The organism is Bacteroides sp. Phil13 (assembly GCF_001940965.1).
Classification (GTDB): domain Bacteria; phylum Bacteroidota; class Bacteroidia; order Bacteroidales; family Bacteroidaceae; genus Bacteroides; species Bacteroides intestinalis.
The window spans coordinates 1-57,671 of the sequence record NZ_MSHA01000016.1 but is presented as its reverse complement, the minus strand read 5'-3'; the positions used below and the strand labels follow the sequence as shown (position 1 = coordinate 57,671).

The following is a 57,671-nucleotide window of genomic DNA, read 5'->3' as shown; positions in this document are numbered from 1 at the left end:
AATTACAACGGTTTATCTTGATACCTGAACCTCCTACTATGAGCATACCATTTTTGGTGAAATTTTGCAAGGTAACATTCTCAAATGTAAGGTTCTCAATTCGTCCACCGTTTTCGGAACGTATCATAATCCCCTCGCGGCTGGGAGCAAGCATATATAAACGTAACCGACGATCGTGATTGGGGTCACTATTTTCTTTTACGTTTATGGCACCTTCTATCAATACATCACGCAAAGTAAAATTACTGATGTTGTCTTCGGCATTTATGATTGTTGCTGTCCTCATCTCAGGACTAAGATATAACACGGACTGCTTGCCATAGCCACATAAAGTTATTCCACTGTAGATTTTGAGTGGAGCTTTCAATATGTGCACACCTTTTTCGAGGACAATACATTTTCCAGAACCTCTGTGTCTATCGATAACATCTTGTACGGACTCTCCAGGATTTACCCGGATTGAACCGGAAGGTATATCACGAGTAGGAGCATTGAGTGCTCCGATTTCAGTAGGCTTCAGGAAATCGAGCACAGGCAGTGTTTTCATCATCTGCCTACTTTTGACCGGATGGTATTTTAATCCGGTTAAAGTACCTATAGAAAAGGCTGGATGCACATGTTTCTGTATAAATTGTTTAGTATAAGGGAGCTCGGTTCCCTTTACATTGATATAATAATCATAAATAGATTGATAAATATCTTTTATAGTATCCATCCTGCTTGTAGAAAGAGTGCCATAAATATCAATATCATTACCCAGCATCACTTTAGCGGTAAATTCATAAGCATAGGCTAGTCTATCCTGTGCTACACCGTAAAGATCTATGCCTTGAGTACGGGCTGTTTGAGCTGCTTTTTCAAACTCACCTATGCCAAGTTGCGCATGATCCCAGTCGCGAATAGCTTCCTGCGATTGTCCCCCGGGATAGATGTACTTTGTGATTCCTGAATTTCCAGGTCCCCAAAGGTAACGGTCAATAGCTTTATTGAATATTTCACAGTTATCGGTGTAAACTGCTATGCATAACATAGTGCTTATCATTGATGCATCCCAGTTGCCATTAGCTTCGGTAAAGAAATCTTTAATAGTTGGGTATAAGATTGTTAATACCATCTTTTCAAATTGTGCCATATCCCGCTCGCTCCAACCAGCATCTGAGTATTTCAATATTTCAGCAGCATTCAAAAAATAATATCCCCACAAACCTACATTCAATTTGGCATTGTTAGCATCAAAACTATGCAACTTATACGCCCAGGCATTAAGTATCTCAATTGCCTTATCAGCGTATACTTGGTCTTTTGTTATATACCATACCAAAGAATGCTTATAAGCAGCCATAGCACTTTGATAAAACTCTTTACCTCCAAAACTGTTTACCCCATAAGCATCTTCAGAAACAAAAGCAATAGGACAAGGAACAAAGTTGAGAGAAGTCTGTTTTTTCAGATCGTTAAAAGCTGTTTTCCAAGGCTCATTACCTTGCAATACATTTGTCCGCATAAATTCAAGATCTTCATAACTTTGAGCCATTCCTGGATGTACAAAAGGTTTTGATGCATATATACTTATAGTCCGATTCTGCGGACGACTCATTTGTTTACTTCCAAAATCATAATTTGGTACACCTCCCATTCTGATTATAAGTTTCCCTCCTTGCATGATATCCTGATGCGTGATGTAAGTAAGGTCATATTCCTTTCCATTTAGCTCCGCACTCTGTATATAGATATTTTCGGGTGAATTATTAACAGCTTCTATCATGAACTTTTTACCATTTTCGTGATTAATAGTAACTTTATCAAATAACGGGCTGCCAAGTACATATTGACCGGATGCTGTAAATACTGGATAAAAGCCCAGCGAAGACATTATATACCAAGCCGACATTTGCCCGCAGTCTTCGTTACCAATAATTCCGTCGGGCCGGTCATGATAGAAATTTTTCAATATATAGCGAGTGAGACGCGCGGTTTTCCATTGCTGCCCGACATAAGCATATAGGTAGGCAATATGGTGACTGGGCTCATTACCATGTGCATATTGGCCGATACATCCTGTGAGGTCAAGCAAAATGTCTTCATCATTCCCCGAATCAAGAGAGAAGAAAGTATTCAGTTTGTCTGCAAAAGCTTTCTCTCCGCCAAGAAGTTCGATAAGTCCTTCTACATCTTGTGGAACAAGCCAGAGATATTGCCAAGGATTTCCTTCGGCGTAATCTGTAGCCCAAGGCTTTTTAGATTTTATAGGATGAAAGACGGGGTTCCAACTACCATCGGACATTCTCCCACGAAAGAATCCTACTTCCTGATCATAATAAAGTTTATAATTGCGGGCTCGTTTGCTGAAATATTCATAATCTTCGACCTTATTCATCGCTTTTGCCATCAGAGCAATACTCGCAGTACCTATGGCATATTCAAGCGCGGTGGCAACAGGACGGTTCTTCATCACATCCGAGGGTATTGCTTTGAAATCCCGGTCAAAATCCATTCCACGTACATCGCTCATAGCAACGGCTTTTAAAGCTTGAAATGCTCTTTCAGGATCGAATCCCTTATTACCTTTCATGTAGGCTTCAGCAATAATCTGAAGGCTGTTAATTCCTACCATTGTACCTGTATCATATCCGCGCAAATGCCAGATGGGCAGCTGCCCGGTTTGATCGTAAATAGCAAGCATACTATTCACAAAATCAGCAGTCCGTTTCGGGTCTATTATAGTATAAAGAGGATGCGCAGCACGATAAGTATCCCAAAGAGAAAAGATTGTGTAGTTATCGAATCCGGGATTTTTGTGTACTTTCCAGTCGGAACCCATATAATCACCGTTCTGATCGTTGAATAGGGAAGGATGGGTCATCAGATGGAACATAGCGGTATAGAATATCCGTTTATCCGACTCATTCGGGGTCTCAACAATAATCTTAGATAATTCTTTATTCCATTTCTGTTCTGCTTGTTTAACAGTTTCCTCAAAATTCCAATGAGGGATTTCCGCTTTTATATTCATAATGGCACTCTCTGAACTGACAGGAGATATCCCAACTTTCAGGGATACTGTTCCAGGAGATTTAGCAAAAGAAATTAAAGATTTGATAGATTTGCCTCTCCCTTTCTTTCCAGGAATGAACTTTACATCTTCATAAATTGAGAAATCATGAATCGGGACGGACAATTTAATAGCAAAAAACACTCGCTGTTTCTTTCCCCATCCTTCAGACGAACGATATCCTTTTATCGTATATTTATCTACCAACTCCATATACGTATCAACCGCTCTATCATTTATGCCTTCATTCAAATCAATGATAATACGGGCATCCTTTCCTTGTGGAAAAGTATACTTATGATATCCCACGCGCTCAGATGCGCTAAGTTCAACATCAATATTATAATCATCCAAATTCACACTATAGTAGCCAGGGGTTACTTTTTCAGTTTTACGAGAGAATTTGGATGCATAGCCACTATACCGTTCTTTTTCTTTCCCCTTATTCAACTTTACGTCTCCCATATATGGCATAACTAAGATATCTCCAAGATCCCCTATTCCCGTTCCACTCAAATGTAGTTGAGAAAATCCAACTATTACACTATCTCTATAATTGTAACCTGAACACCAGTCCCATCCCTTATAAAAATTAGAAGGACCGACCTGAACCGCACCATATGGTACATTAGCTCCGACAAATACATGACCATGACCTCCCGAACCAATAAAGGGGTCAACATAATCTATTATTTTTTGCGCTTGTAAACTATGCAGCATACACAAGCATACAAATAATACATACATTTTTTTACTCAGTTCCATACTTTTATTTGATTATCTTTTTCCAAGTACTTTCTGTTCTTTTTGTTTAGACTATTATCGTAGCATAGAGTCCCAATCTCCTGAATAGTAAGCCTTATTTAAATTTTTCAATGCTTTCTCATCTTGACTCCTGGAGAATTGATATTCCAAATCTTTATATAAATAATACTGTAACCAATAACCTTTCTGATATTTCTCTTGCGTAGATAAAACTTGTTTTAATTTCGCATACCAAGTCGTATTTATATCGTTCTTTTCTGCCACTTTCAAGGCTTTTAATGCATTACTCCACATATTATCTGAAACTTTTTGCATTAAGTCTACAAAATCTTTATAAGCAAATGAGGAAATATCAATCAATTCACAGCAATCATTAACTCCTATTTTTCTCAAATCAATAATCGTTTCAAAGTGTTTATCCCCATCCATATCATATTCTATCAGATCAAAAAAACCATTATTATCTGTATCGGTATACTTAACTGTAGCAAATCGATTGGGTTTTTTGTCCAAGCCAAACCATAAGCGGTCCCAACCTTGATAATATTCAGCATTTTGATCTATCCTCCAACATCCCCACTCTGCTCCATACAAATGGATACGTCCATCGAACCTACTGACATATAATTTCCCTCCACCTGAATTGTCCATATCCCATTCTCCACGATCTCCTGAAGCATCTGATTGTTTGTGGTTGTCGATTCCCCCTCCTTTCCATCCCGTCTTAAAAAGATCAAGAGGTTCATAGAATTCAACACGTTCCCAACGTTTACAATCACCATCTTCATCCCATACGAAATTGACACGATTCCACTCTCCTCGTTTGAAAATCAAGTCCCATGCATTTTCGTGATCAGGATAAATCAGTTCATCCAGTTGCCTCCATCGAGCATCCATGAAGAAAATGTCGGTCTCAGCCAAACCTCTTAAATTATTTATTTTATGTACCTGATCCATATAGTTGAAACCTTTTCCTTGAAAACCAATTGTCATATCAAAATCGAATTCATTTCCCGGACCATTATCATTATCCATGTCGACGGCAATTGAGACCCAATCTACAACTCCGTTTACTTGTTGATTGACAAAACTATTAGCAGGAAACTTGCTATCTACATGTTTTGTTGAGTCCAAAATACGAATAGCCATTTCGGACAAATTATCTCCATCTTTATCATAAAATAAAAATGGATTTTCCCAATTCAATCTCAAATCCTCCATATTATAAGTAGAAGCATGAATTTTGAGAAAAGCAGTATGCCCGCTATAATCAGTATAAAAATCACAGACTCCAACCTTATCCCAACTTTTGAGCTGCATTGTATTCCAGTCGATATAATTAAATATATTATCATGATCCAAATCAAGCACTATCATGTAATGTCCATTGGGCCATACTTCCCCAGTACGCACCTTCGGATATTCGATGACAAACTGCATATCAGCCTTTCCGTCACCATCTGTATCTACCCAGTCAATAATCAAATCTCCCTGGCCACCGTAAATACCGTCTCTATTGCGATCTATAAGTAAACAGTCATTTTTTGTGTCTCCTTCAAAATCATTCCACGTCATATCTCCATCATCATCTATCCACATAACGGGTATACTGTCACGGGTTATAGAATAGATGACGTCCGGTTTGCCATCACCATTTATATCTTTTAATTTTGGTTGGTATCCTATCGGTGGTGGCGGAAGGCGGAATGATACAATTTGAAGTCTGTTATTCCAATAATCACCACTCTTCTGAGCATAGCTATAAATAGAGATGAACGCTATAAAAAGAATAAATATATATTTCATTTTACTATATTCTTTATGTATTTAATTTCTAATTCCCAGACCTGATTATTATGCCATCAATCATGTGACAAATATATAATCAGCACTTTAGTATAACTTTTAGATAATCCTTAAAACAAGAAAAATATAATACCTGCCAGGCAATTATTACATAAATCAGGTCATATTCTAAAGATATCTGCATTCAAATAATATGCTAACCACAAATCTTCAAGACTGATAATCTGATCAAATGAAAACAAGTATTCCGTACTAAACCATTCCCTATATTCTTTTACAAAAGATTGGTATATATTTTTAGCCAATCCATTTTTCACAAGACATGAACATTTTATCCACAATGCCTCTTCATTAAGAGCATCATGTACAGATATCGCATTACTTATCTCTATCTTCATAGATAAAAGTATCTTAAGCTCCTTTTTGATATATTATATCCAACAACAAATCGATGAGTTCATTAGCGAAATCAGGCTTAAAATTTAAGACCTATTTCATGTCATTCTGAACAGAAAGAGTTCGCTTAAGAAAACAAATAAACACTCCTACAATTATATATTTTGAATTACATAGAATAGCATCTTAATCATGTATAATTATATTCTATGAAAGAATGACAATACCTACTCCTATTTTGAGTACTTATACAAATACCCTTTTAATCATTATAGTTATTATTTCAATTAGATTCCCATTTATTTCAATGAGAATCTAATTGAAATTTACAAAGATTAATATCCTGGATTCTGCGTTAAATTATCATTTACCAATAAATCGGAAGCCGGAATAGGCCATAAATAATTCTTATCTTTATCAAAACGATATTGATAGAACCGAGTTTGATACCCTTCCTCTACCATATATTCAACATCAGGCAAACCATCTTCATCAATCTGCGGGATTCCTCCAATAGGATAATTGCCTTCATCCCAGTTCTTCAGAAGTACCTTAAAGGCATCAGAGACTATGCTCATATCTTTTCCATCCCAATCAGTACGACCTGACCATGCGCGACTCAACTGGTATTCACTGGTATTAAAGACCTTTTCTGCTATTCTCCACCGCAACAGGTCACGATAACGAATCCCCTCAAATGGAAATTCCATTCGCCTTTCCATGCGGATAATCGTACGAAGTTTCTCCTGTGAAGCCATTTCAACATACGGATAAACCAAACCGGTCCCATTGTATGCACGTTCACGAATTTTATTAATAGTATTATCCAGTATTTCTTGCGTGCACTGTCCAAGTTCATTCTTAGCTTCAACATATGACATCAGAATCTCAGCATATCTCAAATAAGGAAATGTATTATATGCATGAGAAGCCACACTACGATAATCAGTCCAATCATTAGTAACATATTTCTTCATAATAAATCCTTGATAAGCAGCATGTTCGTTACTTCCTTTGGAATCATTATTCCTATCCATATTATGGGTGGTCGTATTCAAACATTTAGTATCATAAGGTCCGGGAACATACTCATATCCATAAATAAAATATTCCGGATATTTATTTTCCAATAGACTATCTGTATAATTAGCTTGTCCCTTTGCTATTAATTCCAAGTATGTCTTCTCATGCTGCCGTGTCCAGATATAATCCGAATAACGAGGATCATGCTTTAGCATAAAAGATTGAACAGTATATGTCAAACGAGGATCGCGATTAGCCCAAAAATTCTTAGGATCATAAAGCGGAGATTCATCAATAGGCAGCCCATCAGTACAAAGATAAGAGCATACCAATTGTATTGATGGACCACGATTACAATTTCCACCAATCTGGCGTAAACAATAATTATTTACCGAGCCATACAAATCAGCACAATAATATCGCAAATCTTTGTTTCCTTGAAAATAGAAAATTAGTTCATTAGAATATGGTTTTTGAAACAACTCCTGATAATTCGGTTCCAAAGAGTATGTTCCAGCATTCATTAATTTCTCTGCAGCATCAATAGCCTTTTGATAATCCTTATGAAAAAGAGCAAAACGGACTTTAAATCCTAAAGCAGCTCCAGTCGTTGGCCTAAGTTGACCAGTATAAGAATCCGACAACAATTCAGCAGCAGAATCAAGACATTCATAAGCATAATCAAGGACTTCACGCTTAGGTGAACGAGATGCGGTATAAGCCTCTGCCAAAGACATTCCTTTTTTATCAAGAATGACATCACCATAATATGTCGCAAGCATGGCATAAGAAAATCCCAAATGAAAATATGCTTCACCTCTATATTGGCGGATATTGGCAGGAGTTATATCTGTTGAAGTTTCAGCTGTTTGCAAGTTATTAAGAATTCTCAAAGAACGAGCAATAGCCTTATAAAGAATCAACCATCTTGACTTTGCCGTACCTGATTCCGATGTCATATTACCATTCTTAGTTTCTTCTTGAGAATTTCTACTAAAAACATCATCATCCCATGGATAGGAATCAATAGGATAAAAATCAGCCCTCATAAGATCATTAAGCGACATTAAATATTCCGTATCATCATGATACCAGTTATTACTTGACCCTTCAGAAAGAGGACTCAAATCAAGATCTGCACATGATATTATTATGAAAGTCACTGCCGCTGTAGCAATAAATTTTAAATTTCTCATAATATATATTTTTAGAAGGTTACTTTAACACCAAAAATTAAAGAAGTTGTAAGAAAGTCTTTATCAATTCCTTGTTCAGGATCCCAGCCATCAATACCGCCGCTTCCAAGATTAAAGGCAGGCAAATCATTTACGCTGACATATAGTCTCAATCCATTCACATAAAAATTCTTCGTAATATTCTGTGGAATAGTATACCCTAATGTTATATTCTTGACTCTCATATAAGCCGCATTATATAACCAAAAGTCATTAGAGCCATAAATCTGACCTTGATGCGCCCACGAAGCCATAGGAAATCTCATCTTTGCATTTTCCTCATCAGTATTGTAAGGGCTCCAATGATTATTAACAAGGACCTCAGGAACCTGCCCCCATCCCCACTCAAGTGGACGAACCATTATATCACTAACATATTTCAACCAGTGTCCAACACCCTGCAAAGAAAGATTAAAGTCAAACCCCTTATAATTTGCCCAGAAAGAAGCACCAAACTGCAACTCAGGAAGTGAGTTTCCACAATATACACGGTCTTTATCTGCTGTTATTTTACCATCACCGTCAATATCCTCAAACTGAATACAACCGGCAACTTCATTACCTTGTACTGCAACCTTCTTACCATTAGCATCATAAAGGGCTTCATCATTCAAGAATATCCCTTTATTCTTATAAAGATACCATTCTTGATAGTGCGATCCTTCCTCTGTAATATAGTTACCTGAAAATTTACGAAGATTACCCAAATACCCCATCTTTGACCGATAATCAGAAAGATTGAAACTTGCTCCATAATTAAAATCATTAATATGGTCATTCCATGCAAGTGTTACCTCCCATCCCTTTGTACTCATTTTACCGGCATTTTGTTCTGGTGCATTATATCCTGTATAATTAGGAAAATTCATAACTAACAACATATCCTTTGTTTTTTTATAGTACCAGTCTCCATTAAAACGTAAACGGTTATTAAAGAAATTGGCATCCACCCCTATACCATAAGTTGTTGTCGTCTCCCAAGTAATATTCTCAAACGCATAAGTTGATTGAAAAGCTATTTGAGTAGGATCCGCAATACCTGTAGTTTTATTTGCAAGATAACCATTACTAAATTCCATAGACGCCTGATATGGAAATTCCGAACCTATACGCTCATTTCCCAATTGGCCTATCGATGCACGAAGTTTTAAGAAGTTAAGCACTTTATTATCCTTTAGCCAAGGCTCTTCTGTAACAACCCATCCTGCCGACGCTGATGGAAAAGTCCCCCATCGATGCCCCTTTGCAAAACGCGAAGAACCATCAGAGCGTACATTAACCTGGAGTAAATAGCGATTTGCATAAGAATACATCAAACGGCCGAAGTATGAACGATAAGCATTATGCCCAGCACTACCATTATTGTATTGCTGATCTTCGGGACCAAGATTCAAATAAGGATATGATGATAATACGTAATTATTACGCCATGCACCTTCATTTTCCCAGTTAAAAGCGTAATCTTCATACCCGACCATCAAATTGAGCGCATGTTGACCAAATACCTTGTTATAATTAGCATATAGTTGGAAAGTCAAGCTATTATTATCATTACGATCTTCACGCAAATTTGTCGTAGATGAATTAGGATAAATATTGCCTTCCATATCATACAGGTCAAACTTTGTGTCCCAATCCTTACTCTTATAAAGATAATAAGTAGGCGCGGCAACAGCAGAAATTGTCAAACCTTCAAACGGAGTAAGGTCAATACCTATTTTACCAGAGAACCCAAACCCACGTGTTTTCTGTTTTCCGGCTAATGTCAATAGTGCATAAGGATTTTCACCATCACGGCCTTGAGATATCAACCCATTTGACCAAAAGTCCGTTGTAAGTGGGTGAGAATGATGCGTATAATAAATTGGACTGTTTGGATACTCACGATCTGTAAGTCTCACATTTAAGTCTACTTTTGCATGAATCCAATTGTTGATTTTAAAATCATTGTTTAGTCTTGCATAAATACGTTCATACTCTTTTCCCGGAATAATAGAGTTACCTTTATAATAGTTCAAGCTGAAATTAGTTAGCAATTTATCCGTTCCACCCGACAGAGTAAAAGAATGGCGCTGATGGTTACTCTGGTCTTTTAGTAAAACATCCTGCCAATCAGTTATTGGATATCGATCAGGATCTATTGCATGATTAGCTTCATATGAATCAATGAAGTCTTGCGAATACACACCATATAGATCATCTCCACCATCATTATAAGTTAATTCATTTTTAAATATCATCCAATCTTTTGCACGGGCATATTTAGGCATTGCCGTAGGCATATCTATGCCATATTCATAGTTATAACTCATTTTGAGCTGATTATTCTTGGCTCTTTTTGTAGAAACAAGAATAACACCAGCTGCAGCACGTGAACCATAGATGGATGCAGAAGCCGCATCTTTCAACACTTGTATATCTTGCACTTCCGACGGATCTACATCATCAAGTGTACCAGGAACTCCATCAATAATAATCAATGGGCTACTATCAGACATGGTAGTCACACCATGAATAAGGATTTCTGAGGAGGAGGACGGGTCACCTGTTGTTCGCATTACCTGTACACCAGCCATTTGTCCTTGTAACTGTGCTGAAAGGTTAGGATTAGTCTGTTTATTCAGACGCTCCCCATTTAGTGAAGAAACCGATCCAGTCAAGTCTGACTTACGAGCAGTTCCATAGCCTATGACAACCACTTCATCGAGCAATTCGGAATCCTCCCGCAAAAGCACTTGTACAGTTTTCAAACTTCTCAATATTATTTCTTGTGGAATATATCCAATATAGCTGAATTGAAGTACATCATTCACATTTGCAGGCAATGAGAAGTTACCATTTGCATCAGTAACCGTACCTTCTGTTGAACCTTTTATAATTATAGTAACACCAATAAGCGGCTCTCCCTTTTCGTCAGTGACTGTCCCAGATATACGCTGCTGTTGTTGTAAAGTCGTTGTTTCTTTTCGGGTTAGAACAATATGATTTCCCTCCATCTTATAAGTTATGGATGAACCTGACAATAATGCAAGAAGCACTTCAGAGACAGATTTATTATTTACACGAATACTTTTGCGCGATGTTACATCCACATCATCCTTATAGATAAACAGATAATCTGTCTGAGACTCTATCTCATTCAGTATAGATTCAAGCTGTACATTGGTTCGATTGATTGTCACCCGTGCATTCTGTGAGTGACTATTCTTCGCCATCAGGCTAAAAACACAGAAGAACAAAAAGAATATTGATATTCTCATAATTCTGAATAATAATGTTATTTGCGGATTTTTAGGGCAATAAATATCCGACAAAGGAATGTTTTTCATATCTTTGTAAATGAGTTATTAATATGATTTGTAAATCGAATTGTGTTAATCAGGGCCGATGGATGGGGCAAACATCTATCGGCTTTTTGTTTTTCATCAGTATTGTTCCATAGGCTAATCTCCCATTTTAAACAGGTTAATATTACGTTTACTTTATATAAATGACGTCATTATCTTTATCTCTCCGGTAAGTGAAAGACACATCTTTCTGTAAAACACGCAATGCATAGTCCAATCCGTCGGATATACGGAATTTTCCGGTCAGTGCCACACTTTCTATACTCTTCTTATCCACCTGGATTTTCAAATCATAATATCTTTCCAGATCTTCCATAATCTGGGTGAATGGCTTGCTCTTAAAGCAGTACAGACCTTCTTTCCAACGATACACATTGTAATCATCAATCTTGCTCACTACCAACCTGCCATCTTTCAGAGTTGTTTTATAATTGGGAAGGAGTACCACAGCCGTCTTTTCATTAAGAGGCGACTTCACCCTGATTTTTCCTTGCATCAACGATGCTTCAAATACCGCTTTCTTCGAATAAGCCTCCACATTGAATTTTGTTCCCAGTACCTCTACATCCATAGCATGTGTACGCACTACAAACGGACATCTCTCATTACGTGCCACTTCAAAATAAGCCTCTCCATCCAGTATAACTTCCCGCTTATCTTTCATAAATGAAACAGGATATTGCATTCGGGTTCCGGCATTCAGCCAGACGTTTGAACCATCGGGTAAATCGAGGTTCACTCGCTGGCCGGCCGGTACGGTAATGGTTTGCATAGCTACATTCACATCGTCCCTATCTTTTCCTACTGAAAACAAAGCAGCCGTTACACCTACCGTAATCACTATAACAGAAGCTATCTTCAGGAATTCCCTGATGAAGTAATTCTTTTTCTTAGTAGTTTGCCGTTCCATTCGTTTCAGGCGTCCCGAAAGAATAATCGCATTGAACAACTTGCGCTCCCGGCGTAACAGCTTACTGTTTTCCTCAGAAGTTTCAGCCCATTCTTTTATCGATTTCATCTCTTCCACAGAAGCATGACCTTCGAAAAGACGGTATAATAAATCCTTATCCATACATACTCTTATTAGTGTATCTATAGTAATAGCGGGTCACGGGAAATATTCCCTAGTAGAAAAAGAAACTTTTTTTAGTTGAGATAGAAAAAAAGCAGGGAAACAGGCAAGTAATCCTTCAAGGAAAGGCGTAATGCTTTGGTAGACTTAGCAATATGGAACTCTACCCCTTTAGTGGTCATGCCCAGCAAAGCGGCTATTTCTTTATGAGATTTATTCTCATAACGACTCATGATAAAGATACGCTTTGTCTGCTCAGGCAAACTTTCCAGAGTCTTATCTACGATCTCTTGTATTTCTGCCGTAAACACTTCATTGGGTTCAAAGTCTTCCAGCGTAATAATCCGGTCAGACAATTCCCAGGCATATAACCGTGAAAGTTCATCGGACGCTTCCTGATGTACCTGCTGATGACGCAGGTGATCTATACATTTATGTTTGATGGTAGTCAGCACATAGGCCGGAATATTGGTATCGGCAGGCAAACGATCTTTATTTTCCCAATAGTACATCATGGATTCAATGACAAAGTCTTCAGCAACAACCTCATCGCGCACATAGGTACAAGCGAAGTGGACGAAACGCTGCTGATACTCTATAAAGAACTGATTAAAAGTATTTAAATCTATTGTCATCGACTGCCAACCGTATTAAATTAAAAAGGTATAGTATTGCAAATGTACACTTTCTATTAATAACAGAAAAACAATCTTCAAAATATAAATTCTATCTACCCGATAAGTTCCCTCCGGACAAGCCGTTGGACATATAGATGCAAGTTATCCGATATATAGATCCAAGCTGCTGGATATATAGACTCAATCCGTAGGATATATAGATCCAGCAGCTTGGAAATATAGCCCCAACATGCTGGAAATAGATATGCAATCTACACTTATGTATAAGTCTTTATCCTATGATCCACTTACTGCCCGGTATGAATGAGATAATCTTCGTAGCAATGAAACAGCTAATGAATGTACTTACTGCAATACAGGGTATAGCAGCAACAGTAGGCAATGCCAGATTATGCTTGAACACGGTTACCCATAACCCAAGCCAGAATATATGCATAAGGTACATGCCATAGCTGAGTTTTGATGTTTCTGTAATAACCTGTGGCGGATTCTGCCGGTTTATACATGTGAAAAGAAGGAATGTACCTGCCGTAAGAAGTACACAGTTGATGGTGCAGAAAGCCCATCCGATCTCTATTTCCGGGGTAACGAGAATTTCTCCGGGAATGGCCTGGACATAGAATGAGTAAATCGTCCATACAGCACCGACCAGCATTAAAATAGTTCCTATAGTGAGACGCTTGGAACGGTTCCATGTAAGATGTACACGTATATAATGCGCCATTACAAGGTATCCCAAGTAACCGGAGAAGTACCACAACATATGGTATTCGTTCCAGAAACATTGTCCCCATACTTCACCGAACCAGCGGTTGAGATAAGGCATACAGGTCGAAAGCAGGAACAAACCAATGAAGAAACGTTCTTCTTTAGCCGTAGCTTTATTCAGCCACGGCGATATGATGGGGATGAACAGATAAAGGCTGATCAAAGGATACATGAACCACAAGTGTCCGGCCAATGACGGAAAGTTCAGGAGTATCCGCGACATATCATTAAATGATGTTTCTCCGTTTATCTGTCCCCACAACATCGGAAGCGTACTGTACAGTATCATGAATATGAAGAATGGCGGCAAGATGCGAATGGCACGTTGACGGTAGAATTGCCACATGGTCTGTTCTTTCTTCATCGGTGCAAGAAGAAAGGCAGAGACAATCATAAACAGTGGCACCGCCATGCGTGAGAAACCATCGTACACAGCTACCCACAACCGGTCTGCCTCACTACCCAGGTAGGATTGCGGTCCCACCATATCCGTAGCTCCGGCAGCACCATAAAAGTTCTCACTAGCATGGACAACCATGACAAGAAAGCACGCAAATACACGCACATAATCCAAAAAAACAATACGCTTCATCTTTTTTATTTAGTATTAAAGATAAATATTCAATTGCAAAGATAGAAAATAACACACAAAGGCATAGGATAGAATTCTACCAAAAAATATCGTTCTACAGACGACTCACATTAATAAATGATATACTCCTCCCACCATTGCACGAACCACCCCTTTCATCTCCAACTCGAAAAGCAAACCGGTCATACGGTTCACGGGAATATCCGCTTCCACTACCAGTGCATTGACGTGCAGATCTCCCTGACGGGTAAGAATACCTACAATACATTCCTCGTCTTTACTCAATTCAGGAAAAAGATCACGTTGAATGCCTTCCGGCTTAACGGGTTCTCCGGCAGGATTCCACCCCATAGCTTCTATAAAATCTTCGGCAGACTGGATGAGAGCGGCTTTATTATCACGTATCAGCAGATTGCACCCTCTCGAAGAAGCATCAGAAATGCGTCCCGGGACAGCAAAACAATCACGGTGATAGCCTACGGCAAGGTCTGCCGTAATAAGAGAACCGCCTTTATCAGCTGATTCTACCACAATGGTAGCATCGCTCATACCTGCTACAATGCGATTACGACTTACGAAATTGTGGCGGTCGGGATTGGTCTCTGTTAGAAACTCGGTAAGCAGGCCACCATTCTCTAACATATCAATAGCTGTTTTACGATGGACATAAGGATATATACGGTCCAGTCCATGGGCCAGAACCGCTACTGTGGAAAGATGGTTAGCCAGTGCTGCACGATGGGAATGAATATCAATGCCATAAGCCAGGCCACTCACAACCAGGACATCGGGACAGGAAGCAGACAAATCACGAAGAAAGTCTGCACAAAACTGTTTGCCATATTCCGTAGCATTACGGGTGCCTACCATATCAATAACGCGAAGACGGTTGAAATCAGTATTCCCCTTGAAGAATAGAACTACCGGAGCATCTTCACACTCACGCAGGCGTGATGGATAAGATTCGTCTTTTAACGTAAGGCAGGACAGGCGATTCTTCTCCACAAATTCCATCTCATGTTCGGCACGGAGAAAAGCAGCAGGATTATCGAGTGCCACCACCACAGCAGAACTTACACCGGGAAGGATTTCGGGCAATTCTTTACGCTGACGGAAAACTTCGGCAGCACTACCCATACCGTCTATTAAACGCTTTGCCCCGATATGTCCTATACCGGGGCAAAGTGTAAGTGCTATACTGCAAATACGTTCATCGTTTTTCATATAAATGAGTGATTAGTAGTGAATGCTTAGTGATTAGCAGTAAGATAGGGCTCGAAGATTTTATCAAACAGTTTACTGTCGCTCAAACGTCCGTTCACCACACAGACCGTTTCAACCACCGCTTTAATCGCCACTTTATCGTCACTTTTCCGGAAGATATCCTGATAGAATACATACTTGATACCTTCCTTTTTCATGTAAAGTTTGGAAATGAACTCATCACCACTCTTTAGTGGAGTTTTAAATGCCATATTAATGCGTGCCACTACCGGGTCTACTCCTTGTTCATGCAACTTGGCGAAACTTACGCCTGTTGACAACAGGAATTCATGGCGTGTATGTTCCAGATAATGCTGATAATTCGCATTATTCACAATACCTTGCAGGTCACATTCGTAATCCCGCACCTTCATTTCCAACTCATAGATATATTTTTCCATACTATACTCTTTAACCCCAAGATGAGACACTTATGAGACACATGTAATACACTTACGAGACACTTGTGATACATTTATGAGACACTTGCGATACATTTATGAAACACTTGTGATACACTTTATCCCTAAAAACGGCATAAACACCAATAGTGTATCATAAGTGTATCATCCGCGAGTTTTTTCAATATCCAGTCCTTTGAATTTCTTTAATTCTTCCGTAGAAACCAACTTGTAAAGTTTGTCGCTAGGGCGTATTTTATCCGCTTTCATCGAGAAATGTTGCCCCTTCTTCACCGTTTGCACAGGTTTCAGATCAACACGGGCCTCATCGAGCGTAGTAAATACCGCACCTGTAGTGGGTCCCGTAATCAGTAACTTATCACCTACATTCAACTCCGCGGCTTCTACCAAAAATTCTGCCACACCGATATTAGAAAAGTACCTGACACCCTTGCCTACATATATTTTCCGTTCCGTAGCTGCAGAACCATAGTTTTTTGTCCATTCACCAAGGCGTTGCCCCAAATAGTAACCATCCCAGAAGCCACGGTTGAATACTGTCTTCAATCGTTCATCCCATGCAGCAATCTTTTCATCGGTAAACGTGCCGTCCAGATAAGAACGGATAGCCTCTTTATAGCACTCCACCACCGTACGGACATACTCCGGTCCACGGGCACGCCCTTCTATTTTAAATACCCGCACGCCTGCATCCAGCATTTTATTCATAAAATGAATGGTTTTCAGGTCTTTGGGGGACATGATATACTGATTGTCCACCTCCAGCTCCACATCCGTCTCTTTATCACGTACTGTATAAGAACGGCGGCACACTTGCATACAGGCACCCCGGTTAGCCGAGTGATTCATCTCGTGAAGTGAAAGATAACATTTTCCGGACACTGCCATACAAAGTGCACCGTGGCAGAACATCTCGATACGGATAGGTTTCCCGTTTGGTCCGCAGATGTTCTCTTCGCAGATATGACGGTAAATCTCGGCTACCTGTTCCAGATTCAATTCGCGTGCCAACACCACTACGTCAGCAAACTGTGCATAAAAGCGCAGTGCTTCCACATTCGAAATATTCAATTGCGTGGAAAGGTGTACTTCCTGACCTATCTGCCGTGCATAACTCATCACAGCCACATCCGCAGCAATCACTGCAGAGATACCGGCAGCTTTTGCCGCATCTACAATGGTACGCATCAGTGCCAGGTCTTGGTCATAAATAATGGTATTGACGGTGAGATAACTTTTCATTCCGTGCTCATCACACGTCTGCGCTATTTCCTTCAAATCATCGACGGTGAAAGTATTCGCCGAACGGGCGCGCATATTCAGGTTCTCAATGCCGAAATAGATGGAGTCGGCACCCGCCTGGATAGCCGCTGCGAGTGATTCGCGCGAGCCGACGGGCGCCATGATTTCAAAATCTTTTAAATCCATAAATCATATATTTATAAGCTACGAGTTACCGGCTACAAGCTACAAGTGGCTGCGCTATGTTCCGAAAGGACTTGTAGCCAGTAGCCCGTAGCTTGTAACTTACTCATTTGTTTCCCTGTGCATCCAGGTCTTTCTGGAGTTCATTGGCAATTTCCATGCCCAGTTGTTGTCCGATCTGCATACCCTCGGTCATCATAGCAGGCGTAGATGCGCCCAACTTCTTTCCGACAGGTGTTTCATAAAAAGCAACGATTTTCTTCAAATCATCCAGCGTGAGATACTTCTGATAAACAGGAGCATAAAGTTCCGCCAGCTTACTTCCGAATTTCGTTTCCCACTTCTTCTGGAAACCATCCCAAAAAGCGGTTGAAGCCGAAGGCGACTGTTGTTTCAACATAGCTATCATCTGCGGTACCATAGCCTTTGCAGATGCCATAGAACCGGATAATTCAAGCATTTTTTCCAATGTAGCCTTGTACTCGTCATTTGGAGCCTGTGCAGAAACCGAAGGTGCAGCAGCAAACAGCATGGCTACACACATCACTACTAAAACCAAACCTTTTCTCATAATTCTATATTAGTTAAATAAATGAATGATACAAAGGTAGGCTTTTTTCCGTATTTTTGCAGCGAAATAATCATTTAGTTCAATTCATCCATGAAGATAGGCCACATAGATCTGGGCGAACGCCCTATATTTTTAGCTCCGATGGAGGACGTCACCGACCCTGCATTCCGACTGATGTGCAAGAAGTTTGGCGCCAATATGGTGTACACTGAATTTGTATCGGCAGATGCCCTGATACGTTCCGTCAGCAAAACCGAGCAGAAACTGAATATCAGTGACGAAGAACGCCCCGTAGCCATACAGATATACGGTAAAGACACAGAGACCATGGTAGAGGCCGCACGTATTGTGGAAGAAGCACGACCGGATATTCTTGATATTAACTTTGGCTGTCCCGTAAAACGCGTAGCAGGCAAGGGCGCAGGTGCAGGTATGTTGCAGAATATTCCCAAGATGCTTGAAATTACCCGTGCCGTAGTAAATGCCGTAAAGATACCCGTCACCGTAAAAACCCGTTTGGGCTGGGATGCCAACAATAAAATCATCGTAGATCTTGCCGAGCAGTTACAGGATTGCGGTATTGCCGCCCTCACCATTCATGGGCGTACCCGTGCACAAATGTATACCGGTGAAGCGGACTGGACACTTATCGGTGAGGTGAAGAAGAACCCGCGGATGCACATTCCCATTATCGGTAACGGAGATGTCACTACCCCCCAAAGGGCAAAAGAATGTTTTGAGCTTTACGGAGTAGACGCAATCATGATAGGTCGTGCCAGCTTCGGCCGTCCATGGATATTCAAGGAAGTAAGGCATTATCTGGAAACAGGAGAGGAATTGCCTCCGCTAAGTGCAGAATGGAAATTAGGTGTATTGCGTCAGGAAGTAATAGACAGCGTCAATCTGTTGGATGAACGAAGAGGGATTCTGCATGTACGCCGCCATCTGGCAGCAAGTCCATTGTTTAAGGGAATACCCAATTTCCGGGATACACGCATCGCTATGCTACGGGCAGAAACGAAAGAAGAGTTGTTTCGTATATTCGATACAATCAGTCCGTTACTGTCTTAAATATATTCAAAGGGGGATTCTATCACACAGTTACTTGAACATTGGCTGTGCGAACCATCTCTTAAACATCCACGTCACCACCACATACAGACCGAAAGCTGAGATGAACCCTACAATCGAGTCGATGAGATAATGTGCCTGGATATACACCGTGGCACAGCAAAGCAGTATATAGAATGGGAACAAACATGCAAACAGCCAGCGACTGCCACGCCATGCCATAATCATCAGGAGCGTGGAGATACCCACATGTGAACTGGGAAAAGCCGCCGTAGGACGCTCACCAATTTGCTGTGACCCCTCTACCAGGTTGTAGAAGAACCCATGATCGTATCCCGGTCCGGGCAGCAACTCCTGATTATGATTGAAGTAATCTCCGATGGAAGGGAACACCCCTTGCGCCACATTATCATCTCCGATAGCCGGAAAATAGAATTGCGGGCCTGCCACCGGAACAAAGATATAAATCAGATAATAGATAAAGAACGAAGTGACCAGCACGAATGATAACTTTTCAAAATACTGAAAACGGTAGATAAAGTACCAAAGCACCACAATCAGAATCATCGGATAGTAGAAGAAATACCCCATATTAAACGGTTCACTCACCCACATCTGCGGAAAACGAAGACAGAACCATACTGCCGGTTGTCCGTTGAACAGCCACTGTTCAGCCGAAGCAAAAACATGGTCGAGGTTCGGGAATATCCGGTTAAACTCAAATGTATCGGGGTACCAATAAGAGAGCAGGGACATCTGGATGGCAATACGCACAAAAGCAGAGAACTTACAAGGTGCCAGCCGGTAAAGATACATCAACAGGAATGTCATGCCGGCAATCATGGCACGATCAATCAACATCTGTACAGGATGATCCATTTCCTGGAAAAGAAACAAGATCAAAATAGAAGTCAACAGATTATATATAAGTGTTATCTTCTCGACTGCAAACAACCCTTTCCGGGTTTCTACCTTTTTAAATAAATCTAAAGCCATCCCTCGTTCTTATACCAGGCAATGGTTTCCTTTACACCTTGTTCCAGATTATACTGGGGCGCAAATCCCAACTCTTTTACAGCCGGGGTAATGTCACATTGCCAATTGCGTTGTTTCATTATGTTATACTTATCAGAATTGAGCGTACTTGGTATCTTGTTCCACTTTGCCCAGGATTCAGCGAGCAAAGATACAACTTTCAACACAATTAACGGACATATCACCCGAATTACAAACGGATTACCCAATTCTTTCCGGATCAAATCGGAAAAAGCACGACTACGATACACCTGACCGTCTGCCAGGAAATAGGCACGACGACATACCTGCTTTTCGATACCAAGAAACACAGCCTGCACAATATCTTTCACATAAATAAATGTCAGATCCTGACGGCGGAAACCGACCGCAAAATCCGTATGTTGCTTGATAGACTTAGCCATCAGGTAATAATCTTTTTCACGCGGGCCATATACTCCCGTAGGACGATAAATAACATAGGGGAATCCAGGAATACTTTGTAAATAAAGCTCGGCTTTGAGTTTGCTCAATCCGTAAGCGGTGTTGGGCAGGGGCGAATCTTCCTCTGTAATCGGTTGGTAAGTTTTCTCTTGAACAGGACCGAACACGCTCAGCGTACTGATATAAATAAACTGTTTCGGTATCATGTTCAGCTCGCGAAGAGTATCAACGAAATATTTCGTCTGCAAATAATTCACCCGGTCGAATTCCCGTTTATCGGTACACTTGGTTACCCCGGCACAATGGATGATATAATCAAACTTATTATAAGTTCCTTTGTGTCCGGAAAGTTGGGCACGCAGTTCATTGGGATGTGCAAAGTCCAGTTCAAGGATATGTATCTTGCGGTTTCGCAAATACTCCCGGCTACTGCTCGAACGGATACCCGCCCACACGCCGAACTTCCGCTTCAACGCTTCTTCCACGATGAAACTTCCGATAAATCCGCTGGCTCCTGTAATTAATATACTTTCCATTTATTTCTTGGGTTCTACATGAATATTAATCAGCGTTCCTTCGCCAAGCATTTCTTTTAGTTTATTCTCAATAGCCGTAGCCGTAGTATGAGCTTCTTCCAGCGTAATCCCTCCATCCATGCGCACATGCGCTTCAATAGCACAATAACTGCCGATACGCCGCGTGCGGAGATGGTGCGGTTCACTGACTCCAGAAAAAGAGAGCAATGCTTGCTCAATATCTTTCTCCACTTCATCCGGCAAAGACTTTTCAAGCAACTCGTCAATACAAGGAACCAGTAATTGGATGGCTACCTTCATTATAAAAAAACTGACAATGACAGCAGCTATCGGATCGAGTACCCGCCAATGTTCTCCCAGCAAGATTGCACCTCCGATACCCACAGCCGTCCCTATAGACGAAAAAGCGTCGCTTCGATGATGCCAGGCATTGGCTACTACCGCCTGTGAATTCAGGCTTTTCCCTTTAACAACAGTATATTGATATAATATTTCCTTGCACAAAATCGAAACAAGAGCAGCAACCAATGCTATCATTCCGGGCGCTTCCAGCTGTTCTCCTTTGACAAATGCGTAAATAGAAGAGACACCGTTCCACAAAATACCGAAGCCGACAAATAACAGTAGTATTCCGATAATAGCCGTAGCCAACGTTTCATACTTCCCATGTCCATAATCGTGTCCCTTGTCCTGCGGCTTATTGGATATGCGCACAAACATGATGACAATCACATCCGTCACAAAATCAGATAAAGAATGAACTGCATCAGCCAACATAGCAGCACTATACCCCAGGATACCTGCCACAAACTTCAGTACAACTAACACAAAATTAACGATACTACCGACAATCGTCACTTTATATATCCCCTTCTCCCGGGAAGAAGCAGTTCCTGCACTCATTTAATACTTACTTATTAAGAAAAACATGCTGCAAATATACTAAAATAAAAGCTATATTGCATTTCTCAATTATTATTTGTTTATTTGCACATCGATTTATTTACTATTCAATACTTTTACGTGTGAAAGATAAAACCGGCATTGATATTCTTTTCAAAGAATATTATCCTCAACTATATTATTATGCTTATCATTTGATAAACGATATAGAGGCTAGTAAAGACATTGTGAGTGATGCTTTTGAGTTTCTGTGGAATAACTATGACAAAGTGAACAAAGCAACGGTCAAGTCCTATTTATACACATACGTGCGCAACAAAAGTATTGATTATCTCCGACATCAAAATGTGCATCAGCAGTTCGTACAATTATATACTGACCTTACCCAGAACTATGTAGAAACCGATTATCAAGAATGGGACGAGAAAATGTTAGCCATTCAGAAAGCGATGCAAAAACTCACTCCACATACCAAACATATTTTAGAAGAATGCTATGTAGAAAAAAAGAAATATCAGGAAGTGGCCGAAGAATTGAATATCAGTGTAAGTGCAGTCAGGAAGCATATCGTGAAAGCACTGCAAGTAATACGTAAAGAATGTTTAATAAATCATAAAGAGGGTGTCTGATTGTAAAGCAAAAACGATATAAAATAATATACCAAAAACCAATGACACTATGAGTAAAGAAATTGATAACATAAAGTTGGAAGCCTCTATTGAGAAGGCAATTGATGCTATGGAGCCTTCTACAGATATCACAGACGAACAATTACAGGAGATGCTTTTGGACAAGGAAAGCAGACAGGCAGCCCAAGACATTCTAGATACCCAGTTTTTTCTGCATATCGGAAAAAAAGACATGCAACTGAATGTAGAAGCCGAACTTGCCTGCTTCAAAAAAAGACATCAAAAACAAAATATACATACTTTCTGGAAAACAAGTATCAGTATTGCCGCTTCCATTGCTCTTTGCATCGGAATTTATCACTACATCAGTCATCAGCAGGAGACAACAAACACAGCGCCCGTTATTGTATTCACTGCCGACAACTCACCTCAACAAGTGATTTTAGATAAAGGAGACGGAAAAAAAATTGTACTGGCAGAACATCAGGCCAATACTCCTCAAAAAGTACAATCCACCTCTAAAGAACTTAGTTATCCTTCTAAAACGAAGGATGTAATATTGCACACACATACTCTCACAGTGCCCAGAGGAGAAACCTTTAAAATTACTTTATGTGATGGTACCGAAGTCTGGTTAAATGCCAACACTCATTTCGTTTACCCTACCACTTTCGTAGAAAAAGAACGCACAGTAACCTTGAATGGAGAAGCATACTTTAAAGTTGCCAAAGATGCAGAACATCCGTTCATCGTCAAAACACCTCATGTACAAACCCGGGTATTGGGAACAGAGTTCAATATACGAAGTTACTCGCCGGAAGACACCCATATTGTTCTGATTAGCGGAAAGGTAGAAGTCAGCAATACAAAAAATAATGCCTATACACGTCTGATTCCTGGAGAAGATGCCCATCTGCAACCTGACGGAAATTTCATTATGACCGAGGTGGATTTAGACTCATATATCTATTGGAAAGACGGCTTTTTCTATTTCGATGATGTCACTTTGAAAGATATTATGGAAAATATCGGGCGATGGTACAACGTAAACATCGAATTCAGAAATCTGGATGCTATGAAATATAAAATGCATTTCGTTTCTGACCGGACAAAGCAATTGGAGCATACCTTAAAGTTACTTAATCAAATGAAAAAGGTAACAGCTACCATAAGAAACAATACAATAGTTATAGACTGAAATACATATCATAAAAACATCCAATAAGACCATAATCAAACAAAATAATACTTTTTTCTAAGAAAAATCAGCAAAAGGGGTGTCCTTTTTTTATTCTCATACGAACTAATAGTATAACGAAAGAGAATTTGTGTTATAAAATTAGAATATATGAGAAGAAAATGGTATCTATTTATCACTTGTATTGCATGCATTTGCCTCTTGTCACCCCAAGCAAATGCACAAACAACTACAACTAAAACGGAGATTACAATTGAGTTCAATAATGAACGTCTACCTTCTTTATTGAAACGCTTGGAAAAGGTATCGGGATATAAAATCCTGTTCACGTATGACGATGTCAAAAAGTATACTGTGTCCGGTTCTGCCAAGAACAAAGGAATTAAAGAAATACTGGAAATCATCCTGAACGATAAACCTTTGGAGTATCATATAGAAGATCAATTTATCACCATCACTTCCAAGAACTCCAAACAACCTAAAATTTTCGATGTCACAGGAACCGTTATTTCACAAGATGACGGATTGCCATTGATCGGTGCAACCATTCTGATTAAAGGAAGCAAAACAGGAGTTCTAACCGACATTGACGGACGATTCCATATTGAAAAAGTAGCCAGCAATTCGATCCTGCAATTCTCTTATATCGGTATGGTGCCTCAAGAAGTAAAAGCCTCTCCTAAAATGGACATCACACTGGTATCTGACGTACAAACATTATCGGAAGTAGTAGTTACCGGTATGCAAAAGATGGATAAACGGTTATTTACGGGTGCCGCCACAAAACTCTCAGCAGAGAACATCAAGCTGGATGGTATACCCGAAATCAGCCGTGCACTGGAAGGGCGTGCAGCCGGCGTATCCGTCCAGAACGTATCAGGAACTTTCGGTACCGCCCCTAAAATCCGTGTACGCGGAGCAACTTCCATATACGGTAGTTCCAAGCCATTATGGGTAGTAGATGGAGTCATTATGGAAGATGTAACCGAAGTAGATGCAGATAATTTGTCTTCGGGAGATGCCGTCACACTCATCAGCTCTGCCATTGCCGGATTAAATGCAGATGATATTGAGAGCTTCCAAATATTAAAAGACGGTTCTGCCACCTCCATTTATGGAGCCCGGGCTATGGCCGGAGTAATCGTTGTTACTACTAAGAAAGGAAAAGCCGGAAGCAGCAAAATCACCTATACCGGAGAATACACAATGAGATTAAAGCCCAACTACAGGCATTTCAATATCTTGAATTCGCAAGAACAGATGGGCGTTTATAAAGAGCTGGACAATGCGGGATATTTGAATCTTGCCGATATGTACCGGGCCTCAAACAGCGGTATATACGGAAAAATGTATCATCTGATCAACGATTACGATGCAAAGACTGATTCATACGGGTTGATGAATACGGAAGAAGCACGTAACCAGTACCTGCAGGAAGCAGAATTCAGAAATACAAACTGGTTTGACCTGCTGTTTAACAACAGCATCTCACAAAACCATGCCATCAGTTTTTCTACCGGTACTGAAAAAGCATCTTACTACACTTCATTAAGTATCATGAATGATCCGGGATGGACTAAAAAAAGCGAAGTAAAGCGTTATACTGCCAATGTAAACGCACTATACCATATCAGCAAAGCCTTATCACTCAATTTAATCAGCAATGCTTCTTACCGTAAGCAGAAAGCTCCAGGAACATTAAGTTCTTCCGTCGACCCTGTCAGTGGCGAAGTGAAGCGCGACTTTGACATCAACCCATACAGTTACGCCCTGAACACCTCACGTACACTGGACCCTGATGCCTACTATGTACGCAACTATGCGCCTTTCAACATTCTGCATGAACTGGATAACAACTACATCGACTTAAACGTAACCGATCTTAAATTTCAGGGAGAACTGAAATGGAAACCTATTAATAAAATCGAGTTATCCGCTTTGGGAGCCTACAAAACTTCCATGACTACACAGTCACACACCATCAAAGATTATTCAAATCAAGCATGGGCTTTCCGCGCTATGGACGACGCTACGATGCGCCAGGCAAATCCATGGCTTTATACCGATCCGGAAAATGCCAACACACTGCCTGTTTCTGTGCTGCCGGTGGGAGGATTTTACAGAGAGACAAAATATTCAATGGATAGCTATGATTTCCGTGGAACAGCCAGCTACAATGATGTATATAATGAAAACCATATCTTCAATTTCTTCGGAGGTATGGAAATCAATGCTGTAAACCGCCAAAGAACCTGGTTCAACGGAGTCGGTATGCAATATGAAATGGGAATGCTTCCGGCCTACGAATACCAGTACTTCAAACAAGGCAGTGAAGAAAACGCCCAATACTATACCGTAGAAAGAACCCGTCAGCGCGAAGTCTCATTCTTCGGTACAGCAACCTATTCTTACCAAGGCAAATACACCTTGAACGGTACGTTGCGATACGAAGGTTCCAATAAACTGGGTAAAAGCAGATCGGCACGCTGGCTTCCCACCTGGAACTTATCAGCCGCCTGGAATGCCCATGAAGAGAAATTCTGGCAACCTCTGCTCGACTACGTTTCAAATATGACCCTGAAAGCCTCCTACTCTCTGACTGCTGACCGTGGTCCGGCTTCGGCCAGTAACTCCCGGGCTATCATTCAAAGTTATAACGCCTGGCGTCCGTTCACTTCCATCAAAGAGTCCGGTCTGAGAGTTGTAAATATAGAAAACCAGGAGCTTACTTACGAGAAAAAGCATGAGTTGAATATCGGAGCGGAAATAGGCTTTCTGAATAACCGCATTAATCTGGCTGTCGACTGGTACAAACGCGACAATTATGACCTGATAGGTATCATCAATACCAAAGGTACCGGCGGACAACTCACAAAACTGGCCAATGTAGCCAGCATGAAATCACATGGTATTGAGTTCACCTTATCTACACAGAACGTCAGGAAGAAGGATTTCAGCTGGAATACGGATTTTATCTTCTCAAATACCAAGAATGAAGTAACCGATCTCCAATCCAATTCTTCGGTAATCGAGATGATCAGTGGAAGCGGATTTGCATTGGAAGGCTATCCTGTCCGCTCTCTGTTCTCCATGGATTTCCGCGGATTGAATGAAAGTGGCTATCCTACCTTCATTAACGAAGATGGAAACCTGACAGTGAGCAACATTAACTTCCAGGAACGGATTAAGAAGGGCCATCTTATTTACGAAGGCCCAACTGACCCGACTATCACCGGAAGTTTTGGAAACAGTTTCAAATATAAGAACTTCTTGCTGAACCTCTTCATCACATATTCCTTCGGCAATGTAATCAGACTGGATCCTGTATTCCACAACCAGTACAGTGACCTGGATGCTATGCCTAGAGAATTCATAAACCGCTGGACTAAAGGCGGAGATGAGAAGTATACCGATATCCCGGTAATTGCCGATAAACGCGCCAATCAGCAGGATCCCTATCTGAGCTATGCTTACAATGCCTACAACTATTCTACGGCCCGCATAGCCAAAGGAGACTTTATCCGGATGAAAGAAATTTCTCTAACCTATAATTTCCCTAAAAAACTGATAGTTAAAGCAGGAGTCAGTGATTTGTCCTTAAAACTTCAAGCTACGAATGCATTTCTCATCTATTCGGACAAGAAGCTGAACGGGCAAGATCCTGAGTTCTTCAATACCGGTGGTGTGGCATCTCCTGTTCCCCAACAGTTCACTTTGACATTAAGATTAGGTATTTAATTAAAAAACAACTCGATATGAATAATATAAGAACATATATATTACTGGCCGGTTCATTATTTGCATTGGCTTCTTGTAATGACTTTCTGGACACTATACCAGATGACAGAACAGACATAGATTCCGAACAGAAAATCACCAATATACTGGTATCTGCTTATCCGGAAGTATCAACCATTCTCATCTCCGAACTTGCTTCCGACAATGCCAAGGACAACGGGGCACTGTATGACATATACGGACAGATACAACGGGATGCTTATTTATGGAATGACATGACTTCCGAGGATACTGACGCACCCAAATATATATGGGACGCACACTATAATGCCATCTGTTCGGCCAATCAAGCCCTACAGGCCATTGAGCTGATGGGAAACCCGGAAAACCTGAATCCACAGAAAGGTGAAGCGCTACTATGCCGTGCATACGCTCACTTCCAGCTTGCCAACCTATTTTGTATGCCCTATAACCCGCAGACTGCGGATCAGGAACTCGGGATACCTTACACCACAACACCCGAAACAGAAGTGATGCCCGACGGAATAGAACGGGGCACTCTAAGCCAGGTGTACGAAAACATCAACAAAGATATTGAAGAAGGGTTACCTTTGATTAACGATGAAGCATACTCTGTTCCTAAGTATCACTTCAACAAACGCGCTTCCTACGCTTTTGCAGCCCGTTTCAATCTTTATTATCTGAGATTTGACAAAGTAATAGAATATGCCAGCACCGTACTTGGCGACAACCCGGTAAATGATGTCCGTAACTGGAAAAGCTTCAGCGAACTTGCAACGGATTTCGAGCTCAGATGTAACAGCTACATCGCACATACCGAACCATGCAACCTGATGTTGGTCACCGCACAGTCTTCCTGGCCTTATGTACATGGCCCTTATGGGATAGGGCTACGTTATGGCAATGCCTATAACATCCTGCTTAATGAAATCTTACCCGGCCCGTGGGGCGCATACAACCAGCTTTTCATGTCAAATGGTATCTGGGGATTTGAGCAGAAATACTCTTTCCCGAAGGTGAACGGCTACTTTGAATATACCGATAAGACAGCCGGTATCGGCTTTCTCCATCTGGTAAATGTAGCTTTCTCCATTGACGAATTATTATTATGCCGCGCAGAAGCTTATTTATTGAAACAAGCACCGGAAGCTGATAAGGCCGTGGCAGACATTAATATACTGATGAACTCCATGACAGGCAAGACTTTCACAAAAGAACAACTGATTAATTATTACGCAGCAAGAAAGTATATGCCCCTGCACTTGAAGTCGGAAGACGATAGAACTATCAAGAAGAAAATCAACCCACAAGGATTTACAATCGCCGACAGTGATACGGAGAATCTGATTCAGTGCCTTCTTCACATGCGCCGTATCATCACTGTCCACGAAGGCCTTCGCTGGAATGATATAAAACGATACGGAATTGAAATTTCACACAACAGAGATGGACAAGCAGACGACGTATTACTGGTGAACGATCTGCGCCGCGCCATGCAAATCCCCCAAGAGGTTATTGCAGCAGGTCTGGAAGCCAATCCAAGAAACAACTAAAATAAGGAGGAAACATGAAAAAATATATCTATACTTTATTGTTTGCCGCTTCCATTGTTTTGGGAGCATGCAGCGAAGACAAATTAGACAGTCACAGCATTTTCAATACAGAATCTCCCGAACGGGATGCATTCGATACTTGGCTATTGCTCAACTATGTCGTTCCGTACAATATCCAGTTCAACTATAAATATATCGATAAGGAATCAGACAATACGTACAATCTGATTCCCGCCGAATACGACAAATGTGTTGCCATGGCCAAACTGACCAAGTATCTCTGGATAGATTCCTACAACGAATTACTCGGAGAGGCATTCATCAAGACCTATTGTCCGCGAATGATTCAGTTGATCGGTTCAAAAGCGTACAACAGCCAGGGTTCAGTGGTACTGGGAACGGCGGAAGGTGGTTTGAAAATCACTTTGTACAATGTAAACGAACTGAATGCCAATAGTCCGGATATTGATTTTCTGAACACCTGGTTCTTTAAAACCATGCACCATGAGTTTGCACATATCTTACATCAAACAAAGAATTATTCTACAGACTTCAACCTGATTTCAACCGATTACCAGGGACCAAGTTGGTTAAACCTGGAGAGTGACGAGGTTGCCAACACAATGGGATTCATAACCCGTTACGCAAGTTTCTCACCCGATGAAGATTTCGTGGAAATCATTTCCAATTATATAACCCACGATGCCGGTTATTGGGAAAACGTGCTGAATAACGGCGGAGCCCTCGGCAAAATAAAACTGCAGAAAAAGTTTGATATCGTAAGAAAATATCTGAAAGACAGTTGGAGCATTGACATTGACAAGTTGCGCGACATCGTACAACGCCGCTCCGGCTCATTGTCTGAAGTTGATTTAGAAAACCTTTAATAATGAATTAAGTATGAAACTGACACATTATATATTATCAATTCTCGCCGCCGGGTTGTTCTTTTCATGTACGCCCAAGATAGATCCGATTTTTGACGATACTTCCGCCAACCGTATTGAGGAAGAAATAGAAACAGTACAAGAAATTCTGCTCAGTTCACCCAACGGCTGGTTAATGGAGTATTATCCCTCTTCTACGCAAAGTTACGGAGGCTTCAACGTATTGCTTAACTTCCAGCCAGGTTACCGGGTAACTGTAGCCAGTGAAACCGCAGGCGCAGACAAAACAGCAGTCAGCACCTATACCCTGAAACAAAGTGCAGGATGCGTACTTTCCTTTGACACCTATAACGAAATACTCCACTTTTTCTCCGACCCCTCCAACAGCCAAGGGATGGGAGACGGTTACGGATTGGAAGGGGATTTTGAATTCACCATACTGCAAGCCGACGAACAAATCATCCGGCTGAAAGGGAAAAAGAGTGGTTCGTACATGACGATGACCCCCATGTCCGCCGCCTTGAAATGGAGCGACTACCTGAAAGACATCAAACAAAAAGATAAAGAATTCGCCGAATATTACCGGTTACTCTATCAGGATGAAGAACAGTCTATAGAAACGCGCCTGACAGGACATACGCTTTGTATCTACCGGAAGAAAGGGGAAGAAACCATCACCGAGTATCAACCGTTCATCATCACCCTGACAGGATGTAAATTCTACCAACCCGTACAATTGGGCAATAATGTCATCGAAGGCCTGATCTTAAATCCGGACTTAGGAGAAGATGGTACATTCATCCCCTCCAATGATGCTACGGGCATGTTCATCCCCACATATCCTTCTGTCAACGAAATGCTGTTCAGCCGCAACTGGTTCTTTACCTACAGCGGATTTAGTCCTTACGGTCAGGCTTTATGGGATATATCCCGCGAAGCACTCGAAGCCAACAATGATGATATAACTTATTGCTATTTAGGCAGTGAGATTAATATTCTGGGTACTTACTATGCCTTCCAATTCATCTGTGCCCAGGGACATGGTTATCTGGCTTTCGATTACGAACTGATTGGAGAAGACAAGATTTCCCTGAAATTCTCCGAAGAAGGCTCAACCGTCGGAAAGACTTACTATACAGACTTTAAATTCAACGCATTGATCACACCGTTCGGCAATGATATCCAACGCACCTTTACATTGACGTCTGATGACAAAAAATCACCTAACTGGATTAAATTCATCGATGTCGATCATCCGGAAAACTATTTCACAGCATACAGAGCTGTACAATATTACCCAATGGCCAATTAACTACGATACAAATAACTATAGTATTAATCAAAATTTCACAAAGTATGAAAGTTTATCATTTGCTCAACACATGCCTGGCATTGATTGCCGGTTGCATAATGTTCACTTCATGTAGTGATGACGACGATCCGCTAAAAGGCGGCATCGCACTCAGTACCCAAAACATTACTTCCCCCGAAGGGGCGACTGTGACTCAAAATGCACTTACCGTAGATGGCAAGGGAGGTACTTTCTCCATTCCATTAACCTGCGGTCTGGAAGATTACGACCTTGACATTACTTATACAGCTGTAGTTCCTGCCAAAGATGCCACATGGTGTAAAGCTACTATTACCGGCAATAAACTGAACATTGAAGTCAGTGTTTCCAAAGATGCGCAAAGTCGCTCCACCACTGCAACGCTGACAGCAGTAGCTACCGGTGCCGAGATCGCTCCACTGGAACTGACAATCAACCAAGGTGCCAAGATTACTCCAAAAGGAGAAGTGATTTTGAAAACAGATCAGATGACTGCACCTGCCAACGTTAAACTGGAAGGAGGACTACTCGACATTTCTTATGTCGGTGGTGATGTGACAATACCGGTAGGTACTACTTTGGAGGATCAGACCATTGATGTGGAATATGCGCTAACCGTTCCTGAAGATGCCAAATGGCTCACCGCTGACTTAACCGGAGGAACACTGAACATCCGGATATCTCCCACAGCTGCCAAATCAGATAATACTGCAGATATCACCATCGCCGCAGCAGGTAAAACGGAAGAAACAGAAATCTCCTCCCTGCGACTGAGTGTAAAGCAAGCCAAACTGAACAGTAGCATGGACATGGTAGTAGTGGAAGGAGGAACCTTTAAGTTCGGAGAAGGAAAAGACTATACCCAAAGTTACACACACGACGTCACCGTGAGCAGTTTCTATATCGCTACGACTGAAATTACGCAAAAACTGTATAATGAGATTATGGGTGAGAATCCTTCAGATAAGAAATTCAGAGGAGACAATTATCCCGTAAATAAAGTAGACTGGGCCAAAGCCTGCGAATTCTGTAACAAACTGAGTGAAAAAGAAGGGCTGACTCCCGCTTACAAACAAGAAGGTACCATCAGAATAGAAGACATCTGGTTCGGAGGAGTCACAGAAATACCAAACTACATCTATGATCCGGCCACTGTGTCTAACGGTTACAGAATTCCGACTTCAGCCGAATGGGAATTCGCCGCTAAGGGAGGTAATGAAGGTTGCAAGAATCTAACAGTCTTTTCCGGCAGTGATAACTATAGTGAAGTAGGTTGGTGGCAAGATAACTCAGCTGTCGGCGGTAGTGCTTCGCTGCACGAAGTTGGCAAGCTAAAAGCCAATCAATTAGGAATTTATGATATGAGCGGAAATGTCGGTGAGTGGTGCTACGACTATGGCGTGCCTTACGGTTATGAATATCCCCTGGAACCGGAAACGGATCCGATTGGTCCTGTCGAAAACCTCAATGATACAAAAATCTATAGAGGTGGCTATTATTCCACATACGACACTAAAGGAAAAGTATATTACGCTGATAAGATGGATCCTACAGCAACATATGACACCATCGGTTTCCGCGTAGTAAGAACCATTAAATAACAACTAAAATATACATTTTATGAACTTGAACAAATTTTATTACCTTATTGTCGCGCTATTGTGCAGCATTTCATTTACCGCCTGTTCCGATGATGACGACAAACAAGCCGTTCCTCACATTGAGTTAGTAGCTTCGATGTCTTCTTTCAGCGAAGGGATCTTGTCTTTCGATGAAGAAAACGGCATTCTGTCAGTATCTAAAGAAGGTACCCTCACCAGTAGCATCACCCTGAGTGACGCCGCCGGAGCAGATATGGATGGCATCACCCTGAAAGCTACCGTCCCGGCTGCCGACAAAATGTGGTGTTTGGCTAATTGCAGCAAAAACCGCCTCTCTTTATCTGTAGCCAAAAACAATGCAGAAAATGTACGCCAGACCACAGTAGAAATATCCGCCCTTTTCGGCGACCAAGTACTGGACACATATATGCTTATCATCACCCAGAAAGGTGTGGAAAAAGAGGAAGAACCTGCTGCGGCAGACATCACAGCCTTTATCATCCCAGGACAGATATCTTCTAAAATAGATTATCCTGTCATTACAGTTACTATGCCGGCCGGTACGGATGTCACCGCACTGAAACCCGTTGTAGTACCTTCGGAAGGAGCTACCGTAACTCCCGCCAGCGGTACGGTTCAAGACTTCACTGATGCCGTACAGTATACAGTCGTTTCTTCTGACCAGAAAAATGTTAAGACATACATGGCTATTGTTACGCTGCAATCCGGTGGTGTCAATCCGCCCAGTGGAGGAGGCGATGAGGATAATCCCAACTATACCACATTTGAGATGGTAACCGTAGGAGCGGGTTCATTTATCATTGGACGTGACTTAAGCGGTACGTACGCAGATAAAGAAAATGCACATAAAGTAAATATCTCAGCTTTTGAAATAGGACGTTATGAAGTGACACAACGCGAGTTCCAAGATGTCATGGGCTATAACCCGTCAGTCAACAAGAAAAAAGACCTGTTACCCGTACACACCGTGACACTATACGAAGCCATGCTTTACTGCAACAAGCTGAGCGAACGCAAGGGCTACAAACCGGTTTATACATTCAAGAATGAATTATGGGATCCTACCAACACTGAACTATATGAGGCTGACGTAATCCGCGATAAAACAGCCAACGGTTATCGCCTGCCTACCAGCGCCGAATGGGAATACGCAGCCAAAGGTGGTCCCGACAACGAAAACCAACCTTATTATTATGCAGGTAGCAACGACCTCGATGAAGTAGGCTGGTATAGAGAAAACTCTATAGTAGGAGAAGAGCCCGAACTCCATGTGGTAGGATTAAAGAAGCCCAACTCACTGGGAATCTATGATATGGCAGGAAACGTTGAAGAATATACCGGAGAATGGCTCCTTCAGTTAGGCTATATCAGTGACGCTGAGGAAACTGATCCATGGGGTCCTGAGAAACCCAGAGATGAGGAGCGCCTGGTTCTCTCACGCGGAGGTTGTTTCTCAACTTACGATACGAACTGTTCTAACACCAATATGCGACTCTTGGGTGCTCACATCAAAACAGATATGGGCTACCCCGGAGGTGACATATGGTTTGGTCAGATCGGTTTCCGTGTTGTACGTTCTTTAAAATGAAAAGGTTCTTTGCTCAATTATTAACTAAATTCTCTCTTTAACAAACAAAAGAGGATACGTCTTTCATGAAGTGCACTCAAAGCCCGACAAAAGCTTTGAAGTGCACTTTACTTTTAATATCTACGGCAGAACATTCTTAATGAATCCATCAGAATTCGAATGATTTTCAACCAATCTAACCGATTATTTGTTTACTTTGCAAATACATTCATAAAGAAAGAAAACTTATGGCTAAGAATAAAGAAAAGAAAGCCGGCAAGCGCATGAAAAAGAAAGAGCTTGTGAGCGTACTGATGGATTTTTTCCATTCGAAACCCGACGAAGTACTGTCCCTGAAATACATATTCGAACAACTTCATCTCACCACACATCCCCTGAAGATGCTGTGTAGAGACATCCTAAGCGACATGCTACTGGATGATTACATCACCGAAATAGAGAAAAGCAAATATAAGCTGAACAATCATGGTGTGGAAATGATAGGTACCTTCCAGCGCAAAAGCAACGGAAAGAACTCTTTCATTCCTGAAGGTGGCGGCGATCCGATATTCGTTGCCGAACGTAACTCGGCACACGCTATGAACAATGACAAAGTACGCATCTCCTTCTATGCCAAGCGCCGTGGTCGTGAAGCCGAAGGGGAAGTTATCGAAATACTGGAACGTGCCAACGATACCTTTGTCGGTACATTGGAAGTAGGCAGTTCATACGCTTTCCTCGTAACGGAAAACCGTACGCTTGCCAACGATATCTTTATTCCGAAAGAGAAGCTGAAAGGCGGAAAAACAGGTGATAAGGCCATCGTGAAAGTAGTGGAATGGCCCGACAAAGCAAAGAATCCCATCGGACAAGTCATCGATATCTTGGGTAAAGCAGGCGACAATACCACCGAGATGCACGCTATCCTCGCCGAGTTCGGTTTACCTTACGTTTACCCTTCATCCGTAGAAAAAGCTGCGGACAGAATCCCTGCCGAGATTTCCACCGAAGAGATCGCCAAGCGCGAGGACTTCCGAAATGTGACAACCTTTACCATCGACCCGAAAGATGCCAAGGACTTCGACGATGCTCTCTCTATCCGTAAAATAAAGGATGGCTTGTGGGAAGTAGGTGTGCACATTGCTGATGTCACCCACTATGTTACTGAGGGCAGCATCATCGATAAGGAAGCTGAAAAGCGTGCCACATCCGTTTATCTGGTAGACCGTACCATCCCGATGCTTCCCGAACGCCTCTGTAACTTCATCTGTTCCCTGCGTCCCGATGAAGAGAAACTGGCATACTCGGTCATCTTCGAGATCAATGAAAAAGGAGATGTGAAAGATTCACGCGTGGTACATACGGTAATCAAGTCCGACCGCCGCTTCACTTACGAGGAAGCACAACAGGTGATTGAAACTAAAGAAGGTGACTTCAAGGAAGAAATCCTGATGCTGGATACCATCGCCAAGGCATTACGCCAAAAACGTTTCGTATCCGGAGCCATCAACTTCGACCGCTACGAAGTGAAATTCGAGATAGACGCAAAAGGCAAACCCATCAGCGTTTACTTCAAAGTATCCCAGGATGCCAATAAGCTGGTAGAAGAGTTCATGCTGCTTGCCAACCGTACCGTAGCCGAGAAGATCGGTCGCGTACCGAAAAACAAGAAAGCAAAGGTATTCCCTTATCGTATCCACGATCTTCCGGATCCGGAAAAGCTGGATAACCTGGCGCAATTCATTGCCCGATTCGGTTACAAGCTACGTACCAGCGGTACGAAAACGGATGTATCCAAGTCCATCAACCACTTGCTGGATGATATTCAAGGAAAAAAAGAAGAGAACCTTATCGAAACCGTATCCATCCGTGCCATGCAGAAAGCGCGTTATTCCACGCATAACATCGGGCACTACGGATTGGCATTCGATTACTATACGCATTTCACCTCCCCCATCCGCCGGTTCCCGGATATGATGGTACACCGCCTGCTCACCAAATACCTGGCTGGCGGACGCAGTGTTTCCGAAACTAAGTACGAAAATCTTTGCGACCATTCCAGCAACATGGAACAAATAGCCGCCAATGCCGAACGTGCTTCCATCAAATACAAACAGGTAGAGTTTATGACTGAACGCATGGGACAAATATTCGACGGTGTAATCTCCGGTGTAACGGAGTGGGGCTTGTACGTAGAGCTGAACGAAAACAAGTGCGAAGGCATGATACCTATCCGTGACCTCGATGATGATTACTACGAGTTCGACGAGAAGAACTACTGTCTGCGCGGACGCCGCAAGCACCGCACGTATAGTTTGGGTGATGCAATTACGATTAAAGTGGCACGTGCCAACCTGGAAAAGAAACAGTTGGACTTTGCTTTGATAGATTAATGAAATGAGCCCGTTATTGTATCGGGCTCATTCCATTTAAAAAATTCACAATGTTATATTTTCACATTTAACCATTTGGGCACTTCAGGAGATAATACATCCCTTTTTCTCACCAATATCCTAAATGATATTCTAATTTTGCTGACACAGATATATCAAAATACCTCTTCTTTAAGTTGTACACCTGTTTTCCTCTACTTTTGTTTATCTAGAATAGGGCGCAATGTAAAACCATAAGCATTATTAGTACCATAAATAGCACCAATAGGCTTTTGTATAAAAGCAACTCTATAATCAAGAGAGAACAACAGACAACTTGAAGATGCATCACTTTTTTTAAATCCAGAACTTGCAATAAATGTCAACTTAGAATGGGCAGGCCATGTACCATAGCTTACCTCACGATCACTGATACCCATATCTCGCAATCCGGTAGCAGGGAAGAAGAATCTGTGTCCTCCTTTATCCGTTACATACCAGCCTATTGTTATACCTCCTTCACCAGACTTAGGTTCAATTATGTACCCTCCTCCTCCTTCTACTGTTCCTATCGCATCATGATTTCCTAATTTATCAGTGAACTTGGAAAATGCCGCAGGAGGTGGCACCTTATAGCCTGCCGGAGAAGGATCATATATTGTTTTGAAAACATATCTATTATTAGGGTCGTCAGCTTTAGCTTCTATAGCATTCTCATCCAACTGTGAATTCCAGAAATTCATAATGGTTTTCTTTTTATAAGAAGTCACGCGGCCCGGTCTACTTTCACCGTTATGCCAATGACGTCGCAGATAATTATCATCTTCTGCCGTAGCATCTGTTGGTCTTTTATGCATAAAGAAATGATGAGGCGTCCGGATACTTTCACCAATAGACCGACCACTTTCTGATGCAGTAAACCTATATGCCTCAGTAGAATAAAATACTTTATTCTCCATATCTAATTCTTCTTTATACTTATCGACAGAAAGATGATCACTACCTATGGGTGCATTAGCTCGAATAGTCGCATTGTATACCCCTGGCAGCATCGGGTCTTTACGTCCCCACTGATAGTAGGGATTGTCTCCGGCTATGGATTCGATTATTTCCGGCTGAATAAACGTAAAAATGCCCTCCGCATCCGGGGTAGGAGCCCCTTCCAATTTATTGAATTTAGTTACTGTTCGTTTGGTACCATCGGGCATAGTAGCTACAAAGCGTATGTAAGTTTTTCTTTCGCTATTACCTCCGTGCGGATCGCAGTAACCCAGATTGCAAGGTAGAAAATAAAAATGCTTATTATACGCATTTACAGCCTCCGAAATCTGCGATTCCTTAGAATCATAATATGTCGCCCATATATGCCAGCTCCATAAAATCTCTCCCTTATCATTCCGTACAGCAATCACTGCATTACCTTGGTTAAACGCCGCTTCCGGTACACAAAAATAGACCCAACCCTCTTCATTATATTTGATATCAGTCACAAGATCCGGGCTATCTTGCCACACAAGTACCGCATCATGAATATTCGGAATTCCCTGTGGCTGAATCGGATTATCATCATGACCTACAAACTCCATAAGCAGATATTCTTCCATAGACTTATCCGGAACACTTCCCTCATATTTATAAGCCTCAGTTCCTCCATTTGGATAAGTATTACCATAGCAAGCCGGAAATTTATAGTAACCAGGCTTATCCACTATATAACAGTTGGCACTTTCTTGTTCCAGAGGATTATTCGCAACCAAGTCATAATAATCCGTTTTGGAACCATTCGTTTCATTCGTATTGAGCTTTGCCCGCAAATCATCGAAAACTTTTTGCGCCGGTAAACGAATCGCTCCTTTTATAAAACTACCCGGCGAAACAGAAGTTGCTTTTGAAGCATTTTCGGGTATCCAGGAGTCCGCTTTATCCATCCAGCCTCCCCCCTCTATCTTGTATTGGATTTTGTAAGGAAGCTCGAGTGTTTCCGTATCCGCACCCTCTTGCGTCACCTGCATCGAAGCAGCTATCTCCACATCATGCAGATAGCCGCTAACTGGAAGGTATGCGTTTTGTTGTGCAGTTTCCGGCTCTTGTCCATTCACCCAAACTCCATCCCGATTAATTTTTAAATCGACAACTGGTGTCATTACTATTCCTGTAGAAGAAATGGAGTAAATGACTTTCTTTCCCTTTGGCCATGTTTTGCCTCCAAGAGAGGCAGTCAGGGTACGTGATTTCATGGTCAAAGAATCAGTGAAATGAATAATTAGCTTAGCCTCTTTGGGGAGAGTTTGGGGAATCATCATAAAGGTGAGTTCTCCATCCACAACCGAAGTTCCTGACGGGGTATAAATATCATTGCGCTTTTCCTCACCTGGTAATTCTACTTTTTTTGTTATGGAAAAACCAGTTGTTTTTTCATCTTTTACTATAGTCCATACTCCAGTCTCAAAGGAATACCCTCCTTTACCATAAACACCGGAAAGAGATACCTCAGTAATTTCTCCGGCAAGCATATCTTTACCAGTCTTTATGGTAATAGCAGTCAGTGCATGGCTAAATGTAAGTGCTACATCCCCTCCTTGGTTACCTTTACAGTTCGTTGTCGCAGTCATAAGGTCAGGTTGGCGAGTTATATCCTCAGGTACGGTGTAGGTAAGCACAGGAGCTCCTTTTTCAGAAGGTCCTGAATGAATGATACTTCCTTTGAATTCTTCCGTATCAGCATGTGGTGAATAAGCAAAAAACTTAATATTACCCGAACCTGTCCAATCAAGCTTTTTCTCGGATGCCCAATTACCGCCTATATTACTTACTTTCAAGTTATGGGCAAAGTTTGTAGTCCATTGATTTTCTTCGGTCTCCGCAGGCCATTCACCCGTATAGCAAATAGCTGAAAGACCAAAACTTTTATAAAAATCAGAAATAGACTCTACAGGCATGCCACGAGTAACTACATCAGAAACCACTTTATCTACAGCAACTTCCGAGATTTCAGTAACAAGATAAAGTGGTTGCAAACCATCGGATTCTGACAACTTATTAATGCTTATATCTGCCGCCGCACGTACCGAACCATTAGTCCAGTTTTCCGGTACATTTACCGTAAATGATAATAGCTTCCCTTGTTGGTACTTGTCAAAGGTGTCATCAGTACATGATGAAACCACACAAGCCACAACGCAGAATATCAACATACGAGTTGCAATGTCAAATACAAGATGAAACATACAAAAATGTCGCATAACCACGGTTGGTATTTTCTATAACAATTGACTAGTTGGGTTACTTTACTTCTACTTCCTCCTCTTCTAATCCATCATCATGGCCCGAACTCCACGAATCTACATCCACCGTAAAGCGAATCGGATTGTCAAGTACCGGGTCTCCAGGATCCTTATCGCCAGGTTTTTCAATTATGTCATCACCTTCCGGTAATCCCTCCGGTAAGTTCTCAGGAGGATAAACACCTGCACCACTTGTATGACCACAGAAATCAAGATTGTATACATATTTCTTGCCAGACTTCCAATCAAAATCAACTGCTACACAAGTATATCCATAGGCATTTGAATTATACTCCTTTGTAATGGGGAAAAGTTGATGAATATGCTTATTTTTAGGAACATCATTATAAATCGGACCACTTTGACTGCTCCCTCCTTCCGGGTCATTTTCAATTTGCCCATCATGGTGTGTTTCCACACGACAAAGCAATAAGATATATGCACCGGATCCTGCTTCAAAATCATACCCTTTCACCGTTTGTGGCACCAACAGCATATTTGTTTTGCCTGCTAACAAAGGCGTAGCTGACTCTTTTTTACTGCCAAGTTGGGTCGCATCTAGAGAAATACCATACTTCCCAGGCGTACCAGAAGTCCATTCTATGTAATTCATTGCAGCCGCAGCAGTAGAAAATTGTAATTTCCCTATTGTGTTTACATTAACTATCCACGCACCTTTAATATAGACTTGTTTATCTATACTAGGACAGTGGGCTTTTATTTCAACTTGTGACAGAGCATGATGAAATTGTAAAGGGACAGCTTTAGCTGCGTCCTCCATTTTAACAGTGGTATAAGCAACAACAAGATCTTTCTGCGTCTCTATGTTATCACCCGGTATAAAATTATTAAATATTTGAGAACCGGCTGACATACTAACATCGGCTGTAATATCCGTAGGAGCATAAGCCCAATATTTAACTGTCGGCTCTCCTGTAGGCCAAAAAGCACTTTGTTCCAAATTAAAGATGTTATTATCACCTTTCTTTGCCGTTTGTCCGTTTATAAAAAAACTATTACTCCCTTGTCCGAGACCATATACTTTAAACTCTGTTAGGTTCTCTTTTTTCATTTCTACCGCACGTGTGACTCGAGTAGTAAATGAAATTTCTTCTCCTTGATAACATTCTCTCAATTCATCATTTGTACAGGAGGCAAATGTCATAAAGAACATTGCCGCCATCCCTAAAAGCTTTACATCCTTTTTCATAATAGTAACTTGTTATAACTTCTTATTAATTCATTTCAATATCATTATCCTCTACATCGTTCCATCCATCAATTGACGGTGACATTCCCCCTTCAGCAGATGGAAGTTTCAAACCATCAATCACAATGTGAATATGCTTCAATCCTGAAGACTTATCATGTATCTGATTGGTCACATCAAAATCATAGTATGTCTGATTAGATGTGTATATAAAAAATGTGTGTTTATCTTCGCTGTCAGGACAATGCCCAAACGACGCAAACCGAGCGATAAGTTTTTTTTCATCATAACAACGCTGTAGCTCAAACGGCATCGTTACCAACATACCTGATGGCTTATTTGCCTCTATCCGCCAACATTCAGCCATACTGGACAAAGCACCACTGACATCTAATTCGGGACTCATATTTTCCACATTAAGCACCTCTATCGTATACTCCGTGGTTATCTCCCTAGGAACTAATGTTACAGACTGATCATCCTTTCCCTCCTGTATGTCCACATATTCAAGTTTACCTCCCCATACTATCTCTGGAATGTTACGTACCGGCTGGTTTGCCGTCGCTTCGGGAGGTAACGCATTTAATTCGCTCCGTCCCATCGGAGCAAGAATAGATTGCGGTTTTGTCGTGAGTTCGTAAGTAGCGTAAGTATCACCTATCTCACCTACGAATTCCATTTCACCATTATGAAACAATACTTTATATTTGTCTGCTTCAATACGAATTTTTCCACCAGCAGGCGAAGCTAATTCACGTGTAGCATAATAACTTCCATCCATTCGAAAAAATTGTATCACCATCGTTCGAGGTTTAGCGTAAGGAGCCTCTGACCAGTCGAATACAATATCAAGGTCCACCACATGTGCATGATCATAACAAAGTTCCTTATGTTCACATGATTGAACCAACAACGAAAGAAGAAGTACTATCCCCAGTTTTCCCACAACGTGTATCATCTCTCTCCTCCTTTCCTTGTATAGCGCCCCCCCATATACCACACTAAAGATACTTCAGCTTTTGTAGGGCCAAACCATTTCCGGTTATGTGTGGAATCCCACACATAACAACCATCTTTGGGGTGATATTTCATGTAATCTCCTTTCATGTATCCCACACCCAATGTAAAGTCAATGTTGAACTGTGTTCCTATTGGTAAAGAATACCCGTAAGACAGACCAACTGCCCAGCTCCAACGGTCACCTAAATAACCAACTCCCCCCCATTCAATATCATATGTCAGCAATTGCCCATAAATTCCTATGTGATGCCCACACATTAAGGTACGGTTTTTCCGATTTGGTAAAATCCATCTACGTAACTCCACGTCGCCACCATACGTTCTAATGAAACGATGTTTCGTATCGTTGCTCCACCATGCATACACCCAATTAATCCCTAATGACCATATAGCGTTCAGAGATACCTCTAAACCAACATTAGGTACAGCCACAGCATCATAAAGCAGATTGGTTTTCAATAGAATGGCGCGCTCCTTATCTTTCTCTATTTCTTCCTCCACAACAGGAACAACACTATGAGCATCAAAGTGGGTATCAATAGTAGAGAGCCCCTGTTGAAATGTCTGTGTATAAAAAGTGTTGCAATGCACACTCGAATCCTGCGCTGACAAGGTAATTACCCAAAAAAGTATTAAATGATATATGACAATTGCCTTTTTCATAAATACAATATACGAAATATGCTATTTAGTCTTATTTTATATATTTTCGCGCAAAAATATTTAGCCAACATGTTATACACAATATTTTTAACTTAAAATATAACAAATCAATTGAATAATAATTAAACGCATGTCTCCTCATTAATATTACACTACTAATCTTACAATATCATAAGACCACATCTTGCCACCACTGTGACATCCTCATTATTTTTGTTTCATATAACCGGAAGGTGACACCCCGTACTCATTCTTAAAACATTGCCGGAAATAAGCTACACTACTGAATCCTGTCATATAGGAAATTTCAGAAATCGTATATTCACCGGATACTAACATTTCTACGCTTTTTCGCATCTTTACTTTACGGATAAATTCATTGGCCGACATATCCGCCAAACCTTTAATTTTTCGATAAAGCGTAGAGTGGCTCATACACATCTTATCTGCAATGAAAGCCACGTCCATCTTCTCCATCTCTATATTCTCCTCGATGATCTGTGTTATTCTTTGCATGAACTCATTGTCCAGCCTGTTCAGTGAATTCTCTGCTTGCTCCCGCACAGGTTTCACATCACCCAATAACAGTTGTGAAGCAATCTTTTTACGTATTTCCAATAAATTATTGATACAGTTGTGCAAAAGTTTGGCACTGAACGGCTTCGTCAAATAAGAATCTGCACCCGATGCATAACCTTCCTCCTTGTCATGCAAAGAGTCCTTGGCCGTCAGTAGGATAACCGGAATATGACTGGTACGCATATCCTCTTTTACTCTCTTACAAAGTTCGACTCCATCCATAATCGGCATCATAATGTCCGAAACTATAACATTCGGAATCCTTGTTTGTGCCAATTCCCATCCTTCTTGTCCGTCCTTGGCTGTAATCACCTCATAAATTTCAGCAAACGAGCTCCTTATATACTCACGAATATCAGGATTATCCTCCACTACCAATACAATAGGACACCCATCTAAAGACAGATCTCCCCCAGCCACATCCTCTGTTAAAATAGATAATTTCTTTGTTTTAGTTTCTACATGAATTGCATTAGGATAAGTATTCTCCGTCAACAAACGCAAGATAAATGTGGTTCCCACTTCTGGTGTACTTTCCACCTTCAGCATACCTTCGTGCAAATCGGTAAGTCCTTTCACCAGTGCCAGACCAATACCTGAACCTGATGCCTGAAACTTACTTTTAGCCTGATAATAACGGTCGAAGATATGCGGTAATGCTTCCGGATCGATACCATGCCCGGTATCTTTCACACTGATTTCCGTATATTTTATCTGCATTTCCTCTACCGAACGTAAGGTCAGTGTTATCTCTCCTTCCGAAGTATATTTGACGGCATTACTCAATAGATTATCCAATATGATAGTGACCATATCCGCATCATAGAACAGCTCGGCATCTTCGGTTTCAATATGAATATGGTAAGCCACCTTATTGTTGGGATTCAGCTCTTTATAACGCAGCCCGATTTCCTGTACCAGTTGCGCCAAATTTCCCTTTGCCACTGCCAGTTTCCGATTTTGAGTCTCTGTTTTACGGAACTCCAGAATACGATTGATTAGATTCAGCAGGCGGGTAGCACTATCGTGAATGATACTGATCTTATTGGCATGCTTGGGAGACAGGGTACCGTCACTCAGCAGATCTTCCAATGGCCCCAAAATCAGTGTCAGCGGTGTACGCAACTCGTGCGTGATATTGGTATAGAAACGCAGCCTTTCATTGTTCAGCTCCAAGTCATTCTGACTTTTTCTGCGTTCCAAATCCAATGAACTTTCCAAGTCTATCTTATGCTTATAGAAATGAAGTAATCCATAGAGAGCCAGGACAAAGAGCAATACGTAAACCAGTTTGGCATACCATGTGAGCCAGAACGGTGGCTGTATATGAATCACCAGCGAAGCCTCTTTCTCATCCCATTCCTGGTTGCGGATACGTGTCTTTACTTTAAAGACATACGTACCGGGAGAAATATTACGAAAAGTTACCTGATTCTCTCCTTGCGTGTTATACCAGGCTTTTTCTAACCCCTCCAGCATATAAGTAAATTCTACTTGCGGGCTTTGGGTATAGTCCAGCACATTGAAAGATATCTTGAATGTATTCTGATTATACGGTAAATTTATCTCCCCATCGGCAATAGGCATCGGCAATTCCTCGTCATGACTCTCTTTCATACGGTGATACGTACAAAAACGGGTAATGACAATAGAAGATACCTCACGGTTAGTAGGAATATCCTTGGGATTAAAATAACACGCACCATTCTGTGAACCAAAATACATGGTGCCATCAGAAGTCATGCAGGTAGATCCATTCATAAAATCACCCATAGGTACTCCGTCGTGATGGCTATAATTATAAAACACCTTCTTCGCCTCATCCAGCCGGGAGACTCCACCATTCGTACTGATCCATATTTGATGAAGCTTATCCTCAGTAATAGCACGCACCTGACTGTTTTCCAAGCCATTCCGTTCTTTAAAGACTTCGTACTTCTCCGGATTGGCCGTATCATGGAAAAGTGCCACTCCCTCACGCGTAGCAACTAATATCCTTTGTCGGGAATCCTGCATCATATGGTTGACGGCATTCGAACAGAAACCATTTTCAACTACGAAATTATATATAAGCTTATTGTTCGGATCGAATACCGAAACACCTTTGCCGAATGTTCCTATCCACAGTTTATCTTCTTTATCCCTCAAGATACCATGTATCTTTGTATCCGGCAGCTGACTTTGAATGAAACCTGCCACTTCCAGCTTTCCGTTTTCATAGATATAAAGTCCGCTTTCCGTCCCAACCCAGATACTCCCGTTTTTATCTTCATAGAAACAATGAACATTCAGGGTTTCCTCGTGAGACGTTTTACCGATACGGATCATTTTCTTGTTTTGCAGATCATACAGAAGAATACCGTTCAGATAAGTCCCCATCCACAACCGGTCCTGAGAATCTTTGTACACAACATTAATATGAGTATTGGATTGAGTCTGATAAGAACGCAATAAGAAAGTATCTATCAGCTTATTCTTCTGAAAAACAGCAAACTCACCTTCGCCCCCAACCAACACTTTATCATCTTTTGCAAATAATCCCCAAACTTGTTTACTACTCTGTTTACCGTCTCTTTCCACTGTGTAGGGCAACATATTAAAAATGGGCTGTGCATAACTTATAAAATCGACTCCTCCCCGGTAATTCCCCAGCCAGATATTCCCGAAGCTATCTTGAAAAGCACATCTGGCATTAGGTCCCGACAGGCCGTGCACATCATTGGTAGCAGGTATATTCTGAAAATGTATATGGGTTGGTGAAGTAAATGCATTCTGTTGCATATCGAGTATACTGACACCACCCATATTGGTGCAGATCCACAACCGTCCATCCCTCATCTGTTTTATATCCAGCACCTGATTGGAAAGCAACGAGTTCTCATCGCCCGGAATATGCCTGAAAGTGGTGAACTTTTCGGTTGCAGGATTAAAGATGGAGAGTCCTTTATTCGTACCTACCCATATATTTCTTTGTTCATCTACACACAAGGCAACGACAAGTCCTCCCGGAAGGCTATCCGGATCATCGGAAATGTGCTGATACCTTTTTATTGTATGATCCTTTAATGAAATGACACTCATCCCCTTGCCATCATGCCCGACATACAGATTTCCCCGACCATCATCACAGGCTATATAGTTTTTCAATCCACCCAGTCCTTTCACATTGTGTTCATAGTAATGAGTGAATTTCCCGGTTTCGATATCATAATAATGGATACCTACATGATAGGTGGTAATCCACAACCCTTTTTTGTCGAAGGAAGGGATGATATTGGTAATATCATTGGTTGCAATAGTGCCATCTCCCGCCCTGTATACAGTGAACGTATCCGCATCACAATCGAACACACACAGGCCTTCACGTTGGGTACCTATCCACACTTTATTGTCGCGCGGATCGGCACACACACAGTTCAGTTCATTGGCACTCAGCTTCGAGGTATATTTTTTATAAACCGTAAACTGCCTGCCATCGAATTTATTCAGCCCGCCCTCGGTGGCAAACCACATGCATCCTTGTTTATCCTGGGTAATCCCCACCACGTAATTACTGGACAGCCCGTCTTCTACCCCCAGTCTTTTAATCGTATAGGGTTGTGCTTCTGATTTTGCAACCAAAAGAATAATCAGCCCCAGAAATAGCAGAGTGTTCTTCATTTGAATCTGTTTTATTTTAAAAGTAATAGCCTGGAACCTGTATATAGTTCCTTACGAAGTAGTCCCAAAGATGCACTAAAAATTCAACATAAACCAACCAATAATTCGTCTTGAACGATTTTTGTATTCTACTTGCCTATTTTTCTATCTATGGCTTTCCATTTAGCATCTAATTTTGCAATGACAAAAGTATAAAAACTAAAAAATCTAATATTAATGAAAAGAAGAAATTCTCCAAGTTTTTTAGGTAACCGGCCTCTCATTGAGGGAGCCGATTTATCCGGATTACTAATTCAATCACCTTATTTAGTCTAATAAAAAAAGAAAAACGATGAAAGAAAACTCGTTCAAAAGAAACCGGAAGGCCCTCACAGCCTTACTGCTTTGCACTGGTTTCATCGCAGCTCAGCCCCTCGCAGTAATGGCTGAAGACAGTGTAACTTCCGTACATGCAGTTCAGCAACAGAAACAAACCGTCACAGGTATTATCAAGGATGCAACAGGAGAAGCCATTATCGGTGCCAGCGTATTGGAAAAAGGCACATCGAACGGCACAATCACTGATTTGGATGGTAAATTCACTCTAAGTGTCACTCCCAATGCAACATTAGTGATTTCGTACATCGGTTATCAGACACAGGAATTACCTGTTGTTGCCGGAAAGGTAATGGACATACAGATGAAAGAAGACGCCGAAATGCTGGATGAAGTAGTAGTGGTAGGTTATGGTACTACCAAACGCAAGAACTTTACAGGTTCGGTTTCTACCGTAAAAGCCTCGGAAACTCCGTTGGCACTGATGCCCACTTCCAACGCAATGGACATTCTGCGTGGTACGGCTACCGGTATCACGGTATCACAGCAACAAGGAGCCGGACAGGCACCTTCATTGCAGGTTCGTGGCCAGAAATCGGTAAATGGTGGTTCTACTCCGCTGATCGTAATGGACGGTGTGATCTATATGGGAAGCTTCCGCGACATCGATCCGACGACTATCGAAAGCATGAGTATCCTGAAAGATGCTACTTCACTCGCCGCCTACGGTTCGCAAGCTGCCAATGGTGTAATTATGATCACTACCAAGAAAGGTAAGTTGGGTAAGCCCGTCATCAACGTCAACACTTCCTGGGCTTTCTCTACAGCAGCAGCAAAACCGGACTTGTTAAGTCCCGAAGACTATGTAAAGAAAGTAAACCTGTTGAGTGGTCTGGCAGAGGATGCCGATCCTACATGGATGCGCGAGTACGAATACGAGAACTATAAAAATGGAAATACCATCGACTGGTTTGACTACTCCACGCGTACCGGAATCATGCAAAACTATTCAGCATCCGTTTCGGGAGCCACGGAAAAGATGAATTACTACCTCTCAGGTACTTATACCGACCAGGAAGGCGTGGTAAAAGGTGACGATTATGACCGCACCGTATTGACCGCACGTATCCAAACGGACATCACCAACTGGTTGCAAGTGGGCGGACAAGTGAACTATGCCTACAACGACTATTCCGGTCCCAGCGTATACGATTTGTATCAGGCCATCCGCCTGAGCCCTTACGGCCGTACCGAACGTGCCGACGGTGGTGGAGTGGAAAAATTCCCGGTGAACGAAGGTATCTATCGCATCAACCCGTTGTGGAATGTGGAAAGCGGTACCATTGATGACCACGACACCTACTCCACCGTTTCTATGAAGGGACACGCACTGGTGAAATGCCCCTGGATAGAAGGATTAACCTATCGCCTCAATGGTAGTTACTCCATCGAAAACATCGAACGAGACTACTTCACGCACGAAGGATATTATGTGAAAGAAGGTACGGGCGATGACCGCTATTCCGAATCTGCGGTATCCGACTATCTGGCTTCAGCCAATGGCTACAGTGCACGTACAAAGAATACATCATGGGTATTAGATAATATTATCAACTGGCAACGCCAGTTCGGCAAGCACTATGTAGACCTGACTTACGTATATACGCGTGACTCTTACGAATACAGCTACCGCCGCTTCGACGGTTCTGACTTTGCCGCACTGGGTAACACCAACCTCAGTTACGACGGACTGAACCTGGCAACCACACAGAAGATCAACGGTCTGAGCTATACACGCCACACCAACGTGGGTTATCTGGGCCGTGCCAACTATAACTACAACGACACGTACCACCTGAGCGTATCCGTACGACGTGATGGTTCCAGCGTATTCGGTGCCAACAACAAATGGGGTACATTCCCCGCAGTAGGTGTGGCATGGACTGCCTCCAACGAGGAATTCATGAAGAACATCAAAGCCATCAGCTACCTGAAACTGAAAGCATCCTGGGGTAAGAACGGCAATCAAAGCCTTTCTCCTTACGAAACCCTTTCAAAAATTACCCTGGGGCAATCGGGCGGTTACAGCTATTCATTCGGTAACACTTCATTAGTGAGCTGGGGACAACGCATCACCTCTATGGGTAACACCGACCTGGGATGGGAAGAAACCGAATCATTCAACTATGGCTTCGACCTGGGTGTACTCGACAACCGTATCCACCTGGAATTCGATGGATACTTCTCCAAGACTACCAATCAGATATTTAACCGTAACATCCCGGTAATGATCAACGGTCTGACCAGTATGAAAGCTACCATGGGACGCGTAGACAACTGGGGTATCGAAGTCAACTTGAATACCACCAACATCCAGACAAAGGACTTCAACTGGGGTTCCACACTGACTTTCTATATGAACCGCAACAAGCTGAAGGAACTCTACGGTGACGGACAGGATGATATTACGAACTCTCTCTTCTTGGGCAAATCGCTGGGTGCCATCTATGGCTACAAAAATATCGGCATCGTACAAGAAGATGATACCGAATACATCGCAGCCAACGGTGCAGAACCGGGTGACGTGAAGTTTGCCAACCTGGACGGTAGCGAAGACGGTAAAATTACAGCCGACGACCGTACCATCCTGGGATACAAGAAAGAAAACTTCCGCATGAGCTTCGGCAATACATTCCGCTACAAGGACTTCGAACTTTATATGTTGTTCACCGGCATCTTCGGTGGAAACGGCTACGGACAGGCTGTAAACTACTACGCTTTCCGTACTTCTTCCGACGTACAGGGCGACAATAACTTCAACCACGGCTGGTGGACTCCCGAAAACAAGAGTAACAAATATCCGCGTATCAACTACACCGACGGACGCTACACTCCGCTACAAGGATATGGCTTCGTGCGTCTGCAAGACCTCAGTCTGTCCTATACTTTCCGCCAGCCTTGGGTACAGAAAGCAGGTATCGGGAATCTGAAGGTTTACATGGCTTGCAAGAACCTTTTCACCATCTCCGGATGGGAAGGTGGCGATCCTGAAGTTCAACAAACACTGGGTAGCGGTTACACTTACGGATACCCGTTGTCGCGTACCGTTTCGTTTGGTCTGAATTTAACGTTCTAACTCTATTAAAAACACTAAAGATGAAAACAAAAAAATATATATTCATAGCTGCCGCGGCTTCCATGCTCGGCATAACGACGTCTTGTGACGATGAAGGCTTCCTGACGGAAAAGCCCAAAACAATCTACACCACCGACAACTCGTACGAAACGATTGACCAGGTGAAAGCTTGTATCACTAACTTGTACATCCACATTCGCTACTGGTATCAACAAGATTATTTTCTGAAAGGACTGGGCACCGATGTGCTGGATACTCCTTACTTCCGCAGTACGGGCAATGGTTACTGTAACTTTGCCAACTGGTCGAGCACCAACAGCAATTCCAACAAGATTTATGATGCCATGTTCCAGATGGTGAACTATGCCAACCAGTCACTGGAAGGTTATAATAAGGAAGGTCTGCCTTGGGAAAGCGAGGCACAGCGCAATGAGGCCTACGGTGAAATCATGTTTTTCCGTGGTTATGGATACCTGACAATGGGTGAATTGTTTGGCGGAGTGCCTCTGGTAGATCAATTCTATCAGACATTGAAACTGGACTTTGTACGTTCCAGCCGCGAAGAGACGTATAACTTCGCTATTACCGATCTGGAAGCTGCCGCTGCGGCACTGCCCGATTATCCATCCGAAGCCGGGCGCGTGTCAAAGGGAGTCGCTTACCATTTTCTGGCCGAAGCCTATCTGGCACTGGCCACCATCAAGAGCAATGACGCCGAATGCCTACGGAAATCCATCGAATATGCCGACAAGGTGATGGCATTGCATCCGTTGATGACGGAGCGCTTCGGTACACGCAGCATCCCGGGAGGGGGAACAACAAAGAATGGTGTAGCTGCTTACTATGAAGACGGCAATGTGTTTTTCGACCTCTTCCAGGAAGGCAACTATGACTACGCTGAAGGAAATACGGAAGCATTGTGGACCTTGCAGAACGATTACACAGTTTATCATGAATATGGCGGAAACAACTTCGTAGGTTATCCGCGTGAAATGTCTCCCGTTCTCCGCGATGTGGTATGGAAAGCTGAATATGCCGAAGCCGGAGCAGCAGCCGGGCCATGGGCAGGCAATATCGACGAAAGCATATATCCGGGCGGAAACGTATCGGCCTACGTAGGCGGACGCGGTGTGGCTAATATGGCTCCTACCACTTATGTGATCAGTGATGTTTGGGAAGGCGATTACGAAGATGATATACGCAATGCACCCTGCAACATCCGCCGCCAGTTTGTGTGCATGGATACGAAGCATAGCATGTATGGCAAACCGGTTCCTTACGAAATGCTGGATTATAATACTCAGAAGATAACAGAGTTCTTCCCCGTCTGGACTAAACTTGCTCCGATAGACGACTGGGGATATGACGACCTGGCCGATGGCGGTAACCGCTCTAATATGTATTGCGACCAGTATGCACACCGTTCGGCAGAAACCTTGTTGCTCCGTGCCGAAGCCAACCTGCGTGCAGGCGACAAAGGTGCTGCTGCCACCGACATCAACAAGCTGAGAAACCGTGCACAATGTACAAAACTGGCTACGGCAGACGATATGACACTGCAATACATCCTCGATGAACGGGTACGTGAGTTATTCGGTGAAGAAAGAAGATGGGTAACTCTGCTCCGCATGGGCAATGACGGCATCGAGAGCCTCAACAGTCATGCCATGTACATAGCAGACCAGCCTTTCTGGGGCGGGTACTTCAAGTCGGACAAGGCCAAGGTGACGAAATGGAACCTGTTCCCGATACCACAGACAGTAATCGATACGAATACAGGTGCGGTGATAGAGCAGAATGAGGGCTGGTAATGTTATCAGGTTTATATAAATAGCAGAAAGGTGTGCTTCGTTATCGTGAAGCACACCTTCTTTTTTTATTTCTCATTTGCAGGTGAAGGTTCTTCCCTTTTCTCCCTGTAAGCCGTTGGCGACATCCCCGTATGGTGCTTGAAGTATCTTCCTAAATATGATTGATCCGGAAAATTAAACTGATTCGCTATCTCCTGTATGGAAAGCGCCGTAGAGTGAAGCGTCACTTTCAGCTCAAGTATCACGTAATCGTCTATCCATTCCTTCGCTGTGCACCCCACTGTCTGTTGTATCGTCTTACTTAGATGCCGGCCCGTGACGCAAAGTTTATCCGCATAATAATCTACCGACCGCTGTTCCCTGAAAGATTCTATCACCAACGCAATAAACCGATCCTTCAACCGCCAGCGCAGATGATTCGGTTTCGTCTCCCGGTAAAGTCTTTCGGACTGATTACAAATCTCATAAAACAGCATCCGGCAACAATAAACAATCAGTTCGCGCTGGTACACATTCCCATCGTCCGCAGACTTCCGGCGCAACAGTTCCAGATAGTGGTTTCGCACTCCGTCCCACTCCTCACCCTGGAATGAACTGTAATTATGCTCGCGCATAAAAGACACTTTATCCGAAGGCAACGAATAGAAAATCTCATGCCTGAACTGACTGGAAAAGGCAAAGACCGTCAGTTCCAAATCCTCTGTAGCATCTTTATAAAGCGTAATCTGCCCGGGAAATACCAGTATCACACTTCCGGCAGACAGCGCATACTTCTGCTGGTTAATGTAAATCTGCACCTCTCCCTGCAGACAAAACAGAAATTCTCCTTTCTCCGCCCTGCAGGGATAGGAAAGAAGATCCGTCCGGCGACGGGTATGGAACAGGTATTCTTCACTCATAAAGTTCCGTTTTTGAAGTACAAAGATAGTATCTGAAAAGCTCTGGCACAAGAAAATCCCACATTTTGAACAACCTGCTTCGATTTTTGAACCGTGAAACGGTAGATAGTTGCCGTAACTTTGCAGCAGTTTAAAAAGAGAATTTTTACTTGTTGAAGGAATTTATTAAAAATGGCAAAAAGAGAATTAACAGCCCGTTATCTGTTTTTCATCGCGGGTTTATTTGTAAATGCATTCGGTATTAGTTTGATTATTAAAGCAAATCTGGGTTCCTCACCTATATCGAGCCTTCCCTATACGCTCAGTCTGAAATTCCCCATTACACTGGGGCAATTCACACTGTTGCTGAATGCCGTGCTGATAGCCGGACAAATAGCACTGCTGAAAAAGGATTTCAGGAAAGAACAATTTCTGCAAATCCCCATAGCGATACTTTTCAGTTTCTTCATAGACTGTTCGATGGCACTGCTGTCTGGTTTCACCCCTGCGGGATACGCTTCACAGATTCTATCACTGGTGACCGGCTGCGCCATACTCGGACTGGGAGTGAGTATGGAAGTGATAGCCAATGTAGTGATGCTGTCCGGTGAAGCCTTTGTAAAAGCCATCACCCTGCGTACCGGAAAAGAATTCGGAATTACCAAAATCGGCTTCGACACCACACTGGCACTTCTGGCCTGTGCAGCTTCCCTGCTATTAGCCGGAACCATAGAGGGAGTACGCGAAGGCACAATCATCGCCGCATTGATTGTCGGGCTTTTCGCACGCTTCTTCAACCGCCGGCTGGCGTTTGTGAATAAAATGATTACCTTTGCACCGAATAAAACTCCTATTCAGCCCTATGAAGACAATCGCAATCACCGACGCAGCGGAGATTGAAGCAATCATCCGCAAATGTCCTTACTGTACGGTAGGTATCACCGATCCGGAAGGTAATCCCTACGTAGTCCCCATGAACTTTGCTTACCGGGATGGCATCATCTATCTGCATTCCGGTCCCGAAGGCGGCAAAGTGGCAATGGCAGAACGCCACCCGCGCATTTGCATCACCTTCTGCGAAGGACACGAACTGGTATATATGCACCGACAGGTGGCATGTAGCTACAGCATGAAGTCGCGTAGCGTAATGTGCCACGGAAACGTCCGTTTCATCGAAGACATGGACGAAAAGCGACGTATACTCGACATCATCATGCAACAATATACGAGCGATGAATTCAAATACAGTGAACCTGCCGTGCGCAACGTAAAAGTGTGGGAAGTAAAAGTCGAGAAGATGAGTTGCAGATCATTCGGATTGCGCCCAAGCGAGGTATAATCTTCCCTGCACCACACAAAACATTCCTTTTTCCCCTTCCAAATTTATCAATGTAAATAAATCAGACTACATTGATACCTCATTGACATGCACTTACGTATTTTTATAAAATTAATATCTAAAACTATTTGTTTGCTATATTAAAATCTAATATATTTGCAAGAGAGAAAACAATCGTTTTGTTTTTAAAATACAAATAAATGCAATCAAATTATGAAAAGCCAATCTTTTAAACCAAAAAGTAGAGAGTCTCCATATCAGGCATATAGATCCAATCTACAGGATATATAGATTCGACACACAGGACATAGAGATGCAACACATCAGATATATAGATCCGGCACGACAGATATATAGATCCAAGAAACTAAGTCAAATCATTTAAATCATACTCATTTATGGAACAGAAAAACAAAAAATCTCTCCGCACCTGCGGATGCTGCCTGAAGAAACTCCCAATCGAAGCCTTCTACATCAACAAACGTACACAGAATCCGGATAATTACTGCAAAGAATGCCGCAAGGCAACCTGCAGGAAGCGCTACCATCATACACAGATAATAAATGATACACGCAGCTACCCCGTGATAACCGAAACCAATGACTACAATCTCCGTATGACCCTCATTCTCCACGCCCGCCAAGTGGTAAGAGAAAGTATAGCCCGAAAACGGAGGAGTCTTAGAGAAATAGCCATAGATTAATTCATTTTTCACTAAAAACTAAACACCCAAACACATGTGTAGAATAAAAAAACGGGGACTCGATTATTTCCCCATCGATATAGACTTCATGCAAAACCGCCTGGTACGCCGCATTATGAAGCGCGAAGGCGAAGGCTCACTTGCCACATTATTTGGCGCCCTCTCCTGCATCTACGGCGGAGAGGGTTACTACGTCCGTGCAGACGAACTCTTCTACGAAGACATTTCCACAAGCCTCTACAACCAAACAGCCGGTGACGTAAAACGCATCCTTGCCCTTGCTGCCGAATACGGTATTTTCCATGCCGGACTCTTCAGCGAGTTCGGCATACTCACCAGCAGCGAGATACAAAAACAATACCTCTTCAGCACCAAACGCCGGAAATCTTCCGCAATAGAAGAGCGGTATAATCTTATTGACGACGCTCCCGACTCATTCACGGAACAGAGCACAGAGTCTGAAGTTGAGAATGCAACACCCAAGGGCGAAAGTGTAACAATTAAGCCCGAAAATGTAACATCCGGTACACATAGCATAGCACAGAATAGAATAGCACAGCATAGAATAGAAAAACCCCTCCTCAATAGTTCCCCCGGCGGGGGAACTCAGAACGCGGACGAAATGTCCGCGGAGGAAGAGGAGGAGGAATTAATTTCTTCCGGGGGAGCTCCCGGCGTTTACATACAAACTACATCCGGTAACGACAAGCCTCACCGGAGGGAATGGACCGATGAAGACGTGGCTCGCTTGCAGCCGCCGGCTGATGGTCTGGATCGCAATCCGGACGGTCTTATTTTCAATCTCCGCCAGTTTCATATTCCTCCGCAAGAGCAATATGTCATTGTCCTGAAGAGTAACTTCGGCATTATCGGGCATCCCGTATGGAAGGGATTCTTCGATCTGCGGGAAAGTCATGGCAAAATACGGCAGCCCGGAAGGTATCTATTGAGTTTATGCATCAGACAAAAGGAAGCCACGAAACGTGAATAACGAAGATTGAAATTCATGAAGAAAAACGGCCTTTTTTATTTTCCAGTTCACGTAATAAGGCTTATATTTGCAATGTGGTTAAGCTTAAGACACAAACAGCAAATTATTTATCAACACATTTAAAACTTTACTAAATTATGGCAGTACTTTACAAAACAGCCCAATCCATATTGGCAAATAAGGACGGCAAAAAACTATTCTATCCGCGCGTCGTGCTGAAAGGCAACGTGTCAACAGACCAGATTGCCCAAGAGATCGCAGAATACTCTTCCCTCTCCAAAGGCGACACGAAAAATGTTATCGACAACCTGGTGAGGGTATTGACTACTCACCTGCAATCCTCGGAAAGTGTAACCCTGGACGGCTTCGGCACATTTCGTATGACCATGAAGTCGAACGGCAAAGGCGTGGAAAGCGCCGACAAGGTATCAGCTGCGCAAGCCACCATGACCGTGCGCTTCCTGCCTTGCTACACCAAGAATCCGGACCGTACCGTAGCTACCCGCTCGATGGTGACCGGAGTGAAATGTATTCCCTACGGAACAAGTCAGGCAGGCGGTTCCGGCGGCAACGATAATGGTGACTCCGGCGGTGACGGGGGCATAGAGGACGATCCGCTGGGTTAAAGATACAACGCAAACACATACACGGAACTAAACTATTACAGACTAACTAAACTATTTCCTTTTTTACCGGTAAGTTACTTATTTTTATCAACTAAACTATCCAATCAAAAACACATGAGAAGTATCAACTTAATAGTGGTGCATTGTAGCGCCACCAGGGCGGATCATGCTTGAAATCATCCAAAAAAGAACACG

Annotated in this window: 38 protein-coding genes (1 of these 38 running past the window's edge); 17 read left to right on the top strand and 21 right to left on the bottom strand. The window is 42.2% G+C overall.

What is annotated here, in order from left to right; genetic code table 11:
• The 12 genes from BWI44_RS02925 to BWI44_RS02870 form a co-directional block, all read right to left on the bottom strand.
• Positions 1-3,817, bottom strand: the 5' portion of a protein-coding gene (locus BWI44_RS02925) for a GH92 family glycosyl hydrolase (protein ID WP_286811244.1). The gene continues 419 nt to the left of window position 1, outside the view; 3,817 of the gene's 4,236 nt are visible here — the first part of the coding sequence; the start codon lies at positions 3,815-3,817; its stop codon lies beyond the left edge, outside the window.
• Positions 3,818-3,871: 54 nt separating this feature from the next.
• Positions 3,872-5,623 (bottom strand): FG-GAP repeat domain-containing protein, encoded by a 1,752-nt coding sequence (locus BWI44_RS02920; protein ID WP_195546444.1) that lies wholly within the window; start codon positions 5,621-5,623, stop codon positions 3,872-3,874.
• Positions 5,624-5,784: 161 nt separating this feature from the next.
• A complete protein-coding gene (locus tag BWI44_RS02915; protein WP_195546443.1) occupies positions 5,785-6,021 on the bottom strand; it encodes a hypothetical protein in 237 nt (78 codons plus the stop codon).
• A gap of 333 nt (positions 6,022-6,354) precedes the next feature.
• Positions 6,355-8,238 (bottom strand): RagB/SusD family nutrient uptake outer membrane protein, encoded by a 1,884-nt coding sequence (locus BWI44_RS02910; protein WP_286811240.1) that lies wholly within the window; start codon positions 8,236-8,238, stop codon positions 6,355-6,357.
• Positions 8,239-8,249: 11 nt separating this feature from the next.
• A complete protein-coding gene (locus tag BWI44_RS02905) occupies positions 8,250-11,606 on the bottom strand; it encodes a TonB-dependent receptor (protein WP_286811232.1) in 3,357 nt (1,118 codons plus the stop codon).
• 148 nt (positions 11,607-11,754) lie between these two features.
• Positions 11,755-12,696 carry a FecR family protein gene (locus tag BWI44_RS02900; RefSeq protein WP_286811229.1) on the bottom strand — a complete coding sequence of 314 codons (942 nt, stop codon included), beginning with the start codon at positions 12,694-12,696 and terminating at the stop codon, positions 11,755-11,757.
• Positions 12,697-12,770: 74 nt separating this feature from the next.
• Positions 12,771-13,331, bottom strand: a complete 561-nt coding sequence (locus tag BWI44_RS02895) for an RNA polymerase sigma-70 factor (RefSeq protein ID WP_118222452.1) — start codon at positions 13,329-13,331, stop codon at positions 12,771-12,773.
• Between the two features lie 274 nt (positions 13,332-13,605).
• Positions 13,606-14,694 (bottom strand): acyltransferase, encoded by a 1,089-nt coding sequence (locus BWI44_RS02890; RefSeq protein WP_195546440.1) that lies wholly within the window; start codon positions 14,692-14,694, stop codon positions 13,606-13,608.
• Between the two features lie 105 nt (positions 14,695-14,799).
• Positions 14,800-15,918 carry a DNA-processing protein DprA gene (gene dprA, locus BWI44_RS02885; protein WP_286811225.1) on the bottom strand — a complete coding sequence of 373 codons (1,119 nt, stop codon included), beginning with the start codon at positions 15,916-15,918 and terminating at the stop codon, positions 14,800-14,802.
• Between the two features lie 26 nt (positions 15,919-15,944).
• Complete coding sequence (locus BWI44_RS02880) at positions 15,945-16,358, bottom strand: acyl-CoA thioesterase (protein ID WP_138291337.1); 414 nt, start codon at positions 16,356-16,358, stop codon at positions 15,945-15,947.
• Between the two features lie 165 nt (positions 16,359-16,523).
• Positions 16,524-17,807, bottom strand: coding sequence for a peptidase U32 family protein (locus BWI44_RS02875; RefSeq protein WP_138291338.1), 1,284 nt, complete (start codon positions 17,805-17,807; stop codon positions 16,524-16,526).
• Positions 17,808-17,910: 103 nt separating this feature from the next.
• Positions 17,911-18,375, bottom strand: a complete 465-nt coding sequence (locus BWI44_RS02870; protein ID WP_138291339.1) for a DUF2059 domain-containing protein — start codon at positions 18,373-18,375, stop codon at positions 17,911-17,913.
• A gap of 90 nt (positions 18,376-18,465) precedes the next feature.
• On the opposite strand from BWI44_RS02870, the gene dusB reads away from it, so the two are divergent.
• On the top strand, positions 18,466-19,446 hold the full coding sequence (gene dusB, locus BWI44_RS02865; protein WP_138291340.1) for a tRNA dihydrouridine synthase DusB: 981 nt from the start codon (positions 18,466-18,468) through the stop codon (positions 19,444-19,446).
• A gap of 30 nt (positions 19,447-19,476) precedes the next feature.
• On the opposite strand, the gene BWI44_RS02860 is transcribed toward dusB, so the two are convergent.
• The 3 genes from BWI44_RS02860 to BWI44_RS02850 are packed head-to-tail and all read right to left on the bottom strand — an operon-like array spanning position 19,477 to position 22,343.
• Positions 19,477-20,442: a phosphatase PAP2 family protein gene (locus BWI44_RS02860; protein WP_044533383.1), complete on the bottom strand. Its 966-nt coding sequence runs from the start codon at positions 20,440-20,442 to the stop codon at positions 19,477-19,479.
• Positions 20,433-21,440, bottom strand: a complete 1,008-nt coding sequence (locus tag BWI44_RS02855) for an NAD-dependent epimerase/dehydratase family protein (RefSeq protein ID WP_286811220.1) — start codon at positions 21,438-21,440, stop codon at positions 20,433-20,435. The genes BWI44_RS02860 and BWI44_RS02855 overlap by 10 nt, the downstream gene beginning before the upstream one ends.
• On the bottom strand, positions 21,441-22,343 hold the full coding sequence (locus BWI44_RS02850) for a cation diffusion facilitator family transporter (RefSeq protein ID WP_044533385.1): 903 nt from the start codon (positions 22,341-22,343) through the stop codon (positions 21,441-21,443). It lies immediately after the preceding gene.
• Between the two features lie 68 nt (positions 22,344-22,411).
• Between BWI44_RS02850 and BWI44_RS02845 the strand changes: the two genes are divergently transcribed.
• The 9 genes from BWI44_RS02845 to rnr all read left to right on the top strand — a co-directional run bounded on the left by BWI44_RS02845 (position 22,412) and on the right by rnr (position 37,281).
• Positions 22,412-22,972: an RNA polymerase sigma-70 factor gene (locus tag BWI44_RS02845; RefSeq protein ID WP_249929262.1), complete on the top strand. Its 561-nt coding sequence runs from the start codon at positions 22,412-22,414 to the stop codon at positions 22,970-22,972.
• Positions 22,973-23,021: 49 nt separating this feature from the next.
• Entirely contained in the window at positions 23,022-24,170 is a 1,149-nt protein-coding gene (locus tag BWI44_RS02840) for a FecR family protein (protein ID WP_138291341.1), read from the top strand.
• A 150-nt stretch (positions 24,171-24,320) separates the two neighbouring features.
• Positions 24,321-27,908 carry a SusC/RagA family TonB-linked outer membrane protein gene (locus tag BWI44_RS02835; protein WP_286811219.1) on the top strand — a complete coding sequence of 1,196 codons (3,588 nt, stop codon included), beginning with the start codon at positions 24,321-24,323 and terminating at the stop codon, positions 27,906-27,908.
• Between the two features lie 17 nt (positions 27,909-27,925).
• Positions 27,926-29,482: a RagB/SusD family nutrient uptake outer membrane protein gene (locus BWI44_RS02830; RefSeq protein WP_286811217.1), complete on the top strand. Its 1,557-nt coding sequence runs from the start codon at positions 27,926-27,928 to the stop codon at positions 29,480-29,482.
• Positions 29,483-29,496: 14 nt separating this feature from the next.
• Positions 29,497-30,369 carry a zinc-binding metallopeptidase gene (locus tag BWI44_RS02825; RefSeq protein ID WP_286811215.1) on the top strand — a complete coding sequence of 291 codons (873 nt, stop codon included), beginning with the start codon at positions 29,497-29,499 and terminating at the stop codon, positions 30,367-30,369.
• Between the two features lie 13 nt (positions 30,370-30,382).
• On the top strand, positions 30,383-31,681 hold the full coding sequence (locus BWI44_RS02820; protein WP_052574719.1) for a DUF4302 domain-containing protein: 1,299 nt from the start codon (positions 30,383-30,385) through the stop codon (positions 31,679-31,681).
• Positions 31,682-31,725: 44 nt separating this feature from the next.
• Entirely contained in the window at positions 31,726-33,300 is a 1,575-nt protein-coding gene (locus BWI44_RS02815) for a formylglycine-generating enzyme family protein (RefSeq protein ID WP_138291344.1), read from the top strand.
• Positions 33,301-33,319: 19 nt separating this feature from the next.
• Positions 33,320-34,909 (top strand): SUMF1/EgtB/PvdO family nonheme iron enzyme, encoded by a 1,590-nt coding sequence (locus BWI44_RS02810; protein WP_138291345.1) that lies wholly within the window; start codon positions 33,320-33,322, stop codon positions 34,907-34,909.
• Positions 34,910-35,136: 227 nt separating this feature from the next.
• Positions 35,137-37,281: a ribonuclease R gene (rnr, locus tag BWI44_RS02805; protein WP_138291346.1), complete on the top strand. Its 2,145-nt coding sequence runs from the start codon at positions 35,137-35,139 to the stop codon at positions 37,279-37,281.
• Positions 37,282-37,475: 194 nt separating this feature from the next.
• Here rnr and BWI44_RS02800 read toward each other — a convergent pair whose 3' ends face one another.
• The 5 genes from BWI44_RS02800 to BWI44_RS02780 form a co-directional block, all read right to left on the bottom strand.
• On the bottom strand, positions 37,476-40,502 hold the full coding sequence (locus tag BWI44_RS02800; protein ID WP_286811210.1) for a fimbrillin family protein: 3,027 nt from the start codon (positions 40,500-40,502) through the stop codon (positions 37,476-37,478).
• A 40-nt stretch (positions 40,503-40,542) separates the two neighbouring features.
• Positions 40,543-41,754: a fimbrillin family protein gene (locus tag BWI44_RS02795; RefSeq protein WP_138291348.1), complete on the bottom strand. Its 1,212-nt coding sequence runs from the start codon at positions 41,752-41,754 to the stop codon at positions 40,543-40,545.
• Between the two features lie 25 nt (positions 41,755-41,779).
• A complete protein-coding gene (locus tag BWI44_RS02790) occupies positions 41,780-42,712 on the bottom strand; it encodes a DUF5119 domain-containing protein (RefSeq protein ID WP_195209615.1) in 933 nt (310 codons plus the stop codon).
• A complete protein-coding gene (locus BWI44_RS02785) occupies positions 42,709-43,437 on the bottom strand; it encodes a DUF3575 domain-containing protein (RefSeq protein ID WP_195209616.1) in 729 nt (242 codons plus the stop codon). Before BWI44_RS02785 ends, BWI44_RS02790 begins: the two co-directional genes overlap by 4 nt.
• A 207-nt stretch (positions 43,438-43,644) precedes the next feature.
• Positions 43,645-47,676, bottom strand: a complete 4,032-nt coding sequence (locus BWI44_RS02780; protein WP_286811206.1) for a hybrid sensor histidine kinase/response regulator transcription factor — start codon at positions 47,674-47,676, stop codon at positions 43,645-43,647.
• 331 nt (positions 47,677-48,007) lie between these two features.
• Here BWI44_RS02780 and BWI44_RS02775 point away from each other — a divergent pair, with 331 nt between their 5' ends.
• Both BWI44_RS02775 and BWI44_RS02770 read left to right on the top strand, forming a co-directional pair.
• A complete protein-coding gene (locus BWI44_RS02775; protein WP_195209618.1) occupies positions 48,008-51,127 on the top strand; it encodes a SusC/RagA family TonB-linked outer membrane protein in 3,120 nt (1,039 codons plus the stop codon).
• 20 nt (positions 51,128-51,147) lie between these two features.
• On the top strand, positions 51,148-52,938 hold the full coding sequence (locus BWI44_RS02770; protein WP_195209619.1) for a RagB/SusD family nutrient uptake outer membrane protein: 1,791 nt from the start codon (positions 51,148-51,150) through the stop codon (positions 52,936-52,938).
• A 65-nt stretch (positions 52,939-53,003) separates the two neighbouring features.
• Here BWI44_RS02770 and BWI44_RS02765 read toward each other — a convergent pair whose 3' ends face one another.
• Entirely contained in the window at positions 53,004-53,837 is an 834-nt protein-coding gene (locus BWI44_RS02765) for an AraC family transcriptional regulator (RefSeq protein ID WP_195209620.1), read from the bottom strand.
• A gap of 171 nt (positions 53,838-54,008) precedes the next feature.
• Between BWI44_RS02765 and BWI44_RS02760 the strand changes: the two genes are divergently transcribed.
• The 5 genes from BWI44_RS02760 to BWI44_RS02740 all read left to right on the top strand — a co-directional run bounded on the left by BWI44_RS02760 (position 54,009) and on the right by BWI44_RS02740 (position 57,476).
• On the top strand, positions 54,009-54,716 hold the full coding sequence (locus tag BWI44_RS02760; RefSeq protein WP_117693417.1) for a YczE/YyaS/YitT family protein: 708 nt from the start codon (positions 54,009-54,011) through the stop codon (positions 54,714-54,716).
• Entirely contained in the window at positions 54,679-55,155 is a 477-nt protein-coding gene (locus tag BWI44_RS02755; protein ID WP_115502292.1) for a pyridoxamine 5'-phosphate oxidase family protein, read from the top strand. Before BWI44_RS02760 ends, BWI44_RS02755 begins: the two co-directional genes overlap by 38 nt.
• Positions 55,156-55,553: 398 nt before the next feature.
• The gene (locus BWI44_RS02750; protein WP_195209621.1) at positions 55,554-55,859 is read left to right on the top strand and encodes a hypothetical protein; all 306 of its coding nucleotides are present in this window, start codon (positions 55,554-55,556) and stop codon (positions 55,857-55,859) included.
• 34 nt (positions 55,860-55,893) lie between these two features.
• Positions 55,894-56,850 carry a DUF4373 domain-containing protein gene (locus BWI44_RS02745; RefSeq protein WP_195209622.1) on the top strand — a complete coding sequence of 319 codons (957 nt, stop codon included), beginning with the start codon at positions 55,894-55,896 and terminating at the stop codon, positions 56,848-56,850.
• 137 nt (positions 56,851-56,987) lie between these two features.
• Positions 56,988-57,476, top strand: a complete 489-nt coding sequence (locus tag BWI44_RS02740) for an HU family DNA-binding protein (protein ID WP_195209623.1) — start codon at positions 56,988-56,990, stop codon at positions 57,474-57,476.
• Positions 57,477-57,671 lie beyond the last annotated feature (195 nt).

Bases quoted from the DNA above. Each gene is read 5' to 3' on its own strand.
- BWI44_RS02740 (WP_195209623.1), top strand. From the start codon at position 56,988: ATGGCAGTACTTTACAAAACAGCCCAATCCATATTGGCAAATAAGGAC.
- BWI44_RS02800 (WP_286811210.1), bottom strand. From the start codon at position 40,502: ATGCGACATTTTTGTATGTTTCATCTTGTATTTGACATTGCAACTCGT.
- BWI44_RS02830 (WP_286811217.1), top strand. From the start codon at position 27,926: ATGAATAATATAAGAACATATATATTACTGGCCGGTTCATTATTTGCA.
- BWI44_RS02785 (WP_195209616.1), bottom strand. From the start codon at position 43,437: ATGAAAAAGGCAATTGTCATATATCATTTAATACTTTTTTGGGTAATT.
- BWI44_RS02810 (WP_138291345.1), top strand. From the start codon at position 33,320: ATGAACTTGAACAAATTTTATTACCTTATTGTCGCGCTATTGTGCAGC.
- BWI44_RS02920 (WP_195546444.1), bottom strand. From the start codon at position 5,623: ATGAAATATATATTTATTCTTTTTATAGCGTTCATCTCTATTTATAGC.
- BWI44_RS02770 (WP_195209619.1), top strand. From the start codon at position 51,148: ATGAAAACAAAAAAATATATATTCATAGCTGCCGCGGCTTCCATGCTC.
- BWI44_RS02760 (WP_117693417.1), top strand. From the start codon at position 54,009: ATGGCAAAAAGAGAATTAACAGCCCGTTATCTGTTTTTCATCGCGGGT.
- BWI44_RS02755 (WP_115502292.1), top strand. From the start codon at position 54,679: ATGAAGACAATCGCAATCACCGACGCAGCGGAGATTGAAGCAATCATC.
- BWI44_RS02870 (WP_138291339.1), bottom strand. From the start codon at position 18,375: ATGAGAAAAGGTTTGGTTTTAGTAGTGATGTGTGTAGCCATGCTGTTT.
- BWI44_RS02905 (WP_286811232.1), bottom strand. From the start codon at position 11,606: ATGAAAAACATTCCTTTGTCGGATATTTATTGCCCTAAAAATCCGCAA.
- BWI44_RS02840 (WP_138291341.1), top strand. From the start codon at position 23,022: ATGAGTAAAGAAATTGATAACATAAAGTTGGAAGCCTCTATTGAGAAG.
- BWI44_RS02795 (WP_138291348.1), bottom strand. From the start codon at position 41,754: ATGAAAAAGGATGTAAAGCTTTTAGGGATGGCGGCAATGTTCTTTATG.
- BWI44_RS02895 (WP_118222452.1), bottom strand. From the start codon at position 13,331: ATGACAATAGATTTAAATACTTTTAATCAGTTCTTTATAGAGTATCAG.
- BWI44_RS02915 (WP_195546443.1), bottom strand. From the start codon at position 6,021: ATGAAGATAGAGATAAGTAATGCGATATCTGTACATGATGCTCTTAAT.
- rnr (WP_138291346.1), top strand. From the start codon at position 35,137: ATGGCTAAGAATAAAGAAAAGAAAGCCGGCAAGCGCATGAAAAAGAAA.
- BWI44_RS02790 (WP_195209615.1), bottom strand. From the start codon at position 42,712: ATGATACACGTTGTGGGAAAACTGGGGATAGTACTTCTTCTTTCGTTG.
- dprA (WP_286811225.1), bottom strand. From the start codon at position 15,918: ATGAAAAACGATGAACGTATTTGCAGTATAGCACTTACACTTTGCCCC.
- BWI44_RS02855 (WP_286811220.1), bottom strand. From the start codon at position 21,440: ATGGAAAGTATATTAATTACAGGAGCCAGCGGATTTATCGGAAGTTTC.
- BWI44_RS02820 (WP_052574719.1), top strand. From the start codon at position 30,383: ATGAAACTGACACATTATATATTATCAATTCTCGCCGCCGGGTTGTTC.
- BWI44_RS02880 (WP_138291337.1), bottom strand. From the start codon at position 16,358: ATGGAAAAATATATCTATGAGTTGGAAATGAAGGTGCGGGATTACGAA.
- BWI44_RS02900 (WP_286811229.1), bottom strand. From the start codon at position 12,696: ATGGATAAGGATTTATTATACCGTCTTTTCGAAGGTCATGCTTCTGTG.
- BWI44_RS02815 (WP_138291344.1), top strand. From the start codon at position 31,726: ATGAAAGTTTATCATTTGCTCAACACATGCCTGGCATTGATTGCCGGT.
- BWI44_RS02745 (WP_195209622.1), top strand. From the start codon at position 55,894: ATGTGTAGAATAAAAAAACGGGGACTCGATTATTTCCCCATCGATATA.
- BWI44_RS02860 (WP_044533383.1), bottom strand. From the start codon at position 20,442: ATGGCTTTAGATTTATTTAAAAAGGTAGAAACCCGGAAAGGGTTGTTT.
- BWI44_RS02825 (WP_286811215.1), top strand. From the start codon at position 29,497: ATGAAAAAATATATCTATACTTTATTGTTTGCCGCTTCCATTGTTTTG.
- BWI44_RS02835 (WP_286811219.1), top strand. From the start codon at position 24,321: ATGAGAAGAAAATGGTATCTATTTATCACTTGTATTGCATGCATTTGC.
- BWI44_RS02875 (WP_138291338.1), bottom strand. From the start codon at position 17,807: ATGGATTTAAAAGATTTTGAAATCATGGCGCCCGTCGGCTCGCGCGAA.
- BWI44_RS02910 (WP_286811240.1), bottom strand. From the start codon at position 8,238: ATGAGAAATTTAAAATTTATTGCTACAGCGGCAGTGACTTTCATAATA.
- BWI44_RS02750 (WP_195209621.1), top strand. From the start codon at position 55,554: ATGGAACAGAAAAACAAAAAATCTCTCCGCACCTGCGGATGCTGCCTG.
- BWI44_RS02890 (WP_195546440.1), bottom strand. From the start codon at position 14,694: ATGAAGCGTATTGTTTTTTTGGATTATGTGCGTGTATTTGCGTGCTTT.
- BWI44_RS02850 (WP_044533385.1), bottom strand. From the start codon at position 22,343: ATGAGTGCAGGAACTGCTTCTTCCCGGGAGAAGGGGATATATAAAGTG.
- dusB (WP_138291340.1), top strand. From the start codon at position 18,466: ATGAAGATAGGCCACATAGATCTGGGCGAACGCCCTATATTTTTAGCT.
- BWI44_RS02775 (WP_195209618.1), top strand. From the start codon at position 48,008: ATGAAAGAAAACTCGTTCAAAAGAAACCGGAAGGCCCTCACAGCCTTA.
- BWI44_RS02780 (WP_286811206.1), bottom strand. From the start codon at position 47,676: ATGAAGAACACTCTGCTATTTCTGGGGCTGATTATTCTTTTGGTTGCA.
- BWI44_RS02765 (WP_195209620.1), bottom strand. From the start codon at position 53,837: ATGAGTGAAGAATACCTGTTCCATACCCGTCGCCGGACGGATCTTCTT.